The organism is Nostoc sp. CALU 546 (genome assembly GCF_048836525.1).
This window is the reverse complement of the sequence record NZ_JAWJTF010000065.1, coordinates 1-56,030: the sequence shown is the minus strand read 5'-3', so window position 1 is coordinate 56,030 and position 56,030 is coordinate 1. Positions and strand designations below refer to the sequence as shown.

Genomic DNA, 56,030 nt, shown 5'->3' with positions numbered 1-56,030 from the left:
ACATTCCTCTTAAATTTCTATAGGACTCATATTTGATTTCTGAAAAAACTCAGTACAACTAAGAAGCCTTCTTTCCTATTGCCTGTCTACGCAAATTCGTTCAGAAATCAAAGCGGATTCCTATAGTTTGATTTATTCCCACCAACTTACTTACAAGCAATACATCCAGAAAGTAAAGAATTGCCAAGGTTTGTTACACAAAATATTCTATGGGGAATTCTAAACTGACTAAAAAAATTCCCCGAAAAAGTTATGAGCGCAAAAGTGGATATAACTGTGACACTGGCAGGCTACCAAATTAGAGAGCAACTATACTCAGGTTCACGCACACTCGTGTATCGAGCTGTCAGAGAAGCAGATAACCAAGCAGTTGTGATCAAGCTTTTAAAACGGGAATACCCCACCTTTAGCGAACTCGTACAGTTTCGCAACCAATATGCCTTAGCCAAAAACCTAGATATTCCTGGGATTATTAAGCCCTATAGCCTAGAACCTTATAATAATGGCTATGCTTTGGTGATGGAAGATTTTGGTGGCATATCACTGCGACAATTTACAAAAGAACAGCCGCAACACTTAGACCAATTCCTAATTATAGCCCTACAACTAACAGAGATTCTCCACCAGTTACATCAACAACGGGTGATTCATAAAGACATTAAACCCGCTAATATCCTGATTCATCCAGATACCTTGGTGTTAAAGCTGATAGACTTCAGCATTTCCTCCTTGTTACCGAGAGAAACCACTGAAATCCAAAATCCCAATGTCCTGGAAGGGACTCTGGCTTATCTATCACCAGAACAAACAGGACGCATGAATCGGGGGATTGATTACCGCAGTGATTTTTATTCATTGGGAGTAAGTTTCTTTGAGCTACTGACAGGAAAAGTGCCTTTTGATTCTCAAGATCCGATGGAGTTAGTGCATTGTCATATTGCAAAACTTCCTCTGAATGTGTGCGATGTCAACTCTGAGATCCCTTTGGTTCTGGGAGACATTATTCACAAGCTAATGGCGAAAAATGCCGAAGACCGCTACCAAAGTGCGTTGGGACTAAAGCATGATTTGCATCTATGTATAGAACAACTAAACGAAATCAGGAAAATTGAGAATTTCTCGATTGGAAAGCGAGATATAAGCGATCGCTTCGTAATGGCAGAAAAACTCTATGGCAGGGAGCAAGAAGTTAAAATACTACTAGAAGCATTCGAGCGGGTTGCCAATGGAGCATCGGAGTTCATGTTAGTGGCGGGATTCTCCGGCATTGGTAAAACGGCAGTGGTGAATGAAGTACATAAACCCATTGTCCGGCAACGAGGCTACTTTATCAAAGGCAAGTATGACCAGTTCAACCGCAATATTCCCCTCAGTGCCTTTGTCCAAGCCTTTCGTGACTTAATGGGGCAGTTGTTAGGCGAAAATGACACCCAATTAAAGCAATGGAAGAAGAAGATTCTGACAGCTTTGGGAGAAAATGCTCAAGTAATTATTGAGGTGATTCCTGAGTTAGAGGAGATTATCGGGCAACAATCTCCAGTGGTGGAACTCTCAGGAAGTGCTTCCCAGAACCGTTTTAATCTGTTGTTCCAAAAATTTATTCAAGTATTTACTACAGTTACACATCCCTTGGTGATGTTTTTGGATGATTTGCAGTGGGCAGATTCAGCATCATTAAACTTGATTCAGGTGTTAATGGGACAAAGAGAAAGCGGTTTCATGTTATTGATTGGTGCATATCGTGATAATGAAGTTTCACCTGCTCATCCGTTGACATTGACGTTAGAAGAAATTAATAAAGCTGGCACTACAGTCAATACAATCACACTAGCTCCCTTGAGTCAAGAAAGTTTAAATTTGCTAGTTACAGATACATTGCAATGTCCAGCAGCGATCGCGCAACCTTTAACCCAGCTAGTCTATCAAAAAACTCAAGGAAACCCCTTTTTCAGCACACAGTTTCTCAAGGCATTACATGAAGAGGGAGCGATTGAGTTTGATCCTCAAGCTGGTCATTGGCAGTGTGATATTAGTGATGTGCAATTGCTCTCTCTGAGAGATGACGTGGTAGAGTTCATGGCAATGCAGTTGCAGAAGTTGCCAATTGCCACTCAAAATGCCCTGAAACTAGCCGCGTGCATTGGTAACTCTTTTGAATTAGCAACACTGGCAATTGTCTATGAAAAGTCTCAAGCTGAAACTGCTACTGACTTATGGAAAGCCCTTCAGGAAGGATTAGTAATTCCCAGCAATGATATTTACAAGTTTTATCAATCAAAATCAGAGTTGTTGATTGAGGAGAATGAACAGATAGAAGCAGATAATAAAGTGATTGTTTTCTACAAGTTTCTGCACGATCGCGTCCAACAAGCTGCTTATTCACTCATTCCCGATAACCAAAAACAACTGATGCACTTAAAAATTGGGCAATTGCTTTTAAGTGTAATGAACGAAACGGAAAAAGAGGAAAAAATCTTCGAGATTGTTAATCAATTAAATAAAGGAGCCGATTTAATTGTCTTAGAATCTGAACGGGAAACATTAGCGAAGCTAAATCTAGTTGCTGCCCAAAAAGCAAAATCTGCAACCGCTTACGTTGCGGCAATTGAATACACCACTAAAGGCATACAACTTCTCACAGCAAATTGTTGGCAGCAATCCTATGAATTAACATTAGCTCTGCATGATTTAGCCGCAGAATTAACTTGTCTGAGCGGTTACTTTAGGCAAATGGAGCAGATAGTTGACGAGGTAGTGCAAAATGCTCGTCAATTATTAGATAAAGTGAAAGTCTATGAAGTAAAAATTCTGGCTGATGTAGCCCAGAGTCAGCAACCCAAAGCCATTAAAACCGCACTTTCTGCTTTGGAATTATTTGGAGTGTCGTTTCCAGAGCAGCCGACTAACGCAGAGATTACTGAAAGTTTGCAACAGACTCAAGATGTATTAAAAGAAAAACATTTAGAAGATTTGTTGGAACTGCCGGAGATGAAAGACCTCCGAGGTCTGGCAGTGATCCGAATTTTAGCGACTGTAACAGCAGCAGTCTATCAAGCGGTTCCAGCATTACTGCCGTTAATTGTGTGCAAGCAGGTTAGATTATCGGTTGTTTATGGTAATGCTGCGGTATCAGCACAGGCTTATGCTTGGTATGGAGTAATTTTGTGCGGTATTGGAGAAATAGATTTAGGCGATCGCATTAGCGAACTGGCAATGGGACTACTATCACGCTTCGAGAGTAGAGAATTTAAAGCCAGCACGATTAACATGGTTTATCCCTTCGTAAAGCCCTGGAAACATCATATTCAAAATTCACTCGCTCCTTTGCTCGACGGATACCATAGCGGTCTGGAGATGGGTACTTTAGAATATGCTGCCTACTGTGCCTACAATTATTGTTCGCTGTCCTATTTTCTCGGAAAAGATTTGTCAATCTTAGAACCAGAGATGAAGGTTTACAGTCAGGCATTGGATCAACTTAAACAGGAAGTTGCTCACAATTATTTGAGAGTCTTTTACCAATCAGTTTTAAATTTATTGGGACAGAGTAAGTGTCCTTGGGAAATTAAAGGTGTGGTTTATGACGAAGAAATGATGTTGCCCAAGCATCAGCAGGCTAACGATCTCTATGCAATGGGAACACTGTATATCAATAAACTAATTCTTTGTTACTTGTTCAATGAGTGGGAACAAGCAATGAAAGTGGCAGTTGATGCCAAACAATATTTGCATGGTGTATCCGGCTGTTTCATGATTCCGGTGTTTCACTTTTACGATTCATTGACTCATTTGGCGGTGTTACCCAACGCCCAAGGTAAGGAATCACTGCCCCAGGAAGTTGTTAGCAACCAGAAGAAGCTCAAAGAATGGGCAAACCACGCCCCTACAAACCATTTACACAAATTTTATTTGGTGGAAGCAGAGCAGTATCGGGTGTTGGGACAGATGTATGAAGCTATGGATTACTACGATCGCGCGATCGCATCCGCTAAAGCAAATGCATATATTCAAGAAGAAGCTCTCAGCAATGAACTAGCAGGGAAATTTTACCTCAACTGGGGCAAAGAAAAACTTGCCCAAGCATATATGCAAGAAGCGTACTACTGCTATGCCCGTTGGGGAGCTAAAGCCAAAATCACCGACTTGGAACAGCGCTATCCTCAGCTTTTGACCGCAATTGTGCAACACCCGCAACCATTACTTAGTCCATCTAACACAATTTTTGCCCCATCTTTTAATTCTACTCAAACCTCTAGCTCAAGCAATATTACAGAATTGCTCGACCTGACAACCGTTCTCAAAGCCTCTCAAACTCTTTCTAGTGAAATTGAATTAGAAAAACTCCTAATGATGCTGCTTCAGATAGTGATTGAAAATGCTGGGGCAGAAAAATGCGTGTTAATGCTGCTGCAAAGCGATCGCTTGGTGATTAAAGGGGCTATCACCGTTAATACTCAACCCATCATTCTGCAAAAAATTCCAGTGGAGGAAAGTCAGGATATTCCTTTGAGAGTGATTTATCACGTCAAACATTCCTTACAACCTTTGGTGTTGGCAGATGCCACTACTCATCCAGTCTTTGCCAGTGATAGTTACATTTTGAGCCAACAGCCAAAAAGTATATTATGTAGTCCAATTCTCTATCGGGGTGAATTCGCGGGTATCCTGTATTTGGAGAATAACTTGACGACAGGAGCATTTACTAGCGATCGCGTCGAACTGCTTAACCTGTTATGTACTCAAGCCGCCATTTCTCTAGAAAATGCCCGACTTTATGAGCAAGCACAACAAACACTGCTAGAACTGCGTGCCAGTGAAGCCCGCTTCCAAAAGGTGGCTGACAATATTCCAGGGATGGTATTCCAATTCTGTTTGGCTACCGATGGTTCTTTCTGGACACCCTACGTCAGTTCAGGTTGCTATGACTTGTATGAGGTTGATCCAAAGGCAGTCATGGCAGGGGTACATAACATTCACCTCATGGCGCATCCAGACGATTTCTCAACCCTGGGACAGTTAGTTGCTGATTCTGCCCGAATGTTAACGCCTTTTAGTCACGAGTGGCGAATTGTGACTCCTTCAGGCAAAACCAAATGGATTCAGTGTGTTTCTCGACCAGAACAGCAAGCTGATGGCTTGATTGTGTGGGATGGGGTGGTGATTGATATTAGCAATGTCTACGACGAGCTTCGTTTACGCAAACTGGCAGAGCAGCAACTACAAGAGAAAGAGGAGTTTCTGAGCAGCATCTACAACGGAGCCGAAATGAGCATTTTTGTTGTGGATGTGTCGGAAGATCGTCGCTTCTATTACGCTGGATGGAATGCTCTTTCGGAACGAGCGTGTGGAATTCGTAGTGCTGATGCCGTAGGCAAAACGCCCGCTGAAGTGCTTGAGGTAGCACAGGCTGAAATTATGCAACAACAGCTTACTGAGTGCGCTAGAACGGAAATGCCCGTTTATCATGAGCAGTGCCTAACCTTTAATGGGCAAGAAACTTGGTGGATGATCAATTTCAACCCACTCAAAAATAATGAGGGACGGATTTACCGGATTATTGGCACAAGCTTAGACATTAGCGATCGCAAACGTGCCGAAGCCCAATTAAACCAGCGCACAGTAGAATTAGAGCAAACTCTGCAAGAACTCCAGCACACCCAAACCCAGATGATCCAAGCTGAGAAAATGTCAGGATTGGGACAACTGGTGGCAGGTGTTGCCCATGAAATCAACAACCCAGTCAACTTTATCTTCGGCAATCTTAGCCATGCCAATGAATACACCAAAAATATTCTCAGACTCCTGAAACTTTATCAGAAACATTACCCAAACGCCCATTCTGAGATTCAAGAAGAAGCCGAAACGATGGACTTGGAGTTTTTAGTAGAAGACTTACCCAAACTTATTTATTCCATGCGAATTGGAGCAGAACGCATTCAAAAAATTGTTGTCTCTCTACGCACTTTCTCCCGCATGGATGAAGCCGAGATGAAAGAAGTCGATATTCATGACGGCATTGATAGTACAGTGATGATTCTGCAACATCGACTGAAAGCTAAACCTGATTCTCAAGGCATTGAGATTGTCAAAGCTTATGGGGAGTTACCGCTAGTCGAGTGCTATGCCGGACAACTCAATCAAGTGTTTATGAATCTTTTGAGCAATGCCATTGATGCCCTAGAAGAAGCGAACAATCAACACCAACTCTTAACTCCTACCATTACGATTTGCACTACCCTGGTAGAAAGAAAACAAGTTGCCATTAAAATCACAGATAACGGCCCTGGAATTCCTGCTGATCTCAAGCAAAAATTATTTGATCCATTCTTTACGACAAAACCTGTCGGTAAAGGCACAGGAATGGGACTTTCCATTAGTTATCAGATTGTGGCTGAAAAACACAAAGGCAAATTACAGTGCGTTTCCGAACTGGGGCAGGGAGCCACATTCATCATCATAATTCCAATTTGCCAATCTTAAGCCCCCACGAAATTTTCAAGTTGGTGGTGCAACAATTCCTGCGCCGGTCTGAATCCCCGACTGATAGCGTACTCTGTAAGAGTTGCAAGCTACGCTTTTAGCGTCTCGTAGAGAAGCGTTAGCGAGTCTTGTCTACGACACGCTACGCGAACGATAGCGGAGCGGTAGCAAGTCTGCGAGCGTCGCGTCTTTATTCTGACTCCTGAATTCTGACTCCTGAATTCTGACTTCTGAATTCTTCTTCAATCATCACTCAAAGTTTCAATCAACAAATCTACCTGCTGCTGTCGTTGCTGCAAAAAACTTTCACACTGGCGCAAATATTCAACAGCACTTGCAAATTGCTCAAATACCGCTTCCAACTCCAACTCACCCGCCTCGATGCGAGTAATAATTCCCTCTATTTCAGCAACCTTCGCCTCATAATTCCAACCTTCCTCAGAACTAGAAGCACTCTTACGTTTAACCATTAACCTCTCTGCGTCCTCTGCGCCTTTGCAGTTCGTTCACTTCTATAACCTTCACTTTAACCCCACCCTGCCCTAACTGGATTACTAATTCTTGCCCCACAGCCAACTCTGCCGCATCACGAGCGATCGCCCCATCTTCCCTTCTCACCACCGCATAACCACGCTGCAACACCGCTTTCGGGTCAAGACTAGCCAACTTTTGCCGCAATAATTCTAGATGTTGCGTTGCTTGCTGCGATCGCCCCGTCGTAATTTGCACTAAATGCTGACGCTTCCAAGCTAACTTTTCCACTTCCTGCTGCACTTGCCGATCTAAGCGCAAACGTCGCAAACGGTTTCGGAATCCTTGCAGTTTATTCTCAGCATTTTCCCTAAAGTCATGCACCGCTTCATGTAAAGCTACAACTCGCCCCCGATGCTCGGTATACAACTCTGAAAGTGCTGGCACAATCATTTCTGCCGCCGCAGTGGGTGTATGCACACAAGCATCTGCAACTAAATCTGCTAAAGATTCATCTCGTTGATGGCCGATACCAGTAATTACAGGAATGGAACAACTAGCCAGCGATCGCACCACTCGTTCATCATTAAAACAAGCCAACTCTTCCACTGCGCCGCCACCCCGCGATAAAATTAGCACTTCGGCGCGTCCATCTCTTTCCACCCGCTCAATTGCTTTCACGATAGATTCCGGTGCTTGCTCACCTTGTACTGTGGCGGGAGAAAATAAAACGTGTAAACCTGGATACCTTTGCTTGAGAGTTTTTTGAATATCACCCCAAGCAGCAGCCGTTGGTGAAGTGACGACAGCGATCGTTTGGGGGTGGATGGGGAGCGATCGCTTTCTTTGCGCGTCGAATAATCCCTCAGCCAGCAAACGATTTTTTAGTTGTTGATAGCGTAGCGCCTGTAAACCAACGCCAGCAGGTAGAGTTTGCCAAACTGATAACTGATACTCTCCCCGTTGCGGATACACGCGAATACTACCCAAAATGATTATCTGCTCACCAGGAACAGGCATTTGGGCGAGTTTTGGCAATTGGCTATTCCATACCACACACTTAATTCCGGCGGTGCGATCGGTATCTTGCAGTGTAAAAAATAACCCACTCCGATGGTGGTTAGCGCTGGAAACTTCGCCAGTTACCCAAACTTGACGCAATTGTTCATCTTGCTCTAACAGCAAGCGGATATAGTCAGTTAATCCAGATACCGAAAGCGCTGTATCGAGAATCAGAGAGTCGGGAAGGTCGAAAGTCATCAAAGATGCCTGAAAGCATTTGTGCTGGAGAGATTCTAGCATTTTAATGAAAACCAAAGCTTAACCCAGTAAACGCTTCAATCTTTTGTAGACATCATCATCATTGCGCCTACCGACTAAAATCACTTCTATTAAATTGCGATCGGGAACTCACCGTGTTTGTTACGGGCATCTGTGAGAGTGTAGGTCTGCATATAGGACTCATATTTGATTTCTGAAAAAACTCAGTACAACTAAGAAGCCTTCTTGACTGTTGCCTGTAGCAAGATTGCCTATTGCCTGTCTACGCAAATTCGTTTAGAAATCAAAGCGGATTCCTATAGCACTTTTGACTATTTTGGACATTTTGACTATATTTTAGTAAACAAATCTTCTCATTTCAATTCTGGCTTAAGAGTATTTGCTGCTCGTTTATGTAAATAGTTGAAAACCCTTGCTTACCCAGCCAAAAAAAGCTATCTCTGAATGCAAGTTGGTATCATTGTGCAAGACTACCCTAATCTGGTAGCGATCGAGTTACGATCTTGTCATACTCTTTTTTTGATTTGAGAAATCCTATTCCAGAATTTTCTGGTTAAAATAGTATATCTGTTCTACTCAAATTCCCAGAGCAACACTCCTTAAAACCATATATTTAGAGGCATTAGACGTAAGAATGGCTATCAACACCGATACTTCCGGCAAGCAAAAAGCACTGACTATGGTGCTCAACCAAATTGAGCGCAGCTTTGGTAAAGGAGCAATCATGCGCCTGGGCGATGCTACCCGGATGCGGGTGGAAACGATTTCCAGTGGAGCGCTTACTTTAGATTTAGCATTGGGTGGTGGTTTACCCAAGGGGCGAGTAATTGAAATTTATGGGCCGGAAAGTTCCGGTAAAACCACAGTAGCGCTACATGCACTCGCCGAAGTGCAAAGAAATGGCGGTATTGCTGCCTTTGTTGATGCAGAACACGCCCTTGATCCTACTTATGCTGCGGCATTGGGTGTAGATATTGACAATTTGCTGATTTCCCAACCTGACACTGGCGAATCAGCTTTGGAAATTGTTGATCAGCTTGTGCGCTCTGCTGCGGTTGATATTGTAGTCATTGACTCAGTAGCAGCACTGGTTCCTCGTGCTGAAATTGAAGGCGATATGGGTGACGCCCACGTTGGTCTGCAAGCACGGTTAATGAGCCAAGCTCTACGTAAGATTACTGGCAACATTGGTAAATCTGGCTGTACAGTAATTTTCATCAACCAGTTGCGGCAAAAAATCGGTGTTACTTACGGTAGCCCAGAAACTACTACTGGCGGTAACGCATTGAAATTTTATGCCTCGGTGCGCTTGGATATTCGTCGGATTCAAACCTTGAAAAAAGGTACAGATGAATATGGTAATCGGGTTAAAGTCAAAGTCGCCAAAAATAAAGTAGCGCCGCCTTTCAGAATAGCGGAATTTGACATTATTTTTGGTAAAGGTATTTCTACCTTGGGTTGTGTTGTTGACCTAGCAGAAGAAACTGGCATTATTATCCGCAAAGGAGCTTGGTATAGTTACAACGGCGATAATATCTCCCAAGGACGAGACAACGCCATTAAGTATCTAGAAGAAAAGCCGGAATTTGCTGAAGAAATTAAGAAACTGGTGCGGGAAAAGTTAGATAAAGGCGCTGTTGTTTCTGCTAACTCCGTAGCTAAAGCCAGTGAAGAAGATGAAGAGGATGAAGTTGATTTAGAGCCAGAAGAATAAGGAATGTGGATTTATTAATCTGCAACCGCTAATAGAAGGTGCGTTATGAAGAGAGCTAACGCACCTTATTTTTTCCAAAAATCAAGATTTGGGCATTAGATTCTTCCTCCCCTGCTTGCGAAAGCGATGGGATATTTTTTTAGTTTGAAGTCCCTAAGTGCTTGCCCACTGGAAAATGCCATTAGAAAAAGAGTCAATTAATTTTTCTAAAGCTTTAATTTCATTTGATTTCAAAGCTTTCGACTTTAACAAATTTTGTATTTGCTTTTCCAAATCTGGAGTTAGCTTTTTAGTTTGAATAATTTCTTGAATAAATGTATCCAGTGTTAAAGATTGATAAAGCTCGTGAACTTGAGCGGCAACTCCCTGAGTGCTAAAGCGGGACTGAACCCAATTTTGTGCAGCATTGCCATAGCTCTGTTTTAGGGTCGGATTTTTTAGCAGACTATGAATAGCGATCGCCAATGCCTTAGAATCACAGGGAGGAACTAAAAGTCCGGTTTCACCATGCACCACCGTATGCTGCAATCCTCCCACATTACTAGCAATTACAGGTGTTCCGGCTGCCATTGCTTCAATCGCAACTAAACCAAAAGGTTCGTAGTAACTCGGTACAACGCAGATATCCCCAGTGGCATAGTAAGTAGGTAAGAGCGCTTGAGAAATTCGTCCCGTAAAAACTGTAACTGCTTTCAATCCCAGTTCGTTCACCAAAGTTTGAATGCGTTGCTGTTCTTGGAAGTCTTCTCCATCTTCGCGGCTACCACCAACTAGATAGAGTTGAAATGAATCAGGCAAAGTGGCGCAGGCTTTTACTAGGGTTTCAACTCCCTTGCGGGGGTCAAAGCGTCCTACATACAAGATAATCTGAGAATCTGGAGCAATTCCCAACTGTTGGCGAGCAACTTCTCGATTTACAGAACCAAAGTGTTCAGTATTGATTCCGCACGGAATAACTTTAATACGTCCATGTTGCGAAATTAACTGACGTAAGTCTTCTACTTCTTGAGGGCTAGTGGATATGACATAATCTGCTTGTTCTAAAGTAGCCTTCTCCACACAATCACGAATTGCAGCAATCTGCGGCGGATTCTCCACATTGCGGTATTTAACTGCCCCTATAGAGTGATAGGTATGAACTTGAGGTAATCCCAATCGAGATTTAAGTTCCAATCCTACCCAACCAGAAAGCCAATAATTAGTGTGAATCAATGCATAGCTATGGCCTGTTCGGTTTTGAAAATTCAGCCAAGCTTCTACAAATTCCGGTAGATATTCAAATAAATTATTTCTAGAAATGAATTCTGCTGGCCCAGCATTTAGACGAATAGTGCGACATCCTGGTGCTAATTCCACAATTTCTTCTTGATTGAGGTGTTCGCGTCGGGTAAACATATCAACCTGACAGCCGCGTTTTGCTAATGCTAACCCCAATTCTCGCACGTAGACATTTTGACCACCTGCCCCTTCTTTGCCAATTTCAGCTGTAGGGTCGCCATGAACTGAAATTAGCGCATATATGGGTTGAGAATTTGGGGGTTGAGAATTTTGGGGTTGAGAATTTGGCGCTTCTGGAGCAGAATTTTCTAGAGATTTAACTAAATTTAAAGAGGCAAGAGTATTCATAATTAAAATTTCCTTGTAAAGGACACAAAATTTCACAAATGAGATACTTGTAGTAAAGATTCTAATTTTAAAAGTTACCTATCATCCAAATAAACGTGTAAAAACCTTCTAGGAAATATAAACTTCCCAACGTAGTTTTGTTCTGATATATTACGCTTGAAAAGTTGAAAGATCGGTTAGTAATGGGGGAAAATCGGTGATTAGAAAAGTAATGTTATCTAAATAAATCTCTATATTAGGACTAATATTTTATTTTTTAAATCCACTTAGAGTATGTTAGCGATAGGAGAATGCAGCATCCTAAAGTTGTGGTGTGTTAGCCCCGGATTTCTCACTCATAGTGTGGAAGGTGTGTGAGGTTTGTTGCTTTTTTCTATCTCCCCACAATCCTTGGATTTCTCACTTGTGATAAATCCAGGTTAGCAGAGGTCAAAATTAAAATTCTCCAAGTCAATAATTAAATCGATTTGGAGAACTGGTAGTGTAATGAGGTTAATTTCAGTAATTTAATTGCAGTTTAACAATCAATTGTGGAGATAATGGGCAAATATAAGGTAGAAATCGGTTAGTTTTCTAAAGCTGCTTTAAGCGATAGCCCAATCCATGAACTGTCTCAATAAAATCATCGGCAGCACCTACGTCTTTAAGTTTATACCGTAAACTCTTAATGTGAGACTTAACAGTTTCTTCGCTGGGTGGATCATCCAGTGACCAAATACGCTCAATAATTCCGGCTCGACTTAGCACCCGCCGACCGCTCGAAACCATTAATTCTAAAAGAGCAAATTCTTTGGGTGTTAGGTGTAAGGACTGGCCAGCATAGGTGACTTCATAAGTGCTAGGATTTAAACGCAGATTACCCCAACCAAAGTCTAGGAAAGATGTGGTGGCATTATTACGGCGCAACAGTGCGCGAACACGAGCCATTAACTCTGACATTTCAAAAGGTTTGACCATATAATCATCTGCCCCAGCATCCAACCCGGTAATTTTGTCACCAAGGGTATCGCGTGCTGTTAACATGAGTACAGGTATTGTGCGATTGCGCGACATGCTCCGCTCCCCAATAGGCGATCGCAAGCGTTGACAAAAACTCACACCATCTAACTTGGGTAAGGTAATATCTAGCACCACTAAATCATATTCCAAGACTTTGATGCAATCCCACGCTTGTTCTCCATCTTGAGCCACATCTACCACATATTGACGATCAATTAGGGCTTCCATCAGCATTTCTGCTAGCTGTACATCATCTTCAACTACCAAAATCCGCATTGTTAGAATATTTGTGAATTAAAAACTAGGATGAATCCCAATATCTAACCTTAATACTTTAATACTTTCAATTTGATTTAGGACGAGGAAATATTTGAAGAAGAATTCAGAAGCCGGAATTCAGGAGCGGAGCCGGAGACGTTTCCGTTAGCTCCGGTCAGAATCCCCCACAAGAGTGATTCTGACCCGCCACTCATTGTAGACTACCAAATTTTCAATTTGGTGGGGGTCTTAAACCCATTTATTCATCCTGAATTCTGGCTCCTGACTCCTGAATTCTGTTTGATAAAATTAAAATTCTCCAAACAAATAATTAAATTTATTTGGAGACATTTTAGTGCAAGGAGATTGATTTTATATAAAATTTTAACAACTAGTTGTGGAGATAAAAGGCAAAAATCGGGTAGAAATCGGTTAGTAATAAAAGTAATTCTGAACTAGTACAGCACGGCGGAAATAAACCACCCATTCCCAATCAACAAAACCCTTACGCTGTCTTGATTTTTAATTTTTAATTCCGCCTTGCGGTACTAGGCTTCTGTTGGAAAATATTTACTTTGATATAAGCTCTTGGCTAAGATGTGGACTCTGAACGATTAATTGATTGTTTCTATGAAATGGTCGCTGGAAAGAAAATGGATTGCCTCTGGTTTTGGCTTGTGTTTATTATTAATGGGTACAGCTAGTCTTATTTCTTACCAAAATGCTACTCAGTTAATTGCAAGTAGCAATCAAGTGAAGGATACGCATGAGGTAATGAAAAATATTATCGACATTTTTGCTACACTAACCGATGCAGAAGCAGGACGTAGGGGTTATATCCTATATGGAGAGCAATCAGAACTAAAACGTTACTATCAGGCAATGCAAAGCCTAGATACTAAAGTCCAAAAGTTGCAGCAACAAATTGCTGATGACTCCTCTCAACAGCAGCAACTAACGAAGCTAAAATTCTTCATTACTCAAAGAGTTGAGTTATCTAAACAGTCAATTAATCTCAAAGAAACAGGTAAATCAAGCTTTGCTATTCAAGCACCTCTAATTATTCAAGGCAATCAAAACCGGAATCAAATCCGTGAAATACTTACCCAAATGCAAGCTAGGGAGGAACAGTTATTGCAAATTTCGGTCAGAGATTCTCAAGATAATATCCGCAACCGGATGTTGATTGAATTCCTCGGTACTTTCTTGAGTTTTGCTATTTTACTAGGGGTTTATGCCTTGCTTTATCAACAATTAGTTAAGCGCCAGCAAGCAGAAACTATTCAAAAAACTCTAGCTCAAGAAAAAGAACTTAGTGAATTGAAATTGCGCTTTTTTTCAATGGTATCCCATGAATTTCGTACACCATTGAGTATTATCTTAGGGTCTGCTCAACTATTGGCTCAAAGTAATCAGCAGTGGACAGAAGAGAAGAAACTTAAAAATCTGTATCGCATTCAATCTTCAGCTAGGTCAATGAACCAGTTACTAACCGATATTTTAACTTTGACTAGGGCAGAAGCTGGTAAATTGGAATTTAATCCAGAACTGATGGATTTGGAAGCATTTTGCATTAATTTAATAGAAGACCTCCAATTTTGTAATCAACAACAGCATACTATTAAATTTATCAGTCAAGGTAACTGTACTCATGCCAAATTAGATGAAAATATACTGTATTCGATTTTGACTAATTTACTCTCAAATGCAATGAAATATTCACCTCCAGAGGGAAATATTTTTTTAATTCTTAGTTGTGAACCACACACAATAATTTTCCAAGTCAAAGATAATGGGATAGGAATTCCTTCAGAATTTCATCAGCATTTGTTTGAGCCTTTTCATCGTGCTAATAATGTAGGCAAGATTGTTGGTAGTGGACTAGGATTGGCTGTGGTGAAAAAATGTTTAGAAATACATCATGGAGAAATTTATGTAGATACTGAGATAGGAGGTGGAACAAGTTTCACGATAAAATTTCCCCAACAGGGAACAGTAATAGTCAAGAATAAATTAAGCAGCCATAATTAATGAAAATATCTTGCTCATGAACTAGTTTCGGATGGCAGTCCTGAATCAATATAGGAATCCGGTTTGATTTTTGAACTTACTTGCGTTGGCGAAAAATAGGCTTTTTGAGTTGTACGTTGTTTTTTAAAAAATCAGTACAACTAAGAAGCCTTCTTGACTGTTGCCTATTGCCTATTGCCTATTGCCTGCCTACGCAAATTATTTCAGAAATCAAAGCGGATTCCTATAGTATGCTACGGGCTAGGAAATAAGACAGAATATTTTGATAGGTAAGAAAGTTTAAGTTGCACATCTGGTAAATTAATTTTAACAATCGATTCAGGAAAAATTATGGCACTATATCTGGATTCAGCGATCGCATCGGAAGCTGAAGTTGTTAAACTTTGGGGATGGGTGAAAGGTATTACCACAAATCCCACGCTGTTGTCTCAAAGCGATACTCCACCAGAAACCACGCTGAAAAAATTGGTTCGCTTGACGAATGGCCCGTTATACTATCAACTTATGGCATCTGATAAAGCTGGGATGCTAGCTGAAGGTAAAAAAGCTTTCGAGATTATTGGTTCACAAACAATTTTGAAGATTCCCGCAACACCGTTAGGTTTTGAAGTGGTGGCGAGTCTATCACCAGAAATTACCTGTTCAGTGACAGCGATTTACAGTGCAGCACAGGCAGCAGTAGCACGGGAAGCAGGAGCTAAAATTGCCATAGCTTATGTAAATCGAGCTACTCGGTTATTGGGTGATGGTATTGCTTTGGTGCGGGATATGGCTAGCGTACTCAAAGGCAGTGATACGGAAATCTTGGCAGCTAGTATCAAATCTCCTGAAGAAGCAGCAGCGTCATTGCAAGCCGGGGCGCATCATTTGACTTTACCACTGGCAATGTTGCAAGCGATCGCAACTCATGAATTTTCACAAAAAACTGTTGAAGAATTCGCTAAAGGAGGCATCGGTTTAAGTAATTCGTAAGTTGGGCATGATAATGTTCACTCTAAAATCTGAATAATCCATTAGGCAAATTTAGGTTAATTTACTCAGTGGTGTTGCTAAACCGTCAATGCTGACGAGATTTTTCTGCTGTTGATATTCTCTAACTCCGTCTTCGCCTTTTTTATTAGCCCAGTTTACTAGAGTCTGGCGCTGACCTCGATATTCATAGAGTGGTACACCAAAACCACAGGATATTTGTATTTTTTCAATATCAGCAACGATAATTTGACGAGTTCCAGGTATCGGCAAAAACTGAGAGTAAAGAGAGTTCCAGTCTGGAGAATTCGGTAGAATCGTGCTTCCTTGACCGTAAAGACGCAGGATACAGGGAGGTTCCTCAAAGGCGCAAAACATAAAGGTTATCCGCCCATTTTCTTCCAAATGGGCGGATGTTTCGTTAGCATTACCTGTGAGGTCTACGTAACCTACTCGGTTGGGAGAGAAAATGCGAAAGCAATCCAGACCTTTAGGAGACAGGTTAATATGGCCCGTAGGACTCAAAGGTGCAGAGCCAACAAAGAAAAGGTGTTGGGCAGCAATAAAGGCTTGCATTTCCTCAGTAATACAGTCAAAAACTTTAGACATAGACTGTCTGATTTATATTTGCAAATTTCCTATCTTCTCAGCCTATGTCTTAGCTCAGAATCTAGCAAGGCCTAATTGCCGATGTCTGATGACAAGGGGCTTATTGGAGGGGAGTGGGGAGTAGAGAAAAGTGTTACCGTCTGATGTATCGACTAGCCATTTGGATGGCATCAGCAATATCGACATCACCATCACCGTCAGCATCTAAGAAGGAATTCAGTACAGAATTTCCGCCAGCTTGGGGATTTTGAGCATTAGCACCTGATTGCAAAAAATTCAGTACCAAAGGTACGGCTAAAGGTAGCAATTGTTGAACTATCCCCGCATCTAACCCAGTGCGTTGGGCAGCAATCTGAGCTACCTGTTGTTGTATCTGAGGAGAAAATAGCGAGTTGACGGCTTGGGGGTTAGGAGAAGTCCCAGCATATTGATTCACTATACTTTGTGCGGCTTCATTCCCATCTGTGGCTTGCTTTTGTTGTAAAGCAGAACGCACTTGACCACCCACAATTGACAAAACTGATTGGATGGTAGATGGGTCTGCACCTGTACGATCGCTCAACTGCTGTACAGTGTTAACAATACTTCCCAACTGACCTAAACTGCCCTGTTGATTGGGATTAGCGACGGCACCAAGAATTTGATCGAAAAGTCCCATAAGTTTGTTTTTTCCTTTGTTCTCAAAAAGCTATGCCAAAACTAGCTTCGAGTCTTTATGTATAGGCAGACTTGCGTCAGTATTCTAAAACATTAAGACACGCAAGCTTCATAATGAACGAATAAAATTTTGAAAGCTACTAGCTTAAGGATGAGAAATTGGTAAAGCCAACGCAAATTCTGTTCCTTGATTTAGCTCAGATTTGCAAGTAATTTTACCTTGATGTTTTTCTACCACAATCTGATATGCGATCGCTAGCCCCAAACCTGTACCAATACCGCGTGGTTTGGTTGTAAAAAATGTTTCAAATATCTTTTGCTGATTTTCTGGTGAAATACCAGGGCCATTATCGACAATTCGCACGATCGCTAAATCATTCTGCCAACATTCTGTGATAATGGTAACTTCGGGTAAAAATTCGGGATTTTCAGCCAATTTTTCCTCTAATGCATCGATGGCATTGCTGAGAAGATTCATAAATACCTGATAAAGTAAACCTGTATAGCCTGGAATCGGTGGAATCTCTCCATAATTGCGAACAAGGCTAATCCCATTTTTCAGGCGATTGTTCAGAATCAACAGTGTACTATCTAGACAAGCGTGTAGCTCTACTAACTGCACTTCCCCGTCATCTAAACGAGAGAAATCTTTCAAACTCCGCACAATTTCTCGCGTGCGGTCAGCGCCAACTGTCATTGAGTTGAAGAGTTTTGGCAAATCTGCTTCCAAAAATTCCAAATCAATTTCTTCTGCTAATGTTTCCACCGCAGGGGAAGGGTGAGGAACTTCGGCTTTGTATGTTTGCAGTAGCGCTAATAGATCCTCAGTATAGGTTTTCGCGTGTACGAGGTTTCCAGAAATGAAATTTATTGGATTATTAATTTCGTGGGCGACACCAGCCAGCATCCTTCCTAAACTAGACATTTTCTCACTTTGAATGAGTCGGATTTGGGATTCGGCTTGTTGTTCTTCTAAAAGGTGCTTCACCTGTTGAATAAGTTGATTGAGGGAGCTAGTTAACGCTCCGACTTCATCTTGTGTAATTACAGGTGCTTGCAAGTCAAAATTAGCTTCTTGAGTAACTCTTTGGGCAATATTCGTCACCGCGTTAATGGGATAGGCGATGATTTTACTTGTGTAGAAAGCCAGGATGGCTGCGATCGCCACTGACACCAGCATACTAACAATAATAATCTGAGCTTGGATTAGCGCAGCCTTTTCTTGAGCTAAATGAGCCTCCTCTTGCCGTTTTTGAAGCGTTTTGGCAAAGTCGGTTAACTCATTGGCAAATTGATAAAACTTGAGAGCATCCTGACTTTGACTGAATTTCGAGATTAATTGCTGTGCTTTTGTAGCTCCCGATGGCTGTGAACTTAATGGCAAAATTTGCCGAATTAGTAACCTGAATTGTTCAAAATATCCGGCTATCGTGCTGTTATGCTTTTTGAACAGAGTTTGTAAATCTCTTTGCGAAATAGTTTGACTAAATTCCTGCACTTGAGCAAGCAAGGTTTCGGTATCCGCTACATCGCTTTTGAAATCAGCAATTCCCCTTTGCAAAGATTGCGGCTGCTGCAAAAAAGGCAGTATTTCTTGTTGGCGAATCTGTATTTCCAACAGTTCGCCTTGCAAACTACTTAACAAGCTTCCTTCTTCATCAACCACGATCATTTGTTGTTTAGCTTGCTGGAAATAGCGATCGCCTATTACCAACCCCGCTGTTGTTCCCAAAACTGCAATTCCCAAAGCCAAACCGTAGCCATAAAAAATTTTTTGCCGAATACTAAGCTGGTGAAATCCTTGTTTTACCCAGTTTAAGTATCTTAATTTAGGTGTCGCAATCATGGTACAACTCGCTGTTGAATTTTTTTAGTAGGTGTTTTTTCATCAAAAACAAGAAATCCAGCCGCAAGTGAGTAAGAACACATTTGATCCAAAATGCGCTCTTAGTTTATCAAAAGTTGCTTTTTTCTACCCTAGCGAAAAATACTGAAATTATGAAGATTAGAAGTCGCGGCTATACAGACAAAACCCGCCTGTGCGGGTTAAAAACCTTCAGTTCTCGAATGTATTGCCAAAAACATCAAATTCCATGACTTTTACCAATTACCCAATTCCGCCGGAAAAACCGAGCTAAAGCTGATTCTTCTAAGGATAGATAAATTGGGCGTCCGTGGGGACAGGTGCGGGGGTTGCGAGTGCGTTGCCAATTATCTAAAAGTGTCTGCATTTCTTGTTGATTCATTGGTGTACCGTTACGAATAGCACTGCGACAGGCGACGGCTACTTGGGCTGTTTGTAAGTCGCCTCCCCAACTAAGTTCTAAAATTGCTTCTGCACAGTCGTCTCGCTGCTGCAAAGGGGCGGGGATATTACGAACTGCCCAAAGTTGTTCGCCAAAGGGTTCTATTTCTAAACCGATTCGTTGTAGTTGCGATACTTGCGCTGGCGATAATTGATAAAGAATTATTGGCGGTTCGACGGGTACAAGTTGCCAATCATCGCATAATTGCTCATATAAAACTCGCTCATGGGCAATGTGCTGTTCTATTAACCACATCCCACCTGAATGTTCCGCCACAATGTAAGTATTGCTAACTTGAGCGACAGCTTTTAAGGAGTTAGGAGTTGAGAGTGAGGAGTTAGGAGTTTTGGGATTTTCGTTAGGATTTTGAGGATTGAAATTGTAGCCGCCTTTGGCTTCTGCGGCTTTGAGTAATTTACTAACTCGTGTTGTGTGAACAGCTTCTTTAAGATTGTTAGAAGAGATGCTGAGTGCTTGGTTAATTGCTTGGGTAATTTGCTCTTGCCAATAAATGATTTCATTGAGATAAATCTCTGTTTTTGCTGGATTGCGATTCCAGTTAATTTGATTGGGGGAAATGGCAAGATGTAGAAAACAAATTGGATAGCGATCGCGTGGTAATGTTCTGTGAAATGCTGATAATATGGTTTGCTCTAGTTCCGGCGTCTTCACCATCCTGCCGTTGATAGCTACACGTACCCAATCTGGACGATGACGATGAATGCGATCGGGTAATCCTACCACTAAATTTAGTGCTGAGTGGGGAGAGACGCGATGAATCGCGTCTGTACAAGAGTCTGAAGTAGAGACGCGATTCATCGCGTCTTCTGTATAGGAGTTTGGAGGGTTGGGTATTTCGAGTTTTAGTTCTTGCAAGTCACCTTGTCGCACTTGCGGTAAAATCTGCGGTAGCAGCTGCCCAGTTGTGATAGCGGGACAAATGGTGAACCATTGACGGTCATTTTGCCAAATCTGCCAGGTGATTTGGGGATGACACATAGCGATTTGTTGAATTGTGGCTTGCACGGCTTTCATTTGCTGTGCTGTTGTGGGTAATCCCTGACGACGAGATGAGCAATTACCGAAAAGATTGGAAACTGTAACCACTGTACCAGGTGCGATCGCAGTTACTTCAACTTCCACAACTTCCCCGGCGTCACCGTAAACCATCCGCCATCCTAATTTTCCACCTACAGGACGACTCAAAATTTCCAAATCTGCCAGAGTCGCCAAACTATGCAACGCCTCACCCCGAAACCCTAAACTGTTAATTTTCCACAAATCGGCACTAGATCGAATTTTACTGGTGCTGTGGGCTGTCGCTGCTTGTTGCAAATCATCTAGGTTCATTCCACAACCATTATCTGCAACACGAATTCGCCATTGCTGCGGCCATAGAGAAACGACAATTCGCGTTGCACCTGCGTCTAGGGAATTTTCTGCCAATTCCCGCACCACAGAAGCTAAAGAGTCGATTACCTCACCAGCTGTAATGATATATACGACTTCTGTTGGTAGAGCTTGAATAGTAGATGCCATAAATTATAGTTTATAGCTTCTAGGGGCACAGGGAGATAATGGGGGAAATTTATGAGAAATTTTTATTAATTGTCAACTAAACTCAATTAAAAGATGATTTTTGAGAATTTTCTGGTGAAGCCAAATCTTCCCTCCGTAAGACTTATAGCAAAAATCCAAATCAACAAAAAAGGAACCACAATTGAAGAAGAATTCAGAAGTCAGGAGTCACACAACTTTCTCTACAGCATCAGAAAAAATCAGGGATTGCAACATTAATTAACATGAAATCACCTTAATTTATGGATATTTCTATGTGATTGTTAATTAGTATCTCTCATAGCCAAAACTTTAGGTGGTTCAGGTTTCAGTAAACCGTTTAACAGGGATGCGGGACGTTGACTGTAGGGCCAAGCAAAAGCATGACGGAAAGCTGCATCTTGACAAGCTTGTAGTTGTTCAAAACTAATAATGTCGTAAGTCAAGAGATTTTCGTACTCAAAGGGTAGACGCACATTGTGCAATCCAGCATTATCAGTACAAATAGCGATATCAACCCCAGCATCAAAACAACGGTCAAAAACTAATTTTAGTTGACGTATATCCTGCAAAGTACCTGTTTTCAGGTAAGTTGTCGGACAAACTTCTAAACATTGTCCGCGTTTAGCTACATCATTAAGTAACTCTGGATACAATAGGGGAATTTGGATGCCGTGACCAATTCGCATTAAAAAGGGTAATAGTTCTGGATAACAACCTGCGGTGGTTTCATATAGATGTCCCGTTGTGTTGACACCCAGCGATCGCGCATAATCATATAAGCTAATCCATTCTTCTAAGCGATCGGCGTAATAGCTATCACCCCCCGCTACATCTACTGCACAGACATACTGCTTGTTTTGCGCCGCCAAATCAACAATCGCCTTGTTCACCTCATAAGGTAGACGTGTGTGCATACAGAGAATTTGGCTAGTAACAATCGGATGTTCTGGCTGGTGGCTGGCAAGTCCTACTACCTGCACAATTTCTGTCATCTTGTCAATTCTTTCAGATTGATTCAGATGCTCAGGTGTTCGTAGATAGGGAGTGTAACGCAGTTCCAGATAAGCCAAATTTTCAAAAATGTAAGCACCCCGCACCAAGCGATAAATAAAGTAAGGCAAAGTATCCACAGTTTGCACACTTTCTACCAAGGTGTGTAATTCTAGATACTCATCCAAGGTGTTGCGTGGGCGAGTATAAAAATCTTCAAAGTCTGAATAGTCAGCAAAGCGGGAAATCAACTCTGAAGAATGTCGCTCGAAATATCGCCATAAAACTCGTGGTACGACGGAGCCGCCCAGATGTCTATGTAATTCAGCATATAAAGCCATAGTGGTATTTTTGGGTAAAAATTTCAATAATTGTAACAAAAACATAGAAAGAAAAAATCTGTACTCGAAAAAATTTGGCTTCAGAGAAGTTCGAGCAGAGGTTTACACTATCTGGATTTTTCAACAGAGGCTCCAGCCTAAATGCTAGGTGAAGGTCGATATTTTTTCCTTATTTTCTGAAAATCCAGCATTTAATACTGTTTTGAGGATGAATAAACTTGACACTATCAAGATTAAATTGATACCATTGATGTCTTTAATTAATTTTTGTGTTACAATAAAACAACATTGCTATTGTTGAGCAAGTAAAATATAGCAATATATTTTTCCTTTAACTAAGCAAACTCCTGGCAAGGTTGGTATTAATTGAAAATTCAAGCGTTAGAAGTCAAGGCTGGCGATCGCATTATTGCTTACTGCAACAACAAAATGCAAACCTGCAAGGTAAAGCGCATTTTAGATCCCGGTCAAGCTAATATCACACTATCAGTATTCACCTCTGAGAATTATCGCGGATGCTCAGTTTCATCTATAGTCCGCTTTCAAAGCAACGCCTTAGTTGATTTGGTAAGTTAAAAATCAAGTAAATATTCCATCTCAAAAATATTTCTAACTATTGTCCAGCCTCAAGCTGGACAAAACTTTTGTTAAAGGTAGGTTGAAAACCCTGGAGAAACAGCAACGTGGTTGCGTATTTTGTGCTTTATATCAGAGAATTTCTGTTTTGGTAACAGATTTTTTTAGCGGCTAGCGAGAATAGGGAATGAGAATAGGATTTATTGTGAGGTACAAGAACCCCGACTTTTCAAAAAAGTCGGGGTTCTGGGGATCTGATTGAGCAATGCTCGCTCTACAAAATTTAGAATAAGATGAGGTTTACTAATTATTTGGCAATGGAAGTTTTAAAACTTACAACTAAAATCGATGAATCAGGTTATTTAAATCTTAATATTCCAACGCAGTTAGCGGCGGTTGAAGTGGACATTGTAGTTGTTTTGAATCCAGTTTCGTCAGAGGAAAAGCAACCTAGTTATGATTTCTCTGATTTAGTCGGGAGATTAACTTGGCGGGGAGATGCGGTAGCAATGCAGAGAAATCTACGCGATGAGTGGTAATCGCTACGTGTTGGATACGAATGCGATAGTAGCTCTGCTTCAAGGAAGTTCTCAACTTATTCAATTACTTCAAGGTGCTGATTGGATTGGAGTTTCAGTTATTAGCCAAATTGAATTTCTCGCGTTTTCTGGGCTGAGTCAAGAGGATTACCAGCTTTTTGAGCAGTTTTTGCAACGAGTTGAGGTTGTCAATTTAGTGGCGAGTGATGCTGTTTTGATTAAGAAAATCATTGAAATTCGCCAACAATATCGGTTGAAACTACCAGATGCAATCATTGCAGCAATGGCGATCCAAAATTCAGCAAGTTTGGTGACTGCCGATCAAGAGTTTGCGAAGATAACAATTTTAACAGTAATTAATTGTTAGTCCCTACACAATAAGTAAAAAAGTCAAACAAAAATTCTGTAGCTTGAGCGCCGCAATGCTCAAGCGATAAGCAAAAGAAAGCTTTGGCTATTTTTTTCGATCTAAAAACGATGTCTACGATGAGCTATGCCTACGCACTACTAACATTTAGGCATAGTGCAGGCTAAAAGTCTTTTGAGTCCTTATGTCAACCCTAATTGAGATGATCTTACCCTGGCAAAGCGATGCCTACGGCGAGCTTATCTACCAGACGTTGCGCGTAGCTTGCTTCCACGGAGTGGTACGCTAACGCATTACTAAGATCACCTTCCAATTGATGGCTTTTGTTAATTCTTTTTCACATCACGAGCCATGTTGAGGTAGTAGTCGTCAATTTTGGCATTAGAACGACGGCGGTTAGTGGTAGGAATTTTAGCAGTGTTATCCCGATTCGTTTCAATTGGCTCTTTTGCAGAAGCTTGTTTTATACCTTGCACTTCATCAGATTCCAAGAAATAACCAGAACTACTAAATCCGAAAAGCTTGGCAAAAAAACCAAATAAATTTCCTACGGAATTGGAAACACTTTTGAATAGAATACCAAACAAGCCTTGAAGACGAAGGAACAAGTTCCGAACAGTTTGAGTTAAACGAAACATAACAGCACCCTCTATGATTGCCTATTATCATTGTGACTTAATTCCAATAGGAGCGAATGGTGCTATGCAAAAAATCTACCAGGCGTAGGCATGAGAGCAACGAGAACTTCTTACAGGTTACATTTGCAACATTTCTATTTGGCACTACTAACTCTATAACTGCGTCAACCATATTGCAGCTAAATTACTGTATCAGTTTTCCTGGTGCAGCAATTTAACCTTGATATGGAATTAAATATAACCAATAAACCTTATTTAGTCAGTAGACGTAATGACAACTCAGTTCTGGGGAAAAACCATAGAAATCAATGCTACTCTAACTAACTTACTATTTAAGCCTATGCGTAGAGGTTTACTCCTATGTCGCAGCAAGCTACGCAAAGCGTCTGGTAGAGTGCCTTTCGTTCGTCAAGGTTGGTGGCTTTTAAGGAAGCGTCTGTTGCCATTATTATGTCTGATATCATTTCTTGCGGTATTGCTACTCAATACTTTTGCTCCTGCTATTGCCCAACTACCTCCTCAACCTCGTCAAGAAATTCGGGGGGTGTGGCTGAGTGGTAACGATTTTAGCGTTTTCCGAAATCGCTCAAAGGTGCAAGCAGCTATGAGCCAACTGCGGCAGTTAAACTTTAACACCGTTTATCCAGTCGTGTGGAACGATGGCTATACACATTACCCCAGCGCCATCATGCAAAAAAAGGGTATTCCCTTCTTCTTCAAGGGGACAGATGGACAAGATGTGATTGCAGACATTATCAGCCAAGCCCGCAGAGAAGGTCTACTAGCAATACCCTGGTTTGAATTTGGTTTCATGGTTCCCCTAACTTCGGAACTTGCATCTCAGCATCCAGATTGGCTGACACAAAAACGGGATGGGACTCAAACTTCAATTAGTGCTGCGGGTGAAGTCGCGTGGTTGAATCCGTTTCACCCCGAAGTGCAAAAGCTTATCACCGAACTCGTGATGGAAGTTATTACTCAATACGATGCTGATGGCGTTCAATTTGACGACCACATGAGTTTACCTGTGGATTTTGGTTACGATAAATACACAATTAATTTATATACTCAAGAAACTGGCAATCCTCCTCCACCTAATCCCCAAGCCCAAGCATGGATAAAATGGCGGGCAGATAAAATTACTGCATTCATGGTACACCTCCACCAAACCGTGAAAGCCCGAAAACCGAATGCTATCTTCGCAGTTTCTCCCAATTACTATGATTTTGCTTACAAGCTGCAACTGCAAGACTGGCTGAACTGGGTACGGTTGGGTATTGTGGATGAGTTGGTCATGCAGGTATACCGTAATGATTTAGAAAGTTTTATCGCTCAAATTAATCGCCCAGAAATTTTAGAAACCCAAAAAGTCATCCCAACTGGTATCGGTATTATGGCTGGGTTACGAAATCGTCCAGTTTCCATGCCACAAATCCAATCCCAGGTACAAGCAGCGCAAGAACGCGGTTTAGGTAGCGGCTTTTTCTACTACGAAAGCCTTTGGGATATCGCCCCGGAACCAGCAGCGCAACGCCAGTCAGCATTTGCGGCTCTTTTCCCAAAACCAGCGTTGCGCGATATCTCTCAAAATACACCCCGAAAACCAACTTTTGATACCATATCCCTACCTTTATATCCAAAACCTTCCCTTGGCCAACGTGTTCGCGGCTATTTTCTAGAAATGGCGATCGCAAATGGTCAACCAAAGCGTATCTTATTAGATACAGGGTCAGCAGGGCTGCGAGTTCCCAAAGAGTTTTTAGGTAATGCTCCAATCCGCAGAACGGGAGAAAATATCAAGGAAGTATTAAGTGATGGTACTATCCTAGAGGGAGAATTAGTTTATACTAATGTCCGATTTGGTTTGCTTCCCGCCGCAGAACCCGTTCCGGTACAGATTGTTACTAGCCGCCAATGTATTGCCCAAAAGCCTAATTGTTCAGCAAAGAGTGGTGCGCCATTTTCCGGTATTATCGGTGTCAACTATTTTGAAAAGTCACTTCTCTATAATCCGTTGAGAAAATTACCAGGCAATCTGAGTAACGGATTTATAGTGATGGGAAATAATGGTAGTAACAACAATGGCAGCCTAATTCTCGGTTTGACTGCCAATAATCAAGCAGGTTTCAAAATGGCTCCTTGGAGTAAACAAAGTGAAATTAATGGTGTACCCGGTAACAGATGGGACTCTCAACTGAGTAAAGTTTGTTTAACTCTTGCTGGGAGTTCTGCTAAAAATTCTTGTAATGGCAAAATGATCACTGATACTGGAACCATTAATGGTTTGACTGAATTTAAGTCAGCTTCTACAGCAGGTAAACTCAAACCAGGAGTGTTACGTTCAGCAAATGCTCTGAAAGTAGGAATTAATAGCATTTTTGATTACAGCTTGGCACCAGGAACCCGCGACGGATTTAATCGCTGGAATTTGAGTATCTCGCCGCAGTCAGAACTTCCTATATTTGTAAATACTGGCATCGCATTTTTTGATAAATATGATGTCCTCTTTGACCAAGTTAATGGAAGACAGGGTTTTCGCAGTCGGCGGTAAGAGGAAAGTAAACCCGCATTTCTCACTCTTCTCAAGGCGTTTGATGGAGGAGAAGAGAAGTAATGAGTAATGAGTAATGAGTAATGAGTAATGAGTAAAAACTTCTTACTTCTTACTTCTTACTCATTACTTATTACTTCTCCCCTGCACAAGCGCAGACTTTAATAGGTGTGGTGAGAAATCCGGGTAAAGACTTCCTCTCTCAGATAGCCTTCAAAACTAATTTTCCTGAACCAGCAAAACTGATTTCACGGGACGCTTGATAGGATTTCCTTCCAAATCAACCTTCCCGTAAAAGGTTTTGCCCTTGTAATAAAGTGAAGACGAACTCCCGCCATCCAGATTCATCGCTTGATCAGCACCAAGAGTTTTCATAAAATCAGCTAATGCTGGTAAGGATATCCCAGAGTTAGCAGGAGTCGAGGGTTTTTGAGCCACCATAACTAAAATAACGCTGCCATCACGGGTTATACCCACAGCAGTCCTGGCATTGGGTTGGTTACTGCCAAGTGCATCTCGTTTATTGGCATTATCCACAAAGCCCTCTTTTACTGACGTGAGTTCTGGTAATAGACCTGGGCCAGCACCGATAGCATCGACTAACTGACAACCTGCTGGTGGTGACCGACTATGTAGGGCAATGGAATAGCGGATAGTTTGCCCACATAAGTAGCGGCGGAATTCTGCACGATTGAATATTTGACTCAGGTAAGGTTTTAAGTTGGGATTGTTCACCAGTCGCTCATTTTCCTTGGGGTCAGCTACCAACTTCCCTTGTAGGCTGACATAGGATGTAGATTTTTGGTTAACTGGGTCAAAAAAGCCTGCGTTCAAAATAGCTACGGCTCGATGCTTCTGGGCAAATTCCTCTACAGTGGCTACCTTCTGTGATAGTGCAGGAGTCACCAAAAATCTGCTATTCGCTGGAATTAACAAAATGTGAGCGATGCTTTGGGGCAAAGTGCGCTCGAAGTAGCGAATAGTTTTTGGTGGTGAAGATGCAACAGTCAGTATTGACGGTGTTGAAGAACGCAAATTAAACCACAACACCATTGTCAAACTAATTAATATCAAAGCCAGTAGTTTGATTTTTCTCACATTTAAATCCACTGCGTTAATTAGCTTATCAAGTTTGGTTTCATTTATCTTGCTAGTTTCTTACAATATTAGGTTAATTTTATACATAACCGTAAAGGAGTGGTACAATGACAGCGACATTTAATCTTACATAAAAGTTTAGATTGCCGCAGCACTAGAGTTATTAAATACACCAAAATTTCCTAATACACAAAATAAAAAGTTAAAAATAACACTTAAAGCAATCATGTTTAACTGAAAATTATGCAATGAGAGGATATTAGGGGAAGATGCTTTAAATAAATCATTAGCATTTAAAAAAACTTAAATAGTTTCTAAGTAGTTCCGAAACTAGATGTAGCAATGATGTCAAGATGAAGAATTTTTATCTGATGTGTGTAATTCTATGGTAAAGCGATCGCTCCAAGCATCACTCCCTGGGATTGAACAAGCTAAAAAAGCGTTTGCTCATAAGGGGTGGACACAAGACAACTTGGCTTTTGAAGTTAACTTAAAGACTCGCCAACCAATTTGGCGATTTTTTACTGGGCGTCCAGTTGAGCGTCATATCTTTATAGAAATTTGTTCTGTGTTGTCGTTGAATTGGCGGGAGATTGCGGATAATCCTCCAGAAGAATTAAGCGAATCAAAAGAACTTGGTGCTGCTGAATTTTTAGATATTGATGCTCTAGTACAATTTGTGCGATCGCAACGCTTCGACAAAATTCAAGACCAGTGCGGCACTTTGCAGTTATTAGATGTTACTCGCCCGGTTATACTAGACGATATTTACATCGATGTCAACATTTTGGAGGAGATTGCTAGCCTTCAATGGTTAGAGTTTGCTGATTTGCAAAAGTTTACATCAAAAGAATTCGATCGCTTTGGTTTAGGTGAAGTATCCCAGACACAAATGGCGGGAATCGCAGCAGTTCAAACTTATTCAAAGCTGCGGGTGTTGGGTAAACCGGGAGCAGGTAAAACCACTTTTTTACAACATCTGGCAATTCAATGCAACCGAGGGAGATTTGCTGCAAATCGGGTTCCTATTTTTGTCACCTTAAGAGATTTTGCCGACGAAACGAGAGTTGCAGGAGAGTTCAATTTACTCAATTATATTTGCAAGGAATTCCTCACCTGTGGAATTTCAGATCCATCTGTGCCGGAAACTTTGTTGTTGGAGGGCAGAGTGTTGCTATTGCTGGATGGATTAGATGAAGTACTCCATCAAGAAAGCATTGGTGTCGTCAATGAGATTCGCAGACTATCTGAAAAATATCAAAAGAATATGTTTGTCGTCACCTGCCGCACGGCAGCTAAAGCTTTCAACATCAGACGCTTTACAGATGTTGAAATTGCCCCTTTTAGTCAAGATCAAATTGTTGCTTTTGCTCAGAAGTGGTTTACAGCAGTTACGAAAACGAACATCCAGGATAAACAAGAACAGGCATTTGAGTTTATTGAGAAACTAGATTTACCTGAAAATTTGCAATTTCGGAGACTTGCTGTCACTCCCTTGTTTTTGCATCTCGCCTGCTGGGTTTTTCATCACCAGAACAAATTCCCAACCCAAAAACCTGCATTTTATAAGCAATGTTTAGACCTCCTACTCGGCAAATGGGACAAAACTAAACCAATTGAGCGGGATGAAGTATACCAAGATTTTTCATTACCACAAAAACTTAAGTTGCTGAGTCAGGTTGCTAGCGCAACATTTGAGCAGGGTAATTACTTTTTTGAACAACGTATTGTTGAGCAACACATTAGCGATTATATCGGTGATTTGCCGAATGCTTCCACAGAACCAGAGGAATTGCAATTAGATAGTGAAGGGGTACTTCAGGCGATAGAGTTGCAACATGGATTACTCGCAGAACGAGTGCGGGGTATTTTTTCTTTCTCTTATTTGACATTTCAAGAATACCTGACTGCTCGAAAAATCGTTGCCAGTTATAATTTGCAAGCATTAAAACAACCGTTAGAAAGTTTGGTAACTCATATTACTGAACCCAGGTGGCGTGAAATCTTTTTGTTAACGGTTGCTATGCTACGGAATGCAGATTTTTTGGTACTGTTGATGAAGCAAGAAATTGATGCGTTAGTTGCTCAAGATCCATATTTGCAAAAATTTTTAAAGCATCGAAACATTGAGCATCACTGGCACTTCAGCCCACAGCAACAGCAAGTATTGCAACAATATGACGATGCCAATCAGTTGCTTCTCGATTGCCTCAATAGCAACTGTGAGATAACAGACCTTGTGCGGCAAGAGATTGAAGCTAGTTTGTTATTGCCGATAAAATAACTCTCCAAGCGAGAATGGCAGGGGGAGTGGGGGAGATGAGGGGACAAGGGGGTAAACAAAACTCCTAACTCCTAACTCAGCACTCCTAATGCCCTTTCATTTCGCTGTAACTTTAACTCTAGCTACAGAGATTTCTGGTGATTCAATGGGAACTTGGACAGGTGTAGGTGAGCCTTTCAACCACAGCAGCACTGCGGGTGTGACACCCAGCAACAAGCCTAGCAACACAGGTACAAAGAATCCAGCTGTTAAGCTCATGACTGTAGCGAAACCAAAGTTACTTAAATAAACTGCAAAAGGTATATTAAGTTGCGATCGCTCCCAGTTAATAGGATTATTTCTCCACAACAGTGCAGTCACAGCCATAAATACTGAGCTAGTACCCAGCCACCCCGCAAAGTTTTGGTAAGGCATTCCAAAGAAGGGGCCTGGTTGTTGCCAATACCAAAAGGGTAGAGAAGTTTGACTCATTGCAGGATCGAGAACAAAATCCCAGGAGGTTAGTAATAAAGCACCCAAAGCGATCGCACTTATATGCCGCCACAAATTGGGTTTTTTGTCCACTTCTAAACCTGCGCGTGCCAGTAGGTAAGAAACAAATCCCAAATAAAACCACGACAAGGGAATTGTAAATGGGACTAAACCCGCAATCTTATAACCTAAACCGCTTAAGTAACTATAATGACCAAATGGAAAACCAGTACTGGTTCCTAGTAATTCACTTCCTAGAGAAATAAATACTGATGGCAACAGAAATGCTAAGGCGCGACCTAAACCCAAAATCCGCGTGGCATACAAGAAAACACCTGCTGCACCTAAAATCATATAAACTACACCGCCTCCTGCCATACTCCATTGGATGGCAGTTTGTGCAAGCTCGGATAAGTTAAAAATTACTTGGGCATTAGGTATAACCAGTAGTATTCCTACCAATCCAAATACTGTTGATACGATATGACCAATGAGGCTTACGCGTTCAGCAATAACAAGTTTTCTCATGATAATTCCTTTTTACTCGCTGCTAATGAAGTGCTATTCATCCTAGCCATTGGTTAAAAATCTCCTAGCATTTATCGAACAGAATTCAGGAGTCAGGAGTCAGAATTCAGAATGAATTCTGTATGACAGACACAACGACCGGCGGTAGTTGAGCGCAGTCGAAACTCAGTGCATCGCTGGCGGATGAATAACCGAGTTTAAAACCCTCACCAAATCGCATATTTAAGGTTAATTTTTGCAAGTCGATGCATCAAAGGTACAAGTCGATGCATCAAAGGTACAAGTCGATGCATCAAAGGTACAAGTCGATGCATCAAAGGTGCAGGTCGATGCATTAAAGGTGCAGGTCGATGCATCAAAGGTGCAGGTCGATGCATCAAAGGTGCAGGTCGATGCATCAAAGGTGCAGGTCGATGCATCAAAGGTGCAGGTCGATGCATCAAAGGTGCAGGTCGATGCATCAAAGGTGCAGGTCGATGCATTAAAAGTGCAAGTCAATAAACTTGTGTGTACACCGTAGCCTTAAAAAAGGGGGCAAAAAGCTCTCAAAGTCCCTCTTTTTAAGGGGGATTTAGGGGGATCTACAACGATTTTGGTTTTCTAGAAAGATGTGTGTACACCGTAGCCTAAAAGGAGAGAGGCTTCTCTTTCAGAGACGGTAACGTGAATGCCAACGAGACGCTGCGCGAACGAAGAGAAGGGACTAGTACTTGATTTATAATCAGCGAAAATGAGCATTAATGATATTGAAGTCTTGCTCTAATTGTTTGCCAAAATTGAATTTTTGGATAACTTCATCTCAGGAGTAACTATAAGTCTTGAAATCTTTGATTTGTTTGACTAAATCAGAGTTGTCTTGCTGCATGAAGCTTCCCCTACTGTTCTGCTAGTACTTTGATTTCATAAAGTTCTCGCTGAATGAAATTGGATGTAAACATCAAGCGCTTACCACTACTGTTTACAAAAAAGAATCTCTGATTACGAGATTGATGGCTAAATTTGATTTGTTCCCCTCGGCAAGAGTAGATTTTACCCCGAATTAAATTGGTAGATTTAAACATTTTCCACCTCCTTATCAAAAACCTACTTACAGCAGAATTCAGAAGTCAGAATTAGCTACGCCCCACTGCACTCAGCACTCTTCATTTCACCAGCTTGAAATTCGCTGTATGTCGTAAGTAAATCTGTCTCGGTAAGGAGTATCATCGTTTCTACACCAACTCTGCCAAAGTCAGGCTCTAGCCCTAATACCATCTCAATGACATACATCCATCTGCCATATTCAGGTGTGTAGCTGCGTACAATCCCTTCTCCACCAACAAAGCTCACCCATTGGGCATTGCGAAACTTAGGCCTCCTCATGAAGGTTGCAGTCATGTGTAAGACTCCTCTAATTAATAGTTGATACCTTTTGTTTTATTAAAAAAAATCAAAGATCCTCTATATCTTTTTAAGTAAAAATGTAAGATATAACCTGTACCTTTGGAATGTTTTAGGTGCAGATTATACAATTTATACGTAATTGAAACGTTGATTCAAACATTTGATCGAGGAAGGCAGGAGGCAGAGGGCAGGAGGCAGTAGGCAAGAGACAGAAAGGTTTTAAGATTTAATCTTTTGAATACTTGACACTAAAATTCTTTGAAACCTATCGACTTCTTCCAAAATAGGAGTAAATAGTTCAGGCGATGCTAATCCGACTTCCTTAGAAATAATCAATTGAGTATCAAGTTCTCGAAGCGAACCTAAAGCAATGTGTAGAAATTGGATATATTCGTTCTGCGTCCGTCTTCCATAACCTTCTCTAACGAGACGCTGCGCGAACAGCTATATTTGATGGCACGGAAACTGCCGAGCGTCTAATCTGGCTAGTTAATCCGTAGAGTTCAGATTTCGGGAATTTTTCGGTAAGTCGATAGCAGTTAATGGCAAGCTTGACACCACGCTGCCAAATAAATTGTTCTCTATAACTCATGGCGCAAGCAAGAAGTTTGAAGTAGGAAGTTGGGAGAAATTACATCATTATACACCTCCTGCCTCCTGCCTCCTGCCTCCTGCCTCCTGCCTCCTGCCTCCTTGAAGAATTACGAATTATCTGTGCCTCGTCCAGTCAAATTTGCAATCATCAATACCAATTCAGTAAGCTCAATCGGTTTAGCGAGATGCATTTGGAAACCAGCATCAATTGCCCTTTGCCGCTCTTGCTCGGTGGCATAGGCAGTAATTGCTGCTGCTGGAATTTGTCCCCCAGCTTCAGTTTCAAGCGCTCTCACCTGACGAATCAGGGAGTAACCATCCTCATCTGGCATCCCAATATCTGCTAGAAGCACATCATATTTGCCAGGGGATTCAGTTAAAGCAGCGATCGCTTCCTTTGCCGATGTCACAACCACTACTTCAGCCCCAAACTCTTCTAACATCCACTTTAATAAGTCGCGGCTATCCTCTTGATCGTCTACAGACAAGATGCATAATCCTTCAAGGGTAAGGGGTGGATTTTTACCATCTAATGTATCTGGAGTCTCTGATAAAATGCTCGGCTCTAAATAAGTTGGTGGTGTAATCTCCGGTGGCATTAAGCGCAGAGGCAGCCTGACAATGATCGTAGTTCCTAGTCCCTCACCTGGACTTTGCGCTTGAACTGTTCCACCATGAAGTTCTATCAGATGACGGACGATTGACAAGCCTAATCCAAGTCCCTGACTTGTTTTGCTGCTGCTGGAATCTCCTTGACGGAAGCGATCGAAAATATATGGCAGCAAGTCTTCCCGGATGCCAATTCCTGTGTCGCTGACTCGAAGTTCAGCGTGAGTAGATACAGCTTCGAGTATAATTCCCACTCGCCCACCGGCTGGAGTGAACTTAATGGCATTAGAAAGTAAATTCCACAGAACTTGCTGTAAACGGTCAAAATCTCCGACAACCGTCGCCGAGTTCAACTGTGAAACAATTTCAATGCTTTTCGCCTCTGCGGAAAATTGGATAGACTCAATGGCGGCATCCACTACTGAAACTAGATCGATTAGACGAGTATTTAAATGAAGCTTGCCACTCGTAATTCGGGAGACATCCAGCATATCATCGATTAACTGACCTTGCACTTTAGCACTCCGCTCCACAACTTCCCAGGCACGAATGACTGCTTCTGAATCTAAATTGCGGGTGCGGAAAAGTTGCGCCCAGCCCAGTATAGTATTAAGCGGGTTACGAAGTTCATGGGAGAGGTTCGACAGGAATTCATCTTTGGCTCGGTTGGCAATTTCTGCTTGTTGACGGGCTGACTGCTCCTGCGCTAGTAGCTCGGATCGCTCTAACTCTAAGTGTTTGTGATCGCTGATATCTTCAATGGTCAGCAAAATCATTTGAGCCTCGCCCTGTTCAATAATTTTCCACCCATTGAGCAGCATGGTTTTCTCCCCAATCCGCTCAAAACTATGCTCTACTTCCCAGTTGTTAATACTGGTATCGTTGGCGAGAATTTCTTCTAAGAGCGATCGCAGTTCTGGCAGGTTCCATTGACCGTTCCCTAGTTCAAAAATCAGAGATTGGGCTGTCTCTGATGGTGAAACCTGAAATGTTTCATAAAACGAGCGATTGGCTTTGTTCACCCGGAAATCCGCATCAAGGACGATTAAGGGCACTTGTACTGTCTCCACAATCGCTTCAGCATAATTTCTGGCTTGTTCTAAGGTTGCGGCACTGCGTTTAAGAACATCAATATCTATTAACACCAACACTACACCGTCAATCTTGTTTTCTGTAGTGCGATAAGGACGGATGCGGAGGTTGTACCAATGTCCCCCCAGAGTTTGGACTTCTAATTCTTTGATGCTGAGTGTGTCAAGAACCTCCAAAATTATAGTTTCTAACTCAGGAACATCGAGATTTGCTCTGATGTCGCTCAAAGGTCGTCCAGCATCGGTGGGAATCAAATTGAAAAGTCGCTGCGCCATTGGCGTAAAACGTCGAATGCGTAAGTCCAAAGTCAATATCAAAATGGGAATATTAATACTGGCAAGCAAATTCGTGAGATCGTTATTAACTTGGTGTAATTCCAGATTTCGACTACGAAGTTCTTCATTAGTGGTGTTGAGTTCTTCGTTAGTTGCTTGAATCTCTTCTTTGGCAGTTTCTAGCTCCTCATTGGTGCTTTGCAACTCTTCATTACTAGAGAGGATTTCTTCATTGGCAACTTTCAGGTCTTGATTGATATGCTCCTGCTCTTGGATCACCGCTTGCAGATATTCTTGAGTTGCAGCCCGCTCTTTGATGGCGGTTGCAAGTTCAAGCCTGAGCTGAACAATCTCCTGCGCTAAGTCTGACTGCTCTTCGCTCTCAGAATTTACTGTGCTGGGGTTGTTAATTGTGAGTGGGGCTGATTCAAATAAAACTAGAAAGTAGAGTTCTTCGCCAGTCCCAGGGTTGAATGGAATCACCTCAAGATTGATGATTTTTGAAAGATCGCCCTCTTCAATTCGTAACCCTTCTCTTCTAACTAGAATTTTTTGCCGTTGTGCCTGATAAATTGTCGCCCGTAGCTCGATGAGCAAACCCTCGCGCACCATTTTGAATAAGTTAAGACTCGGTTTCCCCGGTACAAGTTTGAGGTAGAGATCGATTTCTCCCCGAAATTGCAGCACGTCCATCTTGTCGTTGATTACTACACCCACTGGGGCATAGTGATTCAAGATTAGTTGGTCAGTTTTTTTCTCTAAATCAAACTCATCCGATGGATTCTCATTGGTCGGCTTTGATTCGTCCACTTTTACTATCGGATAATTGCTGGTAATGAACGAAAAAGTTGGACGAATTGCAGTTAGCTTTTTACTATAGATTTTATACTTTTTGTCAATCTGAATAAACAAGTCCGAATATTTACCTGTGCTTTCTGAAGTCCCTAGCAGTAAAAAGCCAGTGGGATTAAGACTGTAATGAAAGATGGGCAATATCCGTTTTTGCAACGTTTCGTCCAAGTAAATCAGTACATTCCGGCAGCTAATTAAATCTAAGTTAGAAAAAGGGGGATCACTGCCCAAGTCTTGCCTAGCAAACACACACAGTTCGCGGACAGCTTTACTAATTTGATATCCACCGCCTTCAAGGGCATTAAAAAATCTGCGGCGGCTCTCTAGTGAGACTTCCACCATTTGATTCTCTGCATAAATACCCGTTCTCGCTTTGTCAATCGCTATCTCGCTGATGTCTGTGGCAAAAATCTGGATCGGCGGCGAGGTGACTTTATTTGATAAAAACTCCAGCAAGGAGATAGCGATGGAATACACTTCTTCACCCGTCGAACACCCAGCTACCCAAATCCGAATCGGCAACTCTGTTGATTTGTTTTGGATGATGGTAGGAAAGACTCGCTCTTTCAACACTTCAAATGCTTCGGGATCGCGGAAAAAATGGGTGACGTGGATCAGAATTTCTTCATAGAGCGCCTTGACTTCACCCGGATTGTTTTGCAAATACTCGGCATAATCCTCCAAGCGTTCTAGTTTATACAACAGCATTCGCCTCTGAATTCGGCGATCGAGGGTGTTGGGCTTGTAGTGGCTGAAGTCAACGCCAGTTTGCGATCGCAGTAATACAAATATAGTCGCCAGGGCATCTCCCTGTTCGGGCAACTTCTCAACCGCGATCAGTGGCAATGACTTAGAAATAAAAGGATTGCGACTGAGGTTTACCAGTTCCTCGGCGATTTTTTGCGGCGGTAGCACAAAATCCACATTCCCGGTGGCAACAGCAGTATTGGGCATACTATCGAATTTTGCCGTGTCTTCACACTGAGCAAAAGTCACGCCTCCAGCTGCCTTGATTGCCTTTAGCCCTAGTGAACCGTCTCCATCTGCTCCAGATAAAACAACTGCGATCGCTTTGTGCCCTCGATCTGCTGCCAATGAAGTAAAGAATGCATCAGCAGGCATATATTTACCATGAACTTTCTCTCGCGGCGTGAGTTGCAACACTCCACCAGACAGCATCATCTTAGTGTTAGGCGGAATAATGTAAACCTGGTTAGGTTTCACAGTCACGCCGTCTCGCACTTCATTGACGGGCATTGAAGTTGTTCTTCCTAGAATCTCGCTCAACAGACTCTTGTGGTTAGGATCTAAGTGTTGAATCAGCACAAATGCCATCCCTGTATCGGTAAGCAAATGCTTAAGTACCTGCGTAAATGCCTCTAATCCACCCGCAGAGGCGGCAATGCCAACGATGGGAAATAAAGCATCTGCAATTTCTTGCTGCTCTACGTCGGACGCTTCATTTGCGGTAGATTCAGATACAGGTTGTTCAGAGGGGCGATCGGATGTCATAAGATAAAATTTAGTAACGCAATGCTTTGGCGGCTAAGGTTTGTATTTTAGGTTGGTTTTACCAAATAAAAGCAGGAGGCAGGAAGAAAATCTATTTTTTGACCTTCGTTACTTTCTTAACAGCACCATAATTTTTTTATGGTAAACAAAAAAATATTTGAATATTCAAAATATATAACCTATAAACAATTTTAATTTTCCTAAATCCCAATCTCTGCTAAAAAGTCTAAAACTAGAATAAATGCAATACCAATAATTCCGCTATTCAAAAGTAAACCTAATTGAGATAATACACACATTTTATAGTTACAAATAAAGGTAGAGGACAGAGGGCAGAAGGCTTTTATGAAAGAAGTATTAATAAAAACTTTAGTTGTGGGTCTAGAGCCGCACTAGTATAAAAAGATTTGTGTCGATAGCGCCGGCGGCAAGCGAGTCAGACGCTCCTGCGTCGCTAACGCTGCGCTATCGAGCGTCGCGGAAAGTGCCACAAGACACAAGGCTTCCAAGATCAATCCCGCATTTTTAAACGTGGGTTCCCTTCTGCCAACTGAGCCTTCTGAATTCTGAATTCTGAATTCTTCTTCAACAACAGTGTTTACCATAACATCCTATTGTTAGAGTTTATGTTTGAATAGATGTTTTAATAGCGTATATTTTATATAGAATGTATATTTTGTTAACAAATTTTCTGATATATAAACAGGGCTTGGTTGTAGTTTTTTTAACTATCTCCTGTAACTGATTCCAATTCTAGAGACAGCGAATGTGTATCTCTGGATGTTGAGGCAGGTAAGTACACTGTAAATTGAGTGCCTCTGCCTACTTGACTGTAAACATTGACAAAACCACCGTGATTTTTAATAATACCCAACACCGTGGAAAGTCCTAAACCCGTACCTTTTCCTACCTCTTTGGTAGTGAAAAATGGTTCAAAAATTCGTTCTTGAACTTCCGACGACATCCCCATCCCAGTATCCGTCACCACGATCGCAATATAAGAACCCACTTTCGCATCAATATTTATCTGGGCAGAATGTTCGCCAATCACCAGATTTTCCGCCGCAATCCTCAAAATACCGCCACTAGGCATAGCATCGCGGGCGTTGACTACTAAATTTATCAGTACTTGATGTAATTGAGTTATATCTCCGCGAACGTACCAGAGATTTTTAGAGATATCTATCTGGCAAATAATGGAATTAGGAAATGTTTGAGCGATAATTTGCTCAATTTCTGCCATCAAAGGCTGAATTTGGACAATTGTTCGTTTGCCTTCAATACCTCGTGCAAAAGATAATACTTGCTTGAGCAAATTAGCACCGCGTTTAACATTATTTTCTAAAGTTTGCAGTATTTGCTGACTCTGCGGATCGGGCAATTTCCTCTGCAACAGTTGAACTGACATTAAAATTGGGGATAGTATATTGTTCAGGTCATGGGCGATACCGCCAGCTAAAGTACCAATACTCTCCAAACGTTGCGATCGCAAAAGTTGAGCTTCCAGTTGTTTCTGCTGTGTGATTTCGGTGTTCACACTCAAAATGGATTTGGGTTGTCCATTATCATGTCGTATCAGTGTCCACCGACTTTCAACGATAATTACTTTACCTTCCCTTGTCAGTTGATGCAACTCACCCCGCCACTCACCCGTATTCATCACCGTTAAGTAAGCATCTTCTAGCTGTGGTGAAATCTCTTTATACAAAAGTTGCAAAACATTCTTACCCACAACTTCCTCAGCCTTCCAGCCGTACAAACTCTGGGCACCTTTATTCCAAAACAAAATTTGGTTGCGGATATTTCGTACCACAATTGCGTCAGTTGATACATCCAACAGCGCTGCTTGTTCACGAATTTTCTGTTCTGCCTGTTTTTGCTGAGTTACATCTCGTATCAGTGCTAAATGGATGAACGTCCCATCAGATTCGTTAAGCAGTGGTACAGCATGAGTTTCCATGTAGCGGCGAGTGCCTTTAAATCCAACGATTTCAAACTCCAAAGTTCCCTTGTTACCTTGGCAGATACTTTTATGCAAGTCGGCAAAGGCTGCTCTATACTCTGGTAAAATTACAGCATCAACTGGTTTGCCAATCAAAACATCAGCACTTTCCACTTCCATCATCGCCAGCCCTTCTGCATTGATTTCTAAAAGGGTTCCATCCCTGGCAATTAAGTTGATACATTCTGGTTCTGCATCTATCATGGCTCGTAAACGATTTTCGCTTTGGCGTAGGGCCAATTCCGTCTGCTGAAGTTGCCTGATATAGCGCCACAACAAGTCATACAGCAGCGCCACCAGCACCAAATCCACAATAGCCGCGATAAAAAATGTAACTATCGCCTTTTGAGAAATTGCTTGCGACTGTTGCATTCCCTGCTGTAATAAATTTTGCTCTACCTCTAAAAAGTCGTGAATAAGCTGTTGGATTTCTTTGCTGTTTTGCTTGTCTTTGACAGATAAAATTCTCTGTCGAACTGCTTCAAATCCTTGGTTTTGTCTGAGGGAAATCTCTTGTTGCAAAATGTTGAGTCTACTGTTAATTTTCGGCTCCAGCAAAGAAACCCACTGCTGCTTTTGATGGTTATCAGCAGTCAACTTACTGAGAGTCTGAATGTTGCGATTAGTTTGTTCATAAGCTACAAGATAAGTTTTTAGGTCATCTGCATCTGCTGTAATTAAGTAATTACGTTGTGCAGTCTCAGTATCTTGGAGTGTAGATTGGATACTTTCAACTTGGGTAATAACTTTATATGAGGATGTCACCCATTGCTGGTTGTAAATCAGCTTAACAGTGTTGCCGTAGGAGACTACAGCATTAGTGAATATAACTGCCAATGCTAGGACGAATATTGCTTTCAGCTTTTGGATTCGATACCATTTTTTGCTCATGCGATCGCCCTTTCTGCCGCAGATGACCTCCATCAGTTTAAATTAAAGATTACAAACAAATACTGAGAATATTTTAAAGATTTAAATAGCACTGGTAATAAAATATAATCTGTGATAGGTGTAAATATTTGGATTTTTTGGGATGGTGATTTATACATAGTAGTAACAAAGAAATCCGCTAATTTTTAATATAAATTTAAATTCATTTTTAGCCATAATGTTGTCTCATTTAAGTGATTAGCCGGACTTAATATAAAATCTCTAGCAGATAAGTAGGTAAATTGGCATGAGTGAAACTCCAGAAACGATTTTCAGCAAAATTATTAGTCGGGAAATTCCCGCTGATATTGTTTATGAGGATAATTTGTCCCTGGCATTTAAAGACATCCATCCCCAAGCGCCCGTTCACATCCTCGTGATTCCCAAAAAACCCATTGCTCAACTAGCTGATGCTGAATCTGAAGATCATGCTCTGTTGGGGCATCTTTTGTTAACCGTCAAACGTGTTGCAGAAGAAGCTGGGCTGAAAAATGGTTATCGAGTTGTCATCAACACTGGTGATGACGGCGGACAAACAGTCCATCACTTACATTTGCACATTTTGGGAGGACGGCAGTTAGACTGGCCCCCTGGTTGATAAAACCAATTCGCAATTCGCAATTCGCACTCTTGCTAACGCCCCGCTACCCTAACGCAATTAAACCAAGACAGACACTTCGGGGTGGGGTTTCTACGTGCCTTGCTATACAAGGATTATTTCGCGCCACTTGCGGGCGTTAGCGTAGCGGGACGAAGTACGTGATAAAACCAGATGAATTGCGTCTCTAAACGCGGTTCATCACCAAAAGAAATTACTGTCATAATCAATACCTATGTAATATTTCTTTACAAATCTCCATTTTGCTTCTAATGTAATAAACATAGGTAAGCAAATTTGCTTATCCAAATCATAAATAACTAACCGCACTTATAAAACAATGACAACAACCTTACAACGTCGCGAAAGCGCCAACGTATGGGATCGATTCTGCGAATGGATCACCAGCACCAACAACCGGATTTACATCGGTTGGTTCGGCGTAGTAATGATTCCAACCTTGCTAGCCGCAACCGCTTGCTTCGTAATCGCCTTCATCGCCGCTCCTCCAGTAGACATCGATGGTATCCGCGAACCAGTAGCAGGTTCCTTGATTTACGGAAACAACATCATCTCCGGTGCAGTTGTTCCTTCCTCCAACGCAATTGGCTTGCACTTCTACCCAATCTGGGAAGCAGCTTCTCTTGATGAGTGGCTGTACAACGGCGGCCCTTACCAACTAGTAGTTTTCCACTTCTTGATTGGCGTATTCTGCTACATGGGTCGTGAATGGGAACTATCCTACCGCTTAGGAATGCGTCCTTGGATTGCGATCGCATATTCTGCACCTGTTGCAGCAGCAACCGCAGTATTCTTGGTATACCCAATCGGACAAGGTTCATTCTCTGATGGTATGCCTTTGGGTATCTCAGGAACATTCAACTTCATGATCGTGTTCCAAGCAGAACACAACATCTTGATGCACCCCTTCCACCAACTAGGTGTAGCTGGTGTATTCGGCGGAAGTTTGTTCAGTGCAATGCACGGTTCTTTGGTTACATCTTCCTTGGTTCGTGAAACAACCGAAACCGAATCACAAAACTACGGTTACAAATTCGGTCAAGAAGAAGAAACCTACAACATCGTTGCGGCTCACGGCTACTTCGGTCGTCTAATCTTCCAATACGCTTCCTTCAACAACAGCCGTTCACTGCACTTCTTCTTAGCAGCATGGCCTGTAATCGGCATCTGGTTCACCGCCTTGGGTGTAAGCACAATGGCGTTCAACTTGAACGGTTTCAACTTCAACCAATCAATCATTGACTCTGAAGGTCGTGTGATTGCAACTTGGGCGGATGTAATCAACCGCGCTAACCTGGGTATGGAAGTAATGCACGAGCGCAATGCTCACAACTTCCCTCTAGATTTGGCTGCTGGCGATTCTGCTCCTGTAGCTCTCACTGCTCCTGCTATCAACGGTTAATTCTGAAGTTTAGCTAAATTAAAAAGCGCTCTCCCTTTCGGGAGAGCGCTTTTTAGTATTCTCTACTTGAGTGTGCGGTAGTGTAAAAACAACTCACTTCCAATCTGACGAGTTTCAACGAGTTGGAGATGAGGAGCAGCATAAGGAACAAAACCTTCTCCCTCTACTGGGCTAGGGGCGTGCTTTCCTCCATAAATAACTGGCCAAATTGTCAACCACCAATCGTCAATTCGCTCTGCGTGCACTAAAGCAGCTGTTAAAGAGCCACCTCCCAAAGCAACTACCTTGTTAATACCCCGCTCTGCCATCAAGCTGTAAGCCCGATCCCAGTCCAGGTCTGTATCTCCCAAATCAATTAATTCAGCCAGTTTTTGTAAGGTTGTTGTATCAGAATTGCGTTCCAAACCAGTTCGTGTTGTAAATATCCATCGCTCAATGTCCTGACTTAAAAAAGGCAAGTCCAGCGCTAAGTCAAGGGAACCTGAGACAACGCAGGTAATAGGCTGGGGAGACTGACCCCGAACCTTACGTGCTGCCAAAAGTTCGGGATTGCGAATTGTAAAAGTTACCCCCTCAGCCCGAATTGTCCCTGCTCCTACCAGAATTAGATCAGCAAGGGAGACTTGATACTCCACGTGTGCTTGATCATCTGGATCGGATTCACGAGGCGCTTTAGGATCTACGGCGCTAATTTTTCCATCGGCCGTCATCGCAAGAACTACAGTTGTTTGGATAGCTGACATGATTACGTTTTGACAATTCTTTATAATTTTACCTTTTTGAATTCTTTGACATGAATAGTTGTTGCATTGTGCTTTAAATCACTTTCTAAGCTATGGCTAAAGGTGGTAAAAGAATTGTTGTTGGATGATTGTATCTACACAAGAGTCTAATAAGAGTCAATTTTTTACACCTAAGAGATTGTCATGACCAAACACATATCTGCGATCGCAGTTGTCTTAATTTTAATTTTGGGGTTTGCATCTCCAGTTCAAGCTGCAACTCCCCGTTCGACTTGGGTGGAAAATGAAATTTACCAATACAATCATCCCTTTGCTTCTCAATTGCCTCAAGAACTGGAAACGAAGATACAAAAGATGAAAGCTAGCCCATTCGCCTTTTATCGAGGGACGGCTCACATTTTTTATCGTGATATGCAGACCTTGCCAAGTTCAGAATTTGTGAATTCTTCAACATCAGCCATCTGGTTAGAGGGAGATATGCATCTGCAAAATATTGGAGGCATAAGAGATAGTAACGATAACAACGTTTTTGACACCACTGATTTTGATGAAGGCTATCTTGGCCCCTACGTTTGGGACTTGCGACGGATGGCAGTCTCCATTCTGTTGGCAGCTAAAGAAAACGGTATTAGCTCAAGCGATGCTCAGGATATTGTCAGGAATTTTTTGGATGCTTATCTGAACAAGATGAGTGACTTTAAGGGAACCAATGATGAACTGTCATATCGTTTGGAATCCAGCAATACGAATGGTGTGGTCAAAGATTTGATTGAAAAGGTATCAGATAAGAGCCGTTTGAAGTTTTTAAATAAATATACGCAGTTAAATAACAGCAACAATCGAGTATTCCAAACAACTTTGGAACTTAAGTCTGTATCTGCCAGTACCTATTCAGACATTGCTGAGGCTATGAGCAGCTACATCGCTTCAATTCCGAGCAGTAAGCGCTACAACAATAGTTACTACACCCTCAAAGACATTCGCCTCAAATTAGGTTCAGGCATTGGTAGTCTTGGAAAGTACCGATATTACTTATTGATTGAGGGCCCAAGTTCAGCAACCGACGACGATCGCATTTTGGAAATGAAGCAGGAAGGTAATAGCGCAGTTGCGATCGCAGTTCCAGGTTTGCTGCCAAGTTCAGTCTACGGAAACCAAGAAGGGGCAAGAGTGACAATCGCCACGAAAGCAATGCTCTCTAATACTGATCCATTGCTTGGCTATACTACGGTCACTAGCATTCCCTTTATGCTGCATGAAAAATCACCCTATCAAGTGGACTTTGATTATACTTTGCTAACCACTAAGTCAAAATTCATGGATGCAATGGGGTATGCAGGGAAGGTTGTTGCCAAGAACCATGCAATCTCAGATAAAGACTACGATGCTGCGATTATTCCCCTAAGCGTTGACAAAGAAGTAACTGATATTGTGAGCGGTAACAAGGCTGTATTCAAAGACGAAATTATTAACTTTGCGGTGGACTATGCAACTCAAGTCGAGTATGACTACACCAGTTTTGTTAATGCTTATAACCAAAAGGTGACACTCTAATTTTAGTCAAGTCGCTCGCTTTTCTACGAGACGCTACGCGATCGCTCCAATTAAAAATTCTTAAAATTAATAAGCAAGACGCTCCTTCTGCCGCCTGCCTTCTGCCTCCTGCCTTCTGCCTCCTGCCTCCTGCCTCCTGCCTCCTGCCTTCTGCCTCCTGCCTTCTGCCTTCTCCCTCCTGCCTTCTGCCTCCTGCCTTCTTTAATAATGTGTTTCCCTTGGTGTAATTACTATTTCAACTTAAATTCGTCAAACTTCAATACTTCTGAATCAGGCTTGCGAGTATCAAAACGATAACTACTTATCGTACCTGTTCCTGTATCAAAGATACTGAAAACTGTAATATCATTACTCGCAATATAAGGCATCGGTTTCCCATCCTCGCCCAGCAAGGGAGCAATTGTTGGCACTATTGGTTCTAAACCATTAGGATCACCAAGCTTAACATAATCTTCTTGATATCCAATTGGCACTTCTCGCTTTCTGTCACCCCAAGCAGCACCGTAAGTATTGCCCACATTGGAAGTTTCTAGAAAGTGCATTCCACTGGAACTAACAAAGCGATTCCACAAATGGGAATGCCCATAAAATACTAATTGGACATTAGCAGATTCTAATAAAGGGACAACATCACGAATAATATAATCTGCGTCTTTGGGGTACTCATAACGCACTGCTTTGATATTATTACCATCCCGTTCAATTATTTGAACTGGTTCTGTATAAGCAGGAACTATATTATCACCCAAAGTATGGGGTGGATGATGGAACATTACAACTTTGTATTTTGCTTGTTTAAACTCAGGGCTGTTGAGTTCTGCCTCTAGCCAATTGTACTGTTTGCTGCCTTTAGCAATTGGCTCATAAATCACCTGTCCATAACCCCAATTTTCAGGATTATTTAAATCCCTTTCGGCTTCCTGATATCTACCCCTACGCTTTCTATCTAAGCTGGGAGTCCGCCACATATTCGTAGCGAACAGTACCACCAAACGTACATTCCCAAAGCTAACTGCATAATACTTTTTTCCACCATCTTTACTTTTTGGTAAAGAGAAAATCTCTTCATAGGTATTAGTATTAAAAGAATTATCTATTAAAGATTTGTCTCGGTAGATTCTTTGAGCAACGGCACGGGGAATTGTATCATCAAATTCATCATTTAAACTTCCCGTCCTGGCAAAACGCCCCATCACCTCATGATTGCCAATGCAAGTAAACATGGGTGCGTGTTGAATTATTTGTCCACCAGTGTATGTTGTCTTAACGTCGTTATGCGTCATGTCATATTTAGCACGACCTTGCAAACCGGGAAACAATGCACCACCACTATTATCATCAAACCATTCTGAGGCGCGATCGCTAACATTCACCAAATCACCAGCAAACCATACTCCATCAACTCGTCCAATTGTTTCTACCACCTTTTGCAGATTTGCTGCTGTCATCGGCTTTAATTGATGATCTGAGGTGAGTAAAATTTTTAATGGTGTATCTGTTTTGGGAGTAGCTGCAAGGGTAAAAACATCACTGTTAACCCTCTCACCATCTTCTCGCACACTCGTAACACGATAATTTACCCTCACATCAGGAGTTAAGCCAGTTACCTCAGCCTCATGTCGCCAAATTTCACGCTGGACGGGTTTTTGATAAACTTCGCCGTCTTTGGTTTGGTTTGCAACTCTTGACTCTTGGTCTTCACGCGTGCGAGTGAGTTTGGTAGTACTTGCCTTAGCAGTTTGTTTGAAATTTTCACCGTAAGTTACTGTGTGATTAACACCAGCAAACTCAGTAAACCAAACTACTCGCACTGAGGTTTCCGTTGGCAGTTGCAAAAATGGATCGGTGAGCAGTTGGGGTGCTGATGTCATAATTGATTGCCCAAATGAACGCACACTTATCAGAGTAAAGCATACAACAAGCACAAAAATAGCCACTGAGGAGATTTTACGGCTACTTAAACGTCTAAGCATGAGTGAAATACCAAATTTTTCGGGTCAGGACTTACATAAACAATAGCCGAAACCCTGATTTTCAGGCAATTTATGTAGCCGCTGCGTGTCTACTTTTACGAGAAAGCTTTCGCCAACAAACTAAACGGTTTAGTTTAAAAAGGTAAAAAAAGTAAATTTTTGACTACTAGATGTCTATTGTTAATGACTAATAACTTCTTGAGAAGTTAGGATGAAATCACTACGAACTTCAGTTGAGATATTTCCTCTTGAGCTAAATCAAAGCATCAAACAGCAACGCTTCTTCCGTCAAATTTTACCGATTTATAGTAAATTTAAATTACTAATAACATGCCAAATCGTCGTTATCCTCCCGCCTACTTACGCTATCTCAGAGCCAGGTTATGGAATCTAGGACGACCTGGTTTTTGGGGAACTGCAATTTTTTTATCTGTAGTAGGGCTAGTAACCTGGGAATACTGGTCAAATCCAGATATTTTCGTTTATAAGCAAAAAAATCAAGTTGCTCCACAACAGCCTGATGAATCCTCCCTGTCAGCAGAAAATAGAGCCATTGCAGCAGATATTGATAACCTGCCAGTTTTGTTTAATGACTTTGAGGAAGCAGCTCTCTCATTAAAGGCAAATACTCCTAATGAAAAGACTGAGGCAAAAAAGAGCACAAGCTTATTAGAAGATGTAATTAACAAACAAAAATCTGCTAGTGATGCTAAATCAAATCCTATAGGCATTAATGGCAACACCTCCCCAGTGATGAAAAATCCCTTTGTCGTACAAACAGAAAATTTATTGCGTACTGGGATAGTTGATAATAATAACCAGTTTCTAGGTCTTAAGACTTTAAATACCGCGTCTGAACCAACAGGGGAGGAAGAAAAGTCCTCTAGCCTGGGTATTGGATTGACTAATCAAACCAATAAGAATCAAAATTCTCTCTCTATCAGTCCTCTGCAAGCAGCACTCAACCAATCAACAAACGAGAAATTGTCTAGCTTTAATGGGACTGCAACTCCGACAAATGCCTTGGGACAAGTCTCTGACCCAGGAACAACGCTAATGCCACCCATCAACAACTTACCCAGTCAGAATTCTCTACCAAGCACTGAGTCAAATCCTAGTACAGGTTATACATCAACGGGTACGAACTTACCACAAAATCCCTACGGTCATTTAAATAATGGTCAGCTAGTACCTAGTAATGGTTTAACTCCTAGTACAGGTTATACATCAACGGGTACGAACTTACCGCAAAATCCCTACGGTCATTTAAATAATGGTCAGCTAGTGCCTAATGTCTCACCAGTGACGCCTTCTGCTACCTTTGCCGCACCAAGTAATATTGCACCTTACTCTAGCCAAAATCCGAGTCAAAGTGTTGTCACACCCACAAACCCTGCGGGATATGGAAATTATGGGTTGCAGCAGCCGACGCAACCACCACAATCTAATTATGGGAATAATGTCTTGCAGCAACCAACACAGTCTAATTCCTTATATCTTCGCCAGATTCGAGACAAGTATAGAAGTCCGGGTCAAAACTGAGTTTAAGCACAAAGCTTAACTGAATTTTATTCAGCTAAGGGAACTCCAAAAAATAAATTATCCAATTTTTGGAATCACAACGACTTTTCCTCCCCCAGCTAAGTGCCCCCTGCTTCCCTGCCCTAAAAACGATGGGATATTTTTTGATTTGGAAGTCCCTAAGGTGATTGTGGGCTATTTGGAATAACCGGAACTTCTGGTGTTTCGGGTTGTTGCTGTTGCCGTTGCAAATATTTACTCAAGACATAAGCCATATCCCCACGGGTAACAGGTTTTAATGGGGAAATATTGCCTTGAGCATCTGTGTTAAGAAATCCCTCGGTAGCTACAGTAGCGATCGCCTTTCTAGCCCAAGTTGGGATAGACTTTTCATCTGGATATGAAGCCAGAATCTCATTCACCGCGTCATCGGGAAACTGAAATACACCATAAGCCTGGGCGAAAATAGCAAGAGCTTCTGCCCTTGTCACCTTTTGGTTAGGGAAGAATTCATTGCCTCGATAGCCTTTCATGATGTCAGTTTTTAAGACTGTCTGTATATCATTAAATGCCCAATAAGAACGAGGAACATCTGGAACAGTTAAATTTGCTTTGTTAACAGCTTCTCTTTTATCTAGGCGAAATGCTTTTACCATAATCGACGCTAATTCTGCCCGACTCAGTAACCTTTCTGGATAAAATTTGCCATCGGGAAAGTTTGTCATCCATTTGACAGCAGTTACCTGTTGAATTGAATCAGACGGGATTCCAGAAGTAGTTTCTGGTACTTGAGCAATTGCTGGCAAGCTTTGTAGTAGTGCCATTAAAGATAGAGTAATTGAAAGCTGACGCATCACCATAACCACTTTTAACTGCTAAATGAATTTAAAAAACTACGTTACTGAGGTTAACGCAAAATTTGGTGTTCTTAATAACCCGTAACTCAGTTAGTGACGAACTTCAGATGAGCAATGTTGCGTAGCTACGTAGGGTATTAGCTGGTTTTCATAATCAAGGGGGTAGAAATCAGCAAAAACTTGTTTTTTAGCTTTCATCTTTTGGCGTTATCTGCCCACTACTATGGACTATAGCCAGTTTTTCAGGAGTTTTGGGAATGACAACAACAGATCCCGTAAAGTTGATGAAGCAAGAAGTTGGCAAAGCCGCCGCCGCCCTAGTCAAGTCGGGTTCGATTGTGGGGTTGGGTACGGGGTCAACTACAGCATATACGATTCAGTTTTTAGGCGATCGCCTAAAGTCTGGTGAACTCAAAGATATTATAGGCATACCCACCTCGTTTCAGTCAGAAGTTCTGGCGAAGCAGTACGGTGTCCCTCTCGCCACCTTAGATGCTATTGACCACATCGATATTGCCATTGATGGCGCAGATGAAGTCGATCCACAGAAAAATTTGATTAAAGGCGGTGGTGCAGCACATACCCGCGAAAAAGTCGTAGACTACCTGGCAGAACAGTTCATCGTCGTGGTAGACAGTGGAAAATTAGTAGACCGCTTAGGTTCTAGTTTCGCTGTGCCTGTGGAAGTGATTCCAATGGCAATTACTCCAGTAACCAATGCCATCAAAAAACTCGGTGGCAAACCAGAACTCCGTATGGGTGTAAAAAAAGCTGGGCCAGTAATCACTGACCAAGGAAACTTTGTCTTAGATGTCAGATTTGACTCTATTGAAGATCCAGCCGGACTAGAAAAGACATTGAATAACATTCCCGGCGTTCTGGAAAATGGTATTTTCGTTAACTGTGTCGATTTAGTTTTGATTGGTGAAGTCAAAGATGGTCAGCCATTAGTGCGGCAACTGTAAGAATTTTGGATTTTAGATTTTGGATTTTAGATGTCTCTAAAATCCAAAATTAAGCAAGATTCTAGTGAGTTGAAACAGAAATTTGAAACCGATGCGTTAAGCGATCGCTTAATTTTTAAGACAGTCGCTACAACACAATTCTTCTTTTTAAACTCGGAATTACCTGGAACTAAAGTTTTCATTCATACTTCTTTCCTCTTGCCTCCTTGCCTTCTGCCTCCTGCCTTCTGCCTCCTGCCTCCTGCCTTATGAGCGCTAACGAAATATCTCTTCGACCTGCCCAAGAAACAGATGCGTGGGTGCTGAGTGCAATTCATATTGCTGCTATCAAAGCTCTACCTGCAACTTTCTATACCCAAAAAGAACTGTTAGCTTGGCGTAATTACCGTGACAAACCTGATGGTTCAAATATCTTGAAGAGTATGAAAGTGGAAACTTTCTGGGTTGCGATCGAGGGAGATGTGGTTATGGGTTTTGCTAGTTTCATTGTTGATGAACTGATTGGATTGTATGTTCATCCTAAATATCAAGGTAAAGGAATTGGGCGGGCTTTAGTGCAACATTTTTGTGACGAAGCAACTGTTCAAGGTATGGATAAGGTAATTACAACTGCTAGCCTTTATGCCGAAGGGTTTTATTTACGACTGGGATTTACTGCCATCCAAAGAGCACCTCATTATTTAAGGAGTGGGATAGTTGTTCCAGTTACTAAAATGAGTAAAACATTAGAGACTTCCAATTAAAGGGAAAAGGGCAAGAGATAAAAAACTCCACTCACAAGGGGATGGAGAATGGGGAAGAAGCTACCAATGCCCCATGCCCCATGCGGCGGGGGGAGCAACCTTTAGCCACTCTTAGGATGAAGTTTCTCGCCGCTTTCAGCCATACCTTGCTTATGGTAAGCGACGCTAATGCAACAACTTTTTCTACATAACCTATGATGTAAGTAAGTACTTGCCAGCATAAATGAATAAAATTATCCGTTCATCAGCTCTTACCCGTACACGTTTGATAGAAGCCGCCTCGCAGGTATTTGCTAGTTTAGGTGTTCAAGGAGCAACTACCCGTGAAATAGCTCGTGTTGCTGGTGTGAATGAGGTGACTTTATTTCGCCACTTTGCTAGCAAAGAACAACTTCTGGGAGCAGTAATGGAAAATGCCTTGGCACTCCAGACAGAAGCCCTTGCACACCCTGAAGCGTGGACACAGGATTTGAAAATTGATTTAAGACAATATGCCCATCTTTACAATAATATGCTAGAGGTACAGGAGGACTTAATTCGTACCTTCATTGGGGAAGCCAAACGTCATCCAGAGGCAGCCAAACAAGTGATTCAAGAAGCTGCCAAGCCTTTAGGGGAAAAACTGGTAGCTTACCTGCAATCGAGTCAGAGACGAGGCGCTGTTAGAGCAGACATTGATCCATTTCCGGCAGTCGATATGTTTACAGGAATGCTGCTAGCTGGAATGCTATGTCGCAGTGCAAAATTCAATCAAGGCAGCTATAGTTGTGAGGAATATATCGAAACCTGTGTAGATATTTTTGTGCGCGGTATCAGTGTTGCTCCCTCTCAGTTATGAAGAATGCTGAGTTCCGTTAGCTGGGTGTTTAGCCCATGCCAAGTACTGAGTTAAAAGGCCCTTTATTTTGGCATTTATTATAAACTTGAGTCGCTGGATTTCTTAAAATTGAGTATTTATGATCGGCAAACGCATGTTATGGATTTGAAGGAGGCAGAAGGCAGAAGGTTTTTTTCACTTATAGGATTCAAACCTCTCCTGAAAAAGCAGCCCCAAATTTTCAATTTGGTGGGGGTCTTAAACCGCAAGTTTGCTTCCTTTACTGCCTTTCTTGATAAAAAATTAGTGATAAATTCTAGCTTCTATTACTATATTACCGAGTAATTAACCTCTAACAAAAGAAGCTTTTATAAATAAAGAAAAATCTATCTGGAGATAAATTACTAAAATTTGCAACCTAGCTTAGGGTGTATACAGCTTTTGCAATAAGTATTGGTTCTTCCAAAACATTTTCATGCCTCATATTCATTCTTTCCACTCACTACGTTATGGTATTACTGTATTAATTGTTGCAATTGCATTAGTGCTAATGCTGATGCTAGACCCTTGGTTAAGCATGAGTGGAACTCCTTTCCTGCTATTTTTTAGCGCTGTAACAGTGAGTGCTTGGTATGGTGGTTTGAAATCAGGGCTTTTAGCAACTTCCTTGTCTGTTCTACTGAGCAATTACTTCTTCCTACCGCCAGTTTTTGAGCTAAGTTTTGATTTATCAAATTCTGTGCGAATTGGGTTGTTTGCATTACAGGGATTGCTTTTTAGTATCATCTGTGAATCATTAAAGACTGCTAAAAAACGGGCTGATGGAAATCTACAAAAATTGAGAGTCAGTGAGGAGAGATTTCGATTAGCGTTAAGCAGTTCAGATATTTTAGTTTTTCAGCAGGATCGTGATTTGCGATATCAGTGGATTCATAATCCTCAAGGTCTAGAAACTGCTGAGAAAATGTTAGGAAAGTCTGATTATGAATTATTTCCAGCCTTAGTAGCAGAGCAATTGACGGCAATTAAGCTAAAGGTAATAGAGACTGGTGTTGCAACTCGTGAAGAAGTTTATCTAACAACTTGTGGAGAAGACCGTTACTATGATTTGCTGGTTGAACCACTAAGAGATGCAGACGATAACATTCAGGGTATTACTTGTGCAGGTGTGAATATTACTGAGCGCAAGCAGGCAGAAATAGAAAAAGCTAGGTTGCATCAGGAACTTCAGGAAGCTGTTCAGCAAAAAGACGAATCTCTGGCGTTACTCAATGCTTGGCTGACTAGTTCACCAGTAGCGCTGGCTTTTCTTGATACTGAACTGCGCTATATTCACGCTAATGAAGCCCTGGCCGCTATCAACGGTGTACCACAAAGTCAACATATTGGTCGCACCTTTAGAGAAGTACTACCGGAATGGACAGCCCAAATTGAGCCTGTTTTTGAGCAAGTGATGAAAACTAGGCAGCCCTTACTGAATCAGGAAGTAAGTGGTGAAACTTATCCGCCTGGGGTATATCGTTATGGTCTTGCCAGTTATTATCCAGTATGTTTGCCGGATGGGCAGTTATTGGGAGTGGGCATTAGTTCAATTGATATTACTCAACTGAAACAAACTGAGCAAGCATTACGCGAAAGCGAAGCGAAGTTTCGCAGCGTGGTTGAGTCAAATATGATTGGTATTGGCTTCTGGAATAGAGACGGTAGGATCACAGATGCTAATGATGCCTTCCTGAATATGGTGGGTTATTCTCGTGAAGAATTAGTTTCTGGAAAACTTAACTGGCAAAACTTGACACCTACAGAATACCTGCCGCTTGATAAGCAAGCACTGAATCAATTTCAAGCTAGCTCCTTTTGCACTCCATATCAAAAAGAATATATCCGAAAAGACGGCTCACGCTTCCCAATTTTGGCAGGTGGTAGCCATTTTGAAGGGACTGTAGAACGAGGAGCTTTTTTTATTCTCGATATTACAGAGCGTAAGCAAGCTGAGGAAAGACTGCGCTATATCGCCCAGATTAGCAATTTACTCTCTACTTCGCTAGATTATGAAGAAACATTAGAACAAATTGCCAAAATCTCAGTTCCCCAACTTGCTGATTGGTGTAGCGTAGACATTTTAAATGATGATGGCTCCATTCGCCGTTTACCCATTGCCCATGCAGACCCATTGAAAGCGGAGTTGGCGCGTAAACTTCAGGAGTATGTGAAAGATTACAACGGTGTCAGTGCATTAATTACTAGAGTAATACAAACTGGGCAAAGCGAATTAATCTCAGAGATATCTGACTCGCTCTTAGTAGCAAGTACTCAGAATCAGGAACACTTAGAACTTGTTCGGCAATTGGGGATGAAGTCTGTGATGATTGTGCCGTTAATCAGGCAAGGGCGAGTCCTCGGCACTATCAGCTTTGTCACCGCAGAATCAGACCGTCGCTACGATCGCTCTGACCTAACTTTAGCAACAGATATTACCCATCGTGCTGCTTTAGCAGTAGAAAATGCCCGACTTTATCGAGATATCAACCAGGCTTTAATCCATTATGCTGAATCTCTATCTCTTCTAGATGCGCTGCTAGGTGCTGCTCCCGTTGCTGTATGCTTTTTAGATCGGGAACTGCGATATATCAGAATTAATCAAGTTTTCGCTGACATTAACGGTTTGACTATAGAAGAACATCTAGGACGCAAATTTGGAGAAGTGTTGCCAGCGATGGCGGCTGAGTTAGAGCAACAGTTACAACGGGTGTTGGATACTGGAGAACCCCTGCTGAATGTGGAAATTAGCGGTGATACAAGAGAGGAACCCGAACGTTACGGTTACTGGCTGGGCAACTATTACCCAGTTAACAATGCAATGGGTGAAACAGTAGGGATTGGAATTATTTTGGCAGATATGACAGCAGCAAAGGAAACAGAAGTTGCTTTGCGGGAAAGCGAAGAAAGGTTCCGAACAATCTTCAATCAGGCAGCTGTGGGGATTAGTCTGGTAGCGTTGGATGGACAATTTCTACAAATTAATTCTGCTCTGTGCGAAATTACTGGATACAGCCATGAAGAGTTAATTCAAATGAACTTCGAGGAAATTACCCACCCTGATGACTTAGAAGTTGATTGGGAGAATGCTCGGCGAGTCTTGGCAAAAGAAATTAGTGGTTATTCCCTAGAGAAGCGCTACATCCGCAAAGATGGTTCCATTGTTTGGGTAAACCTAACTTCATCAGCAGTTTGGAATACTAACGGACAACCAAAGTATGCATTAGGCATTATTGAGGATATTAGCGAACGCAAACGAGTTGAAGCCACACAACAGTTTTTAGTCGAAGCCAGTACCTTACTAGCTGCCTCATTAGATTATGAGATCGCTTTGGAAAGTGTGGCTAATCTGGCAGTTCCAACCCTCGCAGACTTGTGTATTGTAGATGTTTTCCAGGAAGATTGGTCAAGTAAACAAATTGCGATCGCAATTGCCGACCCTACAAAACTAAATATTTTAGACGAAATCCGACGACGTTATCGACCCAAAAGCAGAGCCAAACAGCTTGTCCGGCAGCTAAGGCTAGGAATATCTGCCTTTTACTCCGAATTATCTGACTCTAATCTTGTAGAGATGGCTGAAAATGAGGAACATCTGCAATTGCTGCGAAGCTTGGGTATCCGTTCTCTCATGGTGATTCCAGTCCGTTCCCGTGGGCAATTATTTGGAGCAATCTCTTTTTTTACCGCCGAATCTGGTCGGTACTACCAACAAACAGACTTGGCTTTAGCAGAGGATATTGCTCGTCGGGCGGCGACAGCCATCGACAATGCTAGACTCTACCAGGAAACTCAACAGGCAAAACAGGAAGCTGAACGGTCTGTCAATCGCACAGTACTTTTACAAAAAATAACTGCTGCCTTCTCGGAAGCCTTAACTCCCCAACAGGTGACTGATGTAGTGGTGAACCAAGGCATTGCCGCTTTGGAAGCTACTGGTGGTTCCGTTGTCTTACTTACTGAAGGAAATACTACCCTAAAAGTTGTGCAAGCAATTGGCTATCCGCAAACACTCATAAATACTTGGACAAGTTTTCCGCTAACAGCACCTAACCAAATAGCAGAAACAGTCAGAACTGGGCAGCCGATTTTTTTAGAAAATTTAGCAGCCATGATTGCTAGATATCCCGACTTAGCAGATTTTGTGACTGTTATAGCGAATAATGCCTGGGCTTCCATTCCCTTGATAGTAGAAGGTAAAGTA

Annotated in this window: 37 protein-coding genes and 2 pseudogenes; 17 read left to right on the top strand and 22 right to left on the bottom strand. The window is 41.8% G+C overall.

The window, feature by feature from the left end; all coding sequences use genetic code 11:
• The first annotated feature begins 252 nt into the window (after positions 1–252).
• On the top strand, positions 253–6,480 hold the full coding sequence (locus RRG12_RS26945; RefSeq protein WP_420761269.1) for an AAA family ATPase: 6,228 nt from the start codon (positions 253–255) through the stop codon (positions 6,478–6,480).
• Positions 6,481–6,722: 242 nt separating this feature from the next.
• Here RRG12_RS26945 and xseB read toward each other — a convergent pair whose 3' ends face one another.
• The 3 genes and pseudogenes from xseB to RRG12_RS26930 form a co-directional block, all read right to left on the bottom strand.
• On the bottom strand, positions 6,723–6,950 hold the full coding sequence (xseB, locus tag RRG12_RS26940) for an exodeoxyribonuclease VII small subunit (RefSeq protein WP_069069388.1): 228 nt from the start codon (positions 6,948–6,950) through the stop codon (positions 6,723–6,725).
• On the bottom strand, positions 6,943–8,211 hold the full coding sequence (gene xseA, locus RRG12_RS26935) for an exodeoxyribonuclease VII large subunit (RefSeq protein ID WP_069069389.1): 1,269 nt from the start codon (positions 8,209–8,211) through the stop codon (positions 6,943–6,945). Before xseA ends, xseB begins: the two co-directional genes overlap by 8 nt.
• A 60-nt stretch (positions 8,212–8,271) precedes the next feature.
• Positions 8,272–8,355: pseudogene (locus tag RRG12_RS26930) on the bottom strand (type II toxin-antitoxin system RelE/ParE family toxin); the annotation flags it as partial.
• A gap of 511 nt (positions 8,356–8,866) precedes the next feature.
• On the opposite strand from RRG12_RS26930, the gene recA reads away from it, so the two are divergent.
• A complete protein-coding gene (gene recA, locus RRG12_RS26925) occupies positions 8,867–9,946 on the top strand; it encodes a recombinase RecA (RefSeq protein ID WP_069069393.1) in 1,080 nt (359 codons plus the stop codon).
• Positions 9,947–10,099: 153 nt separating this feature from the next.
• Here recA and RRG12_RS26920 read toward each other — a convergent pair whose 3' ends face one another.
• The gene (locus tag RRG12_RS26920) at positions 10,100–11,572 is read right to left on the bottom strand and encodes a glycosyltransferase (protein ID WP_420759872.1); all 1,473 of its coding nucleotides are present in this window, start codon (positions 11,570–11,572) and stop codon (positions 10,100–10,102) included.
• Between the two features lie 573 nt (positions 11,573–12,145).
• Positions 12,146–12,847, bottom strand: a complete 702-nt coding sequence (locus RRG12_RS26915) for a response regulator transcription factor (protein ID WP_420759873.1) — start codon at positions 12,845–12,847, stop codon at positions 12,146–12,148.
• Between the two features lie 612 nt (positions 12,848–13,459).
• Here RRG12_RS26915 and RRG12_RS26910 point away from each other — a divergent pair.
• Positions 13,460–14,860: an ATP-binding protein gene (locus tag RRG12_RS26910; protein WP_420759874.1), complete on the top strand. Its 1,401-nt coding sequence runs from the start codon at positions 13,460–13,462 to the stop codon at positions 14,858–14,860.
• Between the two features lie 330 nt (positions 14,861–15,190).
• Entirely contained in the window at positions 15,191–15,832 is a 642-nt protein-coding gene (locus RRG12_RS26905) for a transaldolase family protein (RefSeq protein WP_420759875.1), read from the top strand.
• A 51-nt stretch (positions 15,833–15,883) separates the two neighbouring features.
• Here the strand turns inward: RRG12_RS26905 and RRG12_RS26900 are convergent, their stop codons facing one another.
• The 5 genes from RRG12_RS26900 to RRG12_RS26880 all read right to left on the bottom strand — a co-directional run bounded on the left by RRG12_RS26900 (position 15,884) and on the right by RRG12_RS26880 (position 22,292).
• Complete coding sequence (locus RRG12_RS26900) at positions 15,884–16,438, bottom strand: pyridoxamine 5'-phosphate oxidase family protein (RefSeq protein ID WP_069069398.1); 555 nt, start codon at positions 16,436–16,438, stop codon at positions 15,884–15,886.
• Positions 16,439–16,571: 133 nt separating this feature from the next.
• On the bottom strand, positions 16,572–17,096 hold the full coding sequence (locus RRG12_RS26895) for a DUF937 domain-containing protein (protein ID WP_069069399.1): 525 nt from the start codon (positions 17,094–17,096) through the stop codon (positions 16,572–16,574).
• A 144-nt stretch (positions 17,097–17,240) separates the two neighbouring features.
• Positions 17,241–18,941, bottom strand: coding sequence for an ATP-binding protein (locus tag RRG12_RS26890; protein ID WP_420759876.1), 1,701 nt, complete (start codon positions 18,939–18,941; stop codon positions 17,241–17,243).
• Between the two features lie 238 nt (positions 18,942–19,179).
• Positions 19,180–20,940, bottom strand: coding sequence for a DNA mismatch repair endonuclease MutL (gene mutL / locus RRG12_RS26885; RefSeq protein ID WP_420759877.1), 1,761 nt, complete (start codon positions 20,938–20,940; stop codon positions 19,180–19,182).
• A 302-nt stretch (positions 20,941–21,242) separates the two neighbouring features.
• Complete coding sequence (locus tag RRG12_RS26880; RefSeq protein WP_069074925.1) at positions 21,243–22,292, bottom strand: adenosine deaminase; 1,050 nt, start codon at positions 22,290–22,292, stop codon at positions 21,243–21,245.
• Positions 22,293–22,658: 366 nt separating this feature from the next.
• Here RRG12_RS26880 and RRG12_RS26875 point away from each other — a divergent pair, with 366 nt between their 5' ends.
• From RRG12_RS26875 to RRG12_RS26865, 3 genes are all read left to right on the top strand, one after another.
• Positions 22,659–22,868 (top strand): hypothetical protein, encoded by a 210-nt coding sequence (locus tag RRG12_RS26875; RefSeq protein ID WP_094352741.1) that lies wholly within the window; start codon positions 22,659–22,661, stop codon positions 22,866–22,868.
• A 293-nt stretch (positions 22,869–23,161) separates the two neighbouring features.
• Positions 23,162–23,407, top strand: coding sequence for a hypothetical protein (locus RRG12_RS26870; RefSeq protein ID WP_338044515.1), 246 nt, complete (start codon positions 23,162–23,164; stop codon positions 23,405–23,407).
• Positions 23,397–23,774 carry a type II toxin-antitoxin system VapC family toxin gene (locus RRG12_RS26865; RefSeq protein ID WP_420759878.1) on the top strand — a complete coding sequence of 126 codons (378 nt, stop codon included), beginning with the start codon at positions 23,397–23,399 and terminating at the stop codon, positions 23,772–23,774. Before RRG12_RS26870 ends, RRG12_RS26865 begins: the two co-directional genes overlap by 11 nt.
• A 326-nt stretch (positions 23,775–24,100) precedes the next feature.
• Here the strand turns inward: RRG12_RS26865 and RRG12_RS26860 are convergent, their stop codons facing one another.
• Complete coding sequence (locus RRG12_RS26860; protein WP_420759879.1) at positions 24,101–24,412, bottom strand: threonine dehydratase; 312 nt, start codon at positions 24,410–24,412, stop codon at positions 24,101–24,103.
• Positions 24,413–24,683: 271 nt separating this feature from the next.
• On the opposite strand from RRG12_RS26860, the gene RRG12_RS26855 reads away from it, so the two are divergent.
• Positions 24,684–26,963: a glycoside hydrolase family 10 protein gene (locus RRG12_RS26855; RefSeq protein ID WP_420759880.1), complete on the top strand. Its 2,280-nt coding sequence runs from the start codon at positions 24,684–24,686 to the stop codon at positions 26,961–26,963.
• A gap of 219 nt (positions 26,964–27,182) precedes the next feature.
• Here RRG12_RS26855 and RRG12_RS26850 read toward each other — a convergent pair whose 3' ends face one another.
• A complete protein-coding gene (locus tag RRG12_RS26850) occupies positions 27,183–28,061 on the bottom strand; it encodes a phosphodiester glycosidase family protein (RefSeq protein WP_420759881.1) in 879 nt (292 codons plus the stop codon).
• 373 nt (positions 28,062–28,434) lie between these two features.
• Between RRG12_RS26850 and RRG12_RS26845 the strand changes: the two genes are divergently transcribed.
• Complete coding sequence (locus RRG12_RS26845; protein WP_420759882.1) at positions 28,435–30,345, top strand: NACHT domain-containing protein; 1,911 nt, start codon at positions 28,435–28,437, stop codon at positions 30,343–30,345.
• Positions 30,346–30,441: 96 nt separating this feature from the next.
• Here the strand turns inward: RRG12_RS26845 and cruF are convergent, their stop codons facing one another.
• From cruF to RRG12_RS26810, 7 genes and pseudogenes are all read right to left on the bottom strand, one after another.
• A complete protein-coding gene (gene cruF, locus RRG12_RS26840; RefSeq protein WP_069074917.1) occupies positions 30,442–31,344 on the bottom strand; it encodes a gamma-carotene 1'-hydroxylase CruF in 903 nt (300 codons plus the stop codon).
• Positions 31,345–31,550: 206 nt separating this feature from the next.
• A complete protein-coding gene (locus tag RRG12_RS26835) occupies positions 31,551–31,826 on the bottom strand; it encodes a hypothetical protein (RefSeq protein WP_420761268.1) in 276 nt (91 codons plus the stop codon).
• Positions 31,827–32,219: 393 nt separating this feature from the next.
• Entirely contained in the window at positions 32,220–32,405 is a 186-nt protein-coding gene (locus tag RRG12_RS26830; RefSeq protein ID WP_069070388.1) for a hypothetical protein, read from the bottom strand.
• Between the two features lie 55 nt (positions 32,406–32,460).
• Entirely contained in the window at positions 32,461–32,721 is a 261-nt protein-coding gene (locus RRG12_RS26825; RefSeq protein ID WP_069070387.1) for a hypothetical protein, read from the bottom strand.
• Between the two features lie 225 nt (positions 32,722–32,946).
• A pseudogene (locus RRG12_RS26820) lies at positions 32,947–33,319 on the bottom strand (four helix bundle protein).
• Positions 33,320–33,428: 109 nt separating this feature from the next.
• Positions 33,429–37,661 (bottom strand): chemotaxis protein CheB, encoded by a 4,233-nt coding sequence (locus RRG12_RS26815; RefSeq protein ID WP_420759883.1) that lies wholly within the window; start codon positions 37,659–37,661, stop codon positions 33,429–33,431.
• A gap of 724 nt (positions 37,662–38,385) precedes the next feature.
• Positions 38,386–40,587: a PAS domain S-box protein gene (locus RRG12_RS26810; protein WP_256090966.1), complete on the bottom strand. Its 2,202-nt coding sequence runs from the start codon at positions 40,585–40,587 to the stop codon at positions 38,386–38,388.
• Positions 40,588–40,840: 253 nt separating this feature from the next.
• Here RRG12_RS26810 and RRG12_RS26805 point away from each other — a divergent pair, with 253 nt between their 5' ends.
• Positions 40,841–41,191, top strand: coding sequence for a histidine triad nucleotide-binding protein (locus tag RRG12_RS26805; protein ID WP_069070385.1), 351 nt, complete (start codon positions 40,841–40,843; stop codon positions 41,189–41,191).
• 340 nt (positions 41,192–41,531) lie between these two features.
• Positions 41,532–42,614: a photosystem II q(b) protein gene (psbA, locus tag RRG12_RS26800; protein ID WP_069068940.1), complete on the top strand. Its 1,083-nt coding sequence runs from the start codon at positions 41,532–41,534 to the stop codon at positions 42,612–42,614.
• Between the two features lie 62 nt (positions 42,615–42,676).
• Here the strand turns inward: psbA and RRG12_RS26795 are convergent, their stop codons facing one another.
• A complete protein-coding gene (locus RRG12_RS26795) occupies positions 42,677–43,357 on the bottom strand; it encodes a RibD family protein (RefSeq protein ID WP_420759884.1) in 681 nt (226 codons plus the stop codon).
• A 183-nt stretch (positions 43,358–43,540) separates the two neighbouring features.
• Here RRG12_RS26795 and RRG12_RS26790 point away from each other — a divergent pair, with 183 nt between their 5' ends.
• Positions 43,541–44,911 (top strand): DUF2252 domain-containing protein, encoded by a 1,371-nt coding sequence (locus tag RRG12_RS26790; RefSeq protein ID WP_420759885.1) that lies wholly within the window; start codon positions 43,541–43,543, stop codon positions 44,909–44,911.
• A gap of 230 nt (positions 44,912–45,141) precedes the next feature.
• Here RRG12_RS26790 and RRG12_RS26785 read toward each other — a convergent pair whose 3' ends face one another.
• The gene (locus tag RRG12_RS26785; protein ID WP_420759886.1) at positions 45,142–46,782 is read right to left on the bottom strand and encodes a metallophosphoesterase; all 1,641 of its coding nucleotides are present in this window, start codon (positions 46,780–46,782) and stop codon (positions 45,142–45,144) included.
• Between the two features lie 432 nt (positions 46,783–47,214).
• Between RRG12_RS26785 and RRG12_RS26780 the strand changes: the two genes are divergently transcribed.
• The gene (locus RRG12_RS26780; protein WP_420759887.1) at positions 47,215–48,426 is read left to right on the top strand and encodes a hypothetical protein; all 1,212 of its coding nucleotides are present in this window, start codon (positions 47,215–47,217) and stop codon (positions 48,424–48,426) included.
• 158 nt (positions 48,427–48,584) lie between these two features.
• Here the strand turns inward: RRG12_RS26780 and RRG12_RS26775 are convergent, their stop codons facing one another.
• Positions 48,585–49,259, bottom strand: a complete 675-nt coding sequence (locus tag RRG12_RS26775) for an S-layer homology domain-containing protein (RefSeq protein WP_181929517.1) — start codon at positions 49,257–49,259, stop codon at positions 48,585–48,587.
• A 260-nt stretch (positions 49,260–49,519) separates the two neighbouring features.
• On the opposite strand from RRG12_RS26775, the gene rpiA reads away from it, so the two are divergent.
• The 4 genes from rpiA to RRG12_RS26755 form a co-directional block, all read left to right on the top strand.
• Positions 49,520–50,227: a ribose-5-phosphate isomerase RpiA gene (gene rpiA / locus RRG12_RS26770; protein WP_069070380.1), complete on the top strand. Its 708-nt coding sequence runs from the start codon at positions 49,520–49,522 to the stop codon at positions 50,225–50,227.
• Between the two features lie 248 nt (positions 50,228–50,475).
• Positions 50,476–50,970: a GNAT family N-acetyltransferase gene (locus RRG12_RS26765; RefSeq protein ID WP_420759888.1), complete on the top strand. Its 495-nt coding sequence runs from the start codon at positions 50,476–50,478 to the stop codon at positions 50,968–50,970.
• Positions 50,971–51,193: 223 nt separating this feature from the next.
• Entirely contained in the window at positions 51,194–51,808 is a 615-nt protein-coding gene (locus RRG12_RS26760) for a TetR/AcrR family transcriptional regulator (RefSeq protein WP_069070378.1), read from the top strand.
• 454 nt (positions 51,809–52,262) lie between these two features.
• Positions 52,263–56,030, top strand: a 3,768-nt coding sequence (locus RRG12_RS26755) for a PAS domain S-box protein (RefSeq protein ID WP_420761267.1), incomplete at its 3' end; no start/stop codon positions are given.

Bases quoted from the DNA above. Each gene is read 5' to 3' on its own strand.
- RRG12_RS26900 (WP_069069398.1), bottom strand. From the start codon at position 16,438: ATGTCTAAAGTTTTTGACTGTATTACTGAGGAAATGCAAGCCTTTATT.
- RRG12_RS26870 (WP_338044515.1), top strand. From the start codon at position 23,162: ATGAGGTTTACTAATTATTTGGCAATGGAAGTTTTAAAACTTACAACT.
- RRG12_RS26780 (WP_420759887.1), top strand. From the start codon at position 47,215: ATGCCAAATCGTCGTTATCCTCCCGCCTACTTACGCTATCTCAGAGCC.
- psbA (WP_069068940.1), top strand. From the start codon at position 41,532: ATGACAACAACCTTACAACGTCGCGAAAGCGCCAACGTATGGGATCGA.
- RRG12_RS26860 (WP_420759879.1), bottom strand. From the start codon at position 24,412: ATGTTTCGTTTAACTCAAACTGTTCGGAACTTGTTCCTTCGTCTTCAA.
- RRG12_RS26785 (WP_420759886.1), bottom strand. From the start codon at position 46,782: ATGACATCAGCACCCCAACTGCTCACCGATCCATTTTTGCAACTGCCA.
- xseA (WP_069069389.1), bottom strand. From the start codon at position 8,211: ATGACTTTCGACCTTCCCGACTCTCTGATTCTCGATACAGCGCTTTCG.
- RRG12_RS26810 (WP_256090966.1), bottom strand. From the start codon at position 40,587: ATGGAGGTCATCTGCGGCAGAAAGGGCGATCGCATGAGCAAAAAATGG.
- RRG12_RS26855 (WP_420759880.1), top strand. From the start codon at position 24,684: ATGACAACTCAGTTCTGGGGAAAAACCATAGAAATCAATGCTACTCTA.
- cruF (WP_069074917.1), bottom strand. From the start codon at position 31,344: ATGAGAAAACTTGTTATTGCTGAACGCGTAAGCCTCATTGGTCATATC.
- RRG12_RS26790 (WP_420759885.1), top strand. From the start codon at position 43,541: ATGACCAAACACATATCTGCGATCGCAGTTGTCTTAATTTTAATTTTG.
- RRG12_RS26880 (WP_069074925.1), bottom strand. From the start codon at position 22,292: ATGGCTTTATATGCTGAATTACATAGACATCTGGGCGGCTCCGTCGTA.
- RRG12_RS26945 (WP_420761269.1), top strand. From the start codon at position 253: ATGAGCGCAAAAGTGGATATAACTGTGACACTGGCAGGCTACCAAATT.
- RRG12_RS26805 (WP_069070385.1), top strand. From the start codon at position 40,841: ATGAGTGAAACTCCAGAAACGATTTTCAGCAAAATTATTAGTCGGGAA.
- mutL (WP_420759877.1), bottom strand. From the start codon at position 20,940: ATGGCATCTACTATTCAAGCTCTACCAACAGAAGTCGTATATATCATT.
- RRG12_RS26865 (WP_420759878.1), top strand. From the start codon at position 23,397: ATGAGTGGTAATCGCTACGTGTTGGATACGAATGCGATAGTAGCTCTG.
- RRG12_RS26760 (WP_069070378.1), top strand. From the start codon at position 51,194: ATGAATAAAATTATCCGTTCATCAGCTCTTACCCGTACACGTTTGATA.
- RRG12_RS26775 (WP_181929517.1), bottom strand. From the start codon at position 49,259: ATGCGTCAGCTTTCAATTACTCTATCTTTAATGGCACTACTACAAAGC.
- RRG12_RS26910 (WP_420759874.1), top strand. From the start codon at position 13,460: ATGAAATGGTCGCTGGAAAGAAAATGGATTGCCTCTGGTTTTGGCTTG.
- RRG12_RS26895 (WP_069069399.1), bottom strand. From the start codon at position 17,096: ATGGGACTTTTCGATCAAATTCTTGGTGCCGTCGCTAATCCCAATCAA.
- RRG12_RS26815 (WP_420759883.1), bottom strand. From the start codon at position 37,661: ATGACATCCGATCGCCCCTCTGAACAACCTGTATCTGAATCTACCGCA.
- RRG12_RS26890 (WP_420759876.1), bottom strand. From the start codon at position 18,941: ATGATTGCGACACCTAAATTAAGATACTTAAACTGGGTAAAACAAGGA.
- xseB (WP_069069388.1), bottom strand. From the start codon at position 6,950: ATGGTTAAACGTAAGAGTGCTTCTAGTTCTGAGGAAGGTTGGAATTAT.
- RRG12_RS26830 (WP_069070388.1), bottom strand. From the start codon at position 32,405: ATGTTTAAATCTACCAATTTAATTCGGGGTAAAATCTACTCTTGCCGA.
- RRG12_RS26920 (WP_420759872.1), bottom strand. From the start codon at position 11,572: ATGAATACTCTTGCCTCTTTAAATTTAGTTAAATCTCTAGAAAATTCT.
- RRG12_RS26825 (WP_069070387.1), bottom strand. From the start codon at position 32,721: ATGACTGCAACCTTCATGAGGAGGCCTAAGTTTCGCAATGCCCAATGG.
- RRG12_RS26915 (WP_420759873.1), bottom strand. From the start codon at position 12,847: ATGCGGATTTTGGTAGTTGAAGATGATGTACAGCTAGCAGAAATGCTG.
- RRG12_RS26765 (WP_420759888.1), top strand. From the start codon at position 50,476: ATGAGCGCTAACGAAATATCTCTTCGACCTGCCCAAGAAACAGATGCG.
- RRG12_RS26905 (WP_420759875.1), top strand. From the start codon at position 15,191: ATGGCACTATATCTGGATTCAGCGATCGCATCGGAAGCTGAAGTTGTT.
- rpiA (WP_069070380.1), top strand. From the start codon at position 49,520: ATGACAACAACAGATCCCGTAAAGTTGATGAAGCAAGAAGTTGGCAAA.
- RRG12_RS26795 (WP_420759884.1), bottom strand. From the start codon at position 43,357: ATGTCAGCTATCCAAACAACTGTAGTTCTTGCGATGACGGCCGATGGA.
- RRG12_RS26835 (WP_420761268.1), bottom strand. From the start codon at position 31,826: ATGCATCGACCTGCACCTTTGATGCATCGACCTGCACCTTTGATGCAT.
- recA (WP_069069393.1), top strand. From the start codon at position 8,867: ATGGCTATCAACACCGATACTTCCGGCAAGCAAAAAGCACTGACTATG.